Genomic DNA, 57,671 nt, shown 5'->3' on the forward strand with positions numbered 1-57,671 from the left:
AAAGCCGTCTCTTTGAGCCGGGCTCTTTGCGCAGGGGTCGCCAGATTCAAAATGGCCACGTGGTCTTCCGTCAAAAGCGGGTCCCCCAGCTCATCGTTTTTGTAATAAAACTCCACCACCGGTTGCGGCAGGATTTTTCCTTCTTCCAGCCCCAGCCTTTTGGCCATGGAACCGGCCACCCGGTTTCTCACCACCACTTCCAGCGGGATGATGTTCACCTTTTTCACCAGTTGCTCGCATGCGGAAACTTCTCTTACAAAATGATGTGGAATGCCTTCTTTGGTTAACAATTGAAAGAAGAAGGAACTGATCCGGTTGTTCAATTCGCCTTTGCCTGAAAGCTCAGCCCGCTTCTCACCGTTAAAAGCCGTTGCCGCATCCTTGTAGCGCACCAGAACCAAGGAAGGGTCACCGGTTTTAAAAATTTGCTTGGCCTTTCCTTCATATAACATCTCCAAGGTATCCATTGGCCTGCTCCTTTCAAAGGAAGGTGGGAGGGAAGCCGGAAAACCGGCTTCACCGCGAAATCAATCATCCAATCCCAACCGGGTGAAAATCGTGTCCACTTGTTTTAAGTGGTAACGGTAATCAAAACAATCTTCCACCTCTTCGGGGGTTAATGTCCGGGAAATCAACTCGTCTTGTTCCACCAGAGGCTTAAACGGACGCTGTTCTTCCCAAGCCTGCATGGCCAAACGCTGCACACGGTCATAAGCCTCTTCCCGTTTCAATCCTTTATTGATGAGACTGAGCAGCACCCGTTGCGAATAAATGAGCCCGAAGGTCCGTTCCATATTCCGTTTCATATTTTCCGGGAATACGGTTAAATCACGAACGATGTTGGTGAAACGATTCAACATATAGTTGAGCAAAATCGTGGAATCCGGCAAAATCACCCGTTCCACCGATGAATGGGAAATATCCCGTTCATGCCAGAGAGAAACATTTTCATATGCAGAGACCATGTGTCCGCGAACCACTCGGGCCAATCCGCTGATGTTTTCACAACCGATCGGATTGCGTTTGTGCGGCATGGCCGATGATCCTTTTTGTCCTTTGCGGAAGGGCTCTTCCACTTCCCGGGTCTCGCTTTTTTGCAAACCGCGAATCTCGGTGGCAAACTTCTCCAGCGATGTGGCAATCAGGGCCAAGGTGGAGACGTATTGCGCATGACGGTCGCGTTGCAGGGTTTGCGTCGAAATCGGGGAAGGTTTCAACCCCAGTTTTTCGCAAACATATTTCTCCACAAAGGGATCAATATTGGCATACGTTCCGACCGCCCCGGAAATTTTTCCGACCCGCACGGTCTCCATGGCTTGCACGAAGCGCTCTCTGTTTCGTTTCATCTCTTCCAGCCACAGGGCCATTTTCAATCCGAATGTGGTCGGTTCGGCATGAACCCCGTGGGTGCGCCCCATCATGACGGTGTATTTATGCTCTTTGGCTTTTTCTTTCAACACCTCAATCAAACGGTCCAGGTCTTTCAGCAAAATTTCATTGGCTTGCTTTAAGAGATAGGAAAGCGCCGTATCCACCACATCGGTGGAGGTCAATCCGTAGTGGACCCATTTGGATTCCGGGCCCAATGTTTCCGCCACTGCCCGGGTGAAGGCCACCACATCATGGCGCGTTTCCTGTTCAATTTCATAAATGCGGTTCACATGAATTTCCGCGTTTTTGCGGATCTGTTTGACGTCTTCTTCCGGAATGACGCCCAATTTGGCCCAAGCTTCGCAGGAAAGGATTTCTACTTCCAACCATGCTTGGTATTTGTTTTCTTCGGTCCAGATTTGTCCCATCTCGGGTCGCGTATAACGTTCAATCATTGCTTTTCCACCTTTTTTAAGAATCTCTATTATAAATAACCTTTTTTTCTTGTTCCGTCAAAGGAGGCCAAATTCCGCTCCCGTCCATCCACTGAACTGCTTCTTCCATGGACCGGCCGAGCAAGGTCAGATGCCCCATTTTCCGTCCGGGCTTTGCTTCTTTTTTTCCGTACCAATGCGGCTTGATATCCCCCGGGAGCCGGGGAAAATGACTCCGGAACATTTCCATGTGCTCGCCGAGGAGATTTACCATCACAGCCGGCTTTACTTGCTCTGCCGGTCCGAGCGGCAGCCCGGCAACAGCGCGGATCAACTGTTCAAATTGTGAAGTCAGGCAGGCATCATAGGTGTAATGGCCGGAATTGTGAGGCCGGGGAGCCAGTTCATTCACCAGCAGCCTTCCGTCTTCCATGCAAAACATCTCCACTGCAATGAGCCCGACAACCTCCAAAGACTCCGCGATTTGCTTTGCCCAATGGACGGCCTGTCGGATGACGGAATCGGAAACAGGAGCCGGAGAAACCGACAGATGCAAAATATGATTGCGGTGCAAATTAACAGCCGGCGGAAAAGCTGCCATTTCTCCGTGAATACTCCTGGCAACGACCACCGAAATTTCTTTTTCAAAAGGAACCCATTCCTCCAAAATGAAGGGTTTGCCTTCTTCAAACAGTCCGGCCGGCAACCGGTCCACATCGTCCAGGGAATGCAAAATCCACTGTCCTTTTCCGTCATACCCGCCGGTTGTCGTTTTGAGCACGGCCGGCCATCCCAACTCTTCCACTGCTTGCATGAGATCCTGAAACGTATTCACTTCTTGAAAACGGGCCACCGGGACGCCCGCTTCCCGGAGCGCTTTTTTCTCCCTCAACCGATGCCGGGTGGTTTTCAGCAACCGGCTTCCCTGGGGGAGCGGTTTGATCTTTTCCAGGTATTCGACCACTTCCGGAGGGATGTTTTCAAATTCATAAACAATCAAATCGCATTGTCCGGCCAGTTTGGCCACAGCATCCCAATCGTCATATTTAGCCGCAATATGCCGGTCTGATGCTTGCGCTCCCGGACAATCGGGATCGGGATCCAGGGTCACAAAGTGAAAGCCCATCTTTCTCCCTTCATTAATGACCATTCTTCCCAATTGCCCCCCGCCTAAAATACCGACGGTTTGACCCGGAGAGATCAATGCTTGCGGTTTTTCCTTCAGGTATGAATTCAAGCAAGATCACTCTCCTTCAATACCCGCTCACGGATCTGCTCCCTTCGCTGCTGCAGGCGTTTGCGAATTTCCGGATCTTTGATGCCGAGCATTTCCGCCGCCAGCAATCCGGCATTGACCGCGCCGGCTTTGCCGATGGCAACGGTTGCCACCGGAACGCCTCCCGGCATTTGCACGATGGACAACAAGGAATCCAATCCATTCAGGGAAGAAGTTTTGATGGGAACCCCGATCACCGGCAACACGGTTTTGCTTGCCACCATGCCCGGCAAATGGGCCGCTCCCCCTGCCCCCGCAATAATGACTTGAATGCCTCTGTTTTCGGCTTCACTGGCATATTGAAACATTTCATCCGGGGTACGATGGGCAGATACGACTTTGCTTTCATAACTGATTCCCAATTCGTCTAACACTTCACATGCATTTTTCATTGTCGGCCAATCTGAGGTGCTCCCCATAATCACTCCGACTTTTGCCTGATCCATGGTTCCTCTCCTTTTCAAAAAGATAAGCCTAAACAGCAGGTTTTCTGAAAAAGGGCATGAGAAAAACTACTGCTTAGGCTCATCTTCTCTCAAGAAGATCCCAAACAAACAGTTTTTTCTCATAGCCGGGAAATTTACGGTTTCCTGGTAGAGACGCTCAAGCCATATTCCTGAGCATATATGAGAAAACAACAGCTATTCAATTCACTCTCAGTGTAACAGGAAACCAAGGAACGCGTCAATATAATAAACGAACATTTACGGTTAACAAATTTCACCTCGTTCGTGTTTTTTATCATAAATCTGGTGTTTCAAGAAAAAAAGAGGCCTCTGACAACACAAAACCCGTAAAAACCTTGTTGGGGATCCGCTTGATAAGAAACAGTCGTCTCGTTCCGTTTCCATTCGTTGCAAAAACATCCGGATTTTCTTTTCTATATTTGTACCGCCCGCCTGCGTCTCGTATGTAAAATCTTTCACTCCCTCTGAAAAAACAGATGCCGGTATGGACGTATCGGCCAAAGACGTTGCCAAATTCCTCTCATACCCGTTTTTAAACCGGCTTTCCGGATGATTGAAATTTTTTAATCCATATCCGTCCTGAACCAAGAGGCAATCATTCTGCATCCGCATCCTCTGGCGGAATAAATGATTCCGGATTTTTTGACCGGTTCTTTCATATTTTCTGCAGATCCGGGCAGAAAACACCAAGCCATTCGTGTTAAATATACATGCATTCAACCTGATAATTTGTTTGCTTTCTTTGATTCCTGCATTACGTATTGAAAATTCACGCATTCAATCCTTTAGCTGAACCAGATGCCTTCAACGTTTTGGTTTGCAAAGGAAAACCCGTTCATCTATCTTTTCCTGCCATCCTTTCCACAGCTTTCGTCAATCTTTGCCCATCATCACTTTATATGGGAAGACATATGTTTCAGGAAATACATATGACCATAAATGCCCCCATTCCCTCTCATCCATAGCAAAAGAAGAAAAAAAAATCAAAACAAGCATAAAAAAATCAAAACAAGCATAAAAAAACCACCTTCAGCATGATTGCTGAAGGTGGTTCGGGTGACAATTCGCCTGGCAACGACCTACTCTCCCAGGGGTCATCCCCAAGTACCATCGGCGCTGGAGGGCTTAACTTCCGTGTTCGGGATGGGAACGGGTGAATCCCCTCCGCTATGGTCACCAGACAATTTGATTGGCGTGCCCTGGAAGATTCGAACTCCCGACCTTCTGATCCGTAGTCAGACGCTCTATCCAGCTGAGCTAAGGGCACATGAACACACCCTGAAAATGAGAATGGAAGAAGCAAAGCAACCGTGAGAAGTAGTAGGGAAAGCCCTCGACCGATTCGTATCCGTCAGCTGAACACATTGCTGTGCTTACACCCCGGACCGATCTACCTTGTCATCTACAAGGGGTCTTACTTCCACGAAGGGAATGGGAAATCTCATCTTGAGGGGGGCTTCGCGCTTAGATGCTTTCAGCGCTTATCCCTTCCGCACTTGGCTACCCAGCGGTGCTCCTGGCGGAACAACTGGTACACCAGAGGTGCGTCCATCCCGGTCCTCTCGTACTAAGGACAGCTCCTCTCAAATTTCCTGCGCCCGCGACAGATAGGGACCGAACTGTCTCACGACGTTCTGAACCCAGCTCGCGTACCGCTTTAATGGGCGAACAGCCCAACCCTTGGGACCTACTTCAGCCCCAGGATGCGATGAGCCGACATCGAGGTGCCAAACCTCCCCGTCGATGTGGACTCTTGGGGGAGATAAGCCTGTTATCCCCGGGGTAGCTTTTATCCGTTGAGCGATGGCCCATCCACACGGAACCACCGGATCACTAAGTCCGACTTTCGTCCCTGCTCGACTTGTAGGTCTCGCAGTCAAGCTCCCTTCTGCCTTTGCACTCTGAGGGCGCGATTTCCAACCGCGCTGAGGGAACCTTGGAGCGCCTCCGTTACCTTTTAGGAGGCGACCGCCCCAGTCAAACTGCCCACCTGACACGGTCCTCCCGCCGGATGACGGCGGCGAGTTAGAACCCCGATACGGCCAGAGTGGTATCCCACCGGCGTCTCCACCGAAGCTGGCGCTCCGGCTTCGCAGACTCCCACCTATCCTGTACAAGCCGTACCCGGATTCAATATCAGGCTGCAGTAAAGCTCCACGGGGTCTTTCCGTCTTGTCGCGGGTAACCAGCATCTTCACTGGTAGTACAATTTCACCGGGTCTCTCGTTGAGACAGCGCCCAGATCGTTACGCCTTTCGTGCGGGTCGGAACTTACCCGACAAGGAATTTCGCTACCTTAGGACCGTTATAGTTACGGCCGCCGTTTACTGGGGCTTCGGTTCAGAGCTTCGCGTGAGCTAACTCTTCCCCTTAACCTTCCAGCACCGGGCAGGCGTCAGCCCCTATACTTCGCCTTGCGGCTTTGCAGAGACCTGTGTTTTTGCTAAACAGTCGCCTGGGCCTCTTCACTGCGGCCCCCTCGGGCCCGAAGACCCTAACGGGGCACCCCTTCTCCCGAAGTTACGGGGTCATTTTGCCGAGTTCCTTAACGAGAGTTCTCCCGAGCACCTTAGGATTCTCTCCTCGCCTACCTGTGTCGGTTTGCGGTACGGGCACCTTGTTCCTCCTTAGAGGCTTTTCTTGGCAGTGTGAGATCAAGAACTTCGGTACTGAAACTTCCCTCGCCATCACAGCCTAGCCTTAAGAAGAGACGGATTTGCCTGTCTCTTCAGCCTCACTGCTTGGACGCGCACAACCAGTCGCGCGATTCTCTACCCTCCTGCGTCCCCCCGTCGTCAACGGAACAAGGTGGTACAGGAATCTCAACCTGTTGTCCATCGCCTACGCCTTTCGGCCTCGACTTAGGTCCCGACTAACCCTGAGCGGACGAACCTTCCTCAGGAAACCTTAGGCTTTCGGTGGAAGGGATTCTCACCCTTCTTTCCGCTACTCATACCGGCATTCTCACTTCCAAACGCTCCACCGCTTCTCACGAAGCAGCTTCGCTGCTGTTTGGAACGCTCCCCTACCATGTCCGAAGGACATCCGCAGCTTCGGTGAACCGTTTAGCCCCGTTACATTTTCGGCGCAGAGTCACTTGACCAGTGAGCTATTACGCACTCTTTGAATGATGGCTGCTTCTAAGCCAACATCCTGGTTGTCTGGGCAACTCCACATCCTTTGCCACTTAACGGTTACTTTGGGACCTTAGCTGGCGGTCTGGGCTGTTTCCCTCTCGACCACGGATCTTAGCACTCGTAGTCTGACTCCCGGAGGACAAGTCTGTGGCATTCGGAGTTTAACTGAGTTCGGTAACCCTGTGGGGGCCCCTAGCCCAATCAGTGCTCTACCTCCACGACTCCTCTCCGAGGCTAGCCCTAAAGCTATTTCGGGGAGAACCAGCTATCTCCGGGTTCGATTGGCATTTCACCCCTACCCACACCTCATCCTATGGTTTTTCAACACCAACAGGTTCGGGCCTCCATTCCGTGTTACCGGAACTTCACCCTGGACATGGGTAGATCACCCGGTTTCGGGTCGACGGCCACGTACTCATTCGCCCTGTTCAGACTCGCTTTCGCTGCGGCTCCGGCTTCTCACCTTAACCTCGCACGTAACCGTCACTCGCCGGTTCATTCTACAAAAGGCACGCCGTCATCCCTTTAAAAGGACTCCGACTGATTGTAAGCACACGGTTTCAGGTTCTCTTTCACTCCCCTCCCGGGGTGCTTTTCACCTTTCCCTCACGGTACTGGTTCACTATCGGTCGCCAGGGAGTATTTAGCCTTGGGAGGTGGTCCTCCCTGCTTCCCACGGGGTTTCACGTGTCCCGCGGTACTCAGGATCCGTCTCGGAGGGTGACCGATTTCGATTACAGGGCTGTTACCTTCTTTGGCGGGTCTTTCCAGAACCACTTCATCTATCCGTCACCTTTGTAACTCCGTGTGAGACGTCCTACAACCCCGGTTGGCTTTGCCAACCGGTTTGGGCTGTTCCCGTTTCGCTCGCCGCTACTCAGGGAATCGCGTTTGCTTTCTCTTCCTCAGGGTACTAAGATGTTTCAGTTCCCCTGGTGTGCCCCCGTCCATCCTATGGATTCAGATGGCGGTGCCAGCTCTTCAAGCTGGCGGGTTCCCCCATTCGGACATCCCCGGATCAACGCTCACTTACAGCTCCCCGGGGCATATCGGTGTTCGTCCCGTCCTTCATCGGCTCCTGGCGCCAAGGCATCCACCGTGTGCCCTTAGTAGCTTACCCTACTGGCTCTCTTGGAGATTACTTCTCCCGGTGATTGCAACTTGACAAGCGACGTGTGAAGATTCTCGTCAAACGAGCTTCTCCAACCTCGTCTTGCTTCTTCCATATCTCATTTTCAAGGTGCGTTCTTTTTCCTTTTGTCCACCGCCTTTCGCGGCGACAAGGAGTAATATATCACGGTCGCAAGAAAAATGCAACCCTTTTTTATAAAAAATTTGAAGTGAGTGATTCAATATTCAAGGTTAGATACAAATGACCAACCGGAAGGTTGGCCATCAGTATTCCTTGAAAACCAAAGAGTGTGAGACATGACTCTTTGAAACGTTTTTGCTCGAAATGAGCTCCTTAGAAAGGAGGTGATCCATCCCCACCTTCCGGTAGGGATACCTTGTTACGACTTCACCCCAATCATCTGCCCCACCTTCGGCGGCTGGCTCCTAAAAGGTTGCCTCACCGACTTCGGGTGTTGCAAACTCTCGTGGTGTGACGGGCGGTGTGTACAAGGCCCGGGAACATATTCACCGCGGCATGCTGATCCGCGATTACTAGCGATTCCGGCTTCACGCAGGCGAGTTGCAGCCTGCGATCCGAACTGAGACTGGCTTTTTGGGATTGGCTCCCCCTCGCGGGTTCGCTGCCCTTTGTACCAGCCATTGTAGCACGTGTGTAGCCCAGGACATAAGGGGCATGATGATTTGACGTCATCCCCACCTTCCTCCGGCTTTCACCGGCTGTCTCGTTAGAGTGCCCATCCGAAATGCTGGCAACTAACGACAAGGGTTGCGCTCGTTGCGGGACTGAACCCAACATCTCACGACACGAGCTGACGACAACCATGCACCACCTGTCACCGCTGTCCCGAAGGAAACCTCCATCTCTGGAGGGGTCAGCGGGATGTCAAGCCCTGGTAAGGTTCTTCGCGTTGCTTCGAATTAAACCACATGCTCCACCGCTTGTGCGGGCCCCCGTCAATTCCTTTGAGTTTCAGCCTTGCGGCCGTACTCCCCAGGCGGAGTGCTTAATGGGTTACCTTCGGCACTGAGGGGCGTAGCCCCCCAACACCTAGCACTCATCGTTTACGGCGTGGACTACCAGGGTATCTAATCCTGTTTGCTCCCCACGCTTTCGCGCCTCAGCGTCAGTTACAGGCCAGAGAGCCGCCTTCGCCACTGGTGTTCCTCCCGATCTCTACGCATTCCACCGCTACACCGGGAATTCCGCTCCCCTCTCCTGCACTCAAGCTGACCAGTTTCAGGTGCCGCTCTGCGGTTGAGCCGCAGCCTTTCACACCTGACTTAATCAGCCGCCTGCGCGCGCTTTACGCCCAATAATTCCGGATAACGCTCGCCCCCTACGTATTACCGCGGCTGCTGGCACGTAGTTAGCCGGGGCTTTCTCCTTGAGTACCGTCAACCTTCCAGGCTGTTCGCCTGGAAGGAATTCTTCCTCAAGAACAGAGTTTTACAACCCGAAGGCCGTCCTCACTCACGCGGCGTTGCTCCGTCAGGCTTTCGCCCATTGCGGAAAATTCCCTACTGCTGCCTCCCGTAGGAGTCTGGGCCGTGTCTCAGTCCCAGTGTGGCCGATCACCCTCTCAGGTCGGCTACGCATCGTCGCCTTGGTGAGCCGTTACCTCACCAACCAGCTAATGCGCCGCGGGCCCATCCGCAAGTGACAGCCGAAGCCGCCTTTCCCCTTTTCCCCATGCGGAGAAAAGGACTATCCGGTATTAGCCCCGGTTTCCCGGAGTTATCCCGGTCTTGCGGGCAGGTTGCCCACGTGTTACTCACCCGTTCGCCGCTGGATCCTCATCCCGAAGGATGATTCTCCCGCTCGACTTGCATGTATTAGGCACGCCGCCAGCGTTCATCCTGAGCCAGGATCAAACTCTCCAAAAAAGTTTGATGTGAACTCTCAAGAATTAACGAGTCATGTCTTCACTCTTCAGTTTTCAAGGAACACTTCATTTCGCTTTATGTTTGCCGCTCTCTCGCGGCGACAAATACGATGTTATCACCTTCCCCGACATAAGTCAACACTTTTTTTAAAATTTTTTTCTCCGTTACAAAAAACCTCCGATAATGCTTTGCGGGTTCTTTGATTGAGTTGCTTTCTTTTCGGTTCGCTCTCCTCATCGATGTAAGGGAACTTTTTCAATCTGGCAAAGAGTTTTTGGATTCCTTCCTCCCCGTATTGTCCGACCAACTGCCGGTACCGGACATAACTGTTCAAATAATATTGGTGTGCTTTTTCAGCGGGCAATTTTTCCAACGGTGTGTTTTCCAGATCTGCAAGCGACCATGTTCTCTCCAATAATTCCACCTGATGATTCACATGGAGCTCCGGCATCAAATGCGCTTCATAATACATCGCCGCCCCTTCCTGCAACCAATAAGCGGCGTTATCATTGGTCAAATCGCTCACTGCCTGGTGCGCCAGTTCATGGATCATTCCGGAAGCCAATTGATCCGGCGCCGTGTGTCCGGCAAGAAACTTGATGGACTGATTGGCCTCATGCCATCCTCCAGCCCACCGGGGCAATGAAGGTTTCACCGACTGACGAAACCATTCAGGATCATGATACAGCTTCACTTCCATTTTTTGCGGTTGCCATGCCAAGCGCTTTTGCAGTTTGGCAGCGGCTTTTTTCAAGGTATGATAAGCAATCTGCGCATTCATCTTTAATGCAGGATTCGTGTAATAAACCGTAATTTTTTGATCCCCCCATTGTTCAAAAGCCAAGTCCGACTCTTTCCATCCTTGGGGCGTCAGACGCAACCGGACCGGCCACCGGACACTCACCGGTTCCCCCTTGGCTGAATAAACCTGTTCCACCACGATGCGTACCGTCTTGTCCCGATCCGGCATGACAGACAGCACTTTCAAATGAAAAGAATCCGGATCCATCCCTTGTATCGCATCTTGAAACCAACGCTTTTGCTCTTGCCTGTAAAAAGTGTTTTTGGGATCGATGGTTTGGAGAAACAGGTCAAGTTTCCGTCTGTGAACGGCCTGCTCTTTTTGTTTCATCAGTTGTCCAACCGCACGGCAGACATCCGGTTCCAGCTCCCGGCAGGATTCCTGAGCCATCCCCTGCACCGGTAAAATCAACAGGAACAAGCTCCAGAATATCACTGCCACCACATATTTTCGAGACATAACTCTCCTCCTTTCCTCTTAGTCTTTGAAACAAAAGACAAAGTATGCAAAGAAAAAAGCTTTCCCCCGTGACAGGAGAAAGCTTCGGGCCATCACCTCAGACGGCTCCCAAAAAGATAAACCGCAAAGCAAAGATAATCCCCAAAATATAAACAATCACATTCACTTTTTTCCCTTCGCCGGCCACCAGTTTACACAAAGGATAAAAAACAAAGCCGGCCGCAATTCCCGTTGCAATGCTGAAGGTCAACGGCATAAAGATCACCGTGATGAAAGCCGGAATCGCTTCACTCAGGTCATCCCATTCAATCTTTTTCAGGTTTCCGGCCATCAACACGCCCACAATGACCAATGCCGGCGAAGTAATGGCGGAAACGGATGCCAGCGACTCAATCAACGGGAAGAAAAACAAAGCTCCCAAAAAACAGACCGCCGTGACAACCGATGTCAGCCCGGTGCGTCCTCCGGTCGCCACTCCCGCCGAAGACTCAATATAAGAAGTCACGGTGGAGGTGCCGAACACAGCCCCCAACATGGTGGCCACCGAATCGGTAAACAACGCTCTCCCCGCACGGGGCAGTTTGTTATCTTTCAGCAGTCCGGCCTGGCTGGCCACCCCCACCAACGTCCCTGCATTATCAAATAAATCAACAAACAAAAAAGCAAAAACAATCGTAAAAAGTCCGAGTTCCAAAGCAGCCGGAACATCCAGCTTCATAAAAGTCGGCGCCATGCTCGGCGGCAGGGCAAAAAAGTCAGCCGGCACTTGAACCTGACCGGTGATCATTCCCGCAACCGCGGTGATCAACATGCCGATAAAAATCGCGCCTTTCACTTTTCGCACCATCAATACCGTGGTGATAAACAAACCAAAGATGGTAAGCAAAATCTCCGGTTTTTCCGTCAGGTGCGGATTGATCATCACAAACGTGGATTCAGAATCCACAATGACATTGGCATTTTTCAAGCCGATGAATGCAATAAATATCCCGATCCCGGACGAGACAGCATATTTCAGCCCGGTGGGAATCGAGTTGATGATGAGCTCACGCACTTTCGTGACGGTCAAAAGAAAAAAGATGATTCCGGATAAAAAGACGGCTCCCAATGCGGTTTGCCAAGGCAACTTCATTCCCAAAACGACCGTGAAAGTAAAATACGCGATGAGTCCCAATCCGGGAGCCAGTGCAATGGGGTAATTGGCAATCACCCCCATCAAGAACGTGCCGACGGCGGCGGAAAGAGCCGTTGCCACAAAAACGGCTCCCATATCCATGCCCGCCTGCCCCATCATGGATGGGGAAACCAGCAAAATATACGCCATCGTGAAAAACGTGGTCACGCCCGCCAGCACTTCGGTCTTCATATCGGTCTTATGTTCGTCCAATTGGAAAAAACGTTGGATGACTGACATGATTTCTACCTATCCTTCCCGATCATTCCCATTCGATGGTTGACGGCGGCTTCGAAGTGATATCGTAGACCACCCGGTTTACATCTTCGACTTCATTGATGATGCGGTTTGAAATTCTTTCCAGCACATCATAAGGAATGCGTGCCCAATCTGCAGTCATCCCGTCCACCGAGGTGACGGCACGGATCCCCACCGTGTAAGCATAGGTCCGGACATCACCCATGACTCCCACACTTTTGAAGTCGGGCAAAGTGGCAAAATACTGCCAGATCTCCTTGTCCAAACCGGCTTTTTGAATTTCATCCCGCAAAATGGCATCCGCTTCACGGACAATTTCCAATTTCTCTTCGGTCACTTCGCCAATCACGCGAATTCCCAGTCCCGGTCCCGGGAAAGGTTGACGCCAGACAATTTCAGCCGGAAGTCCCAGTTCTTCCCCGACTTTCCGGACTTCATCTTTAAAGAGCGTATTGAGCGGCTCAATCAATTCCATCTTCATGTCTTCCGGCAAACCGCCGACATTGTGATGGGATTTAATCGTATGAACCGTGTCCGTCCCGGACTCCACCACATCGGTGTACAAAGTCCCTTGCCCGAGGAAACGGTGATCCCCGAACTTGGCGGATTCTTCTTCAAAGACGCGGATAAACTCATTGCCGATGATTTTCCGTTTTTGTTCCGGATCGGTAACGCCTTTCAACTTGCTCAAAAAACGGTCTTTGGCATCCACTTTCACCAGGTTCATCTGGAAGTTTTCCCCGAATGTTTTCACGACACTGTCCGCCTCGCCTTTGCGCAACAAACCGTGATCCACGAACATGCAGGTCAACTGGTCTCCGACCGCTTTGTGGATCAATGCCGCAACCACCGAGGAATCCACACCTCCGCTTAAAGCGCACAACACTTTTTGGTCTTGAACCCGTTCGCGGATTTCTTGGACGGCATGATCGATAAACGATTCCATGCTCCAGTTTCCTTCACAACCGCAAACTTCATACAAGAAATTGGAAATCAATTGATTTCCGTTTACCGTGTGGCGAACTTCCGGATGGAATTGCACGGCATAAATCCTTTGTTCCGGAAGACTCATTGCCGCCACCGGAGCCGATTCCGTTTTTCCGTCGACCCGGAATCCGGACGGGGCGCCGGTCACCACGTCGCTGTGGCTCATCCAAACAAGCTCTTTTTCATCCAAACCTTTAAAGAGCGGGGAATCGGAAACAACTTCCAATTCAGACTTCCCGTATTCCCGTTTTTTGGCCCTTTCCACTTTGGCCCCAAAGTGGCTGGCAATCAACTGCATCCCGTAGCAGATCCCCAAAACGGGAATGCCGAGTTCAAAAATCTTGGGATCGCATTTGAGCGAGTCTTCATCATACACGCTATAGGGCCCACCGGAAAAAACAATGCCTTTGGGTTTCATCTCTTGGATTTTTTCGGCGGAAATGGTTCCGGGTAACAGCTCACTAAACACACCAAGATCCCGGATCCTCCGGGCAATCAATTGATTGTACTGTCCGCCAAAATCCAGCACGACAACTCGTTCCAATGGTTTTTCCATACGTCGCAACCTCTCTTCCAGCGAAATAAACTTTTGCCAAACTTAATAAAAAAGCCGGGACACCCATACCGCACGGCGATACAGGACCCCGGTTCACCATATTTTTGCATTCTTCATGATGAATGGAAATGAAATGAAGAAAACATATAGGATTCCCGAAGACCTATTCGCCGTAGTCCGGCCATTTACGGTGGCCGGGTAGAAACGTTCGGGCCCTATTCCCAAACATATACGGCAAAAGTCTTAGCCAAAAATCATCATAATCATAACAAGCCGTTTTAATGCGGTCAACAGTTTTATGTTTCATCCCTTTGGTTTTATCTATTCTTGCACAAATCCATAATGGATATAGCGAATCAACTATTAAACATGTATAATAATTTTTAGTAAGTAACAATAAAAAAAGAAGGTAAGAAGGTGAACAGAGATGTCCTCGATCTTTCAAACATTCACGCAAAAAAATGTCACACTGCCCAACCGCATCGTGATGTCGCCCATGTGCATGTATTCCGCTGGCGAAGATGGAAAAGTCACTGATTTTCACCGTGTCCATTACGGCACCCGTTCACTGGGAAAAGTGGGTTTGATCATGATCGAAGCAACGGCCGTGGAAAGCCGCGGACGGATCAGCTCCCGTGACTTGGGACTGTGGAACGACGGGCAAAAGGAAGGGTTGAAAGAGATTGTGGACTTTGCCCACAGCCAGGGTGTCAAAACCGCCATCCAACTCGCCCACGCCGGCCGGAAAGCCGAGGTCGATGAGCCCATCATTGCCCCCAGTGCCATTGCCTTTGACGATAAAAGCAAAACACCGAATGAAATGACCACTGAAGACATAAAAACCGTGGTCCAGTCCTTTGCCGATGCTGCCCGCCGTGCAAAAGAAATCGGGTTTGACATCGTAGAAATCCATGCCGCTCACGGCTATCTGATCAACGAGTTTTTATCCCCGCTCAGCAATCAACGCACAGATGAATACGGCGGAGACCTGGACGGCCGTTCCCGCTTTCTCAAAGAAGTGATTCAAGCCGTTCAGGAAACATGGGGAACGGATCGTCCGCTTTATGTCCGCATCTCCGCAGTGGACCATCATCCGGACGGGATCCAAATCGAAGACAGCATTGCCTTGGCACGCAAACTGAAAAAATGGGGCGTCGATCTCATCGATGTTTCTTCCGGGGGAACCCTGCCCGTGGCACCCGACAAAATCCATCCGGGTTATCAGGTTCCTTATGCTGAAGCGATCAAAAAAGAAGCCGGCATTGCCACCGGTGCCGTCGGCCTTGTCACCACACCGGAACAAGCGGAAGATATTCTGGGAAATGAACGGGCCGATTTGGTCTTCTTGGGACGCGAATTGCTCCGCAATCCCTTCTGGGTGCTGGATGCCGCAGGAAACCGTGATGTTTCCTATTTCGGTCCCGAACAATACCGGATGGCTTATAAATAAAAAAAGAGGAGGGGTTGGTCCCCTCTTTTTTTTTGAAAATGATTAACGTTGCATAAAACAGGTGAAAACGGTCGGCAAGCTTGCTGATCACCTCCGGATCATGCAAATACACACCTATTTCCCACACAACGAACGACAAGGCAAAACGCTCATGGATTCCTGTCAATTTCTGTCCAATTTGCAATATATCAAATTCGATCCGCTTTCATTGCAATATCAATCATCTATCTTTCTCTCTGTAATAAATATTTATGTTTTGATATACAGATACGATATCATCAAGTTTGCAACGGCAAAAAGACAAGATAAAACCTCTTCTCTTCTTAAAAGGATGGTCAGTCCCCTCTCATACCGGGTAGTTCAATTTCATTTTTTTAACAAACGCTTCCGGAAGTTGTTGTTGGGAAAAGTTCAAACTCATCCATGAAAAAACCGTCGCATTGATTGGATGCCAATGGTTTAAGAAAGGCAGACGATGCCATCGGTCTTTCTCATCGCGAAATCCCAACACACATACCCCCATATCCCTTTCTCCCCAGATTTCCCACTTTCCGGACGGAGGCACCCACACGACAGTATAAGAGTGATACAGGATTGCATCCGCAGGACTTTTTGCAGGTCCATGCGCCAGTACAGAAAAATATTCATCCGCTGATAAATCCACCGGCAGTTTCGCCCAGGAAAAACGGCCAAACGCTTTATAATAATAGCGGACCGGATCCGGATTCAAAACGCCCATCAGAATTTTCGGCACAAATCCTGAAGGACAGGCCAAAACGCTTCACCCATCGCCCAATCAAATTCTTCAAACTTGAACCCGTGGAACGATTCTTGAAAAACCTTCTCCGGCAATTCCTGCTCCGTGTTGAACACATGATCAACCCATTTCTTTGATTCCGCAAACTCTTTTTTGTCCGCGATAAACAAACGTTCCATTCGCCTCTGCCTCCTCATCTGATCCCGGTTATTTCCTTTACCGAACCCCCCCATCTTACACGGTCCATTCCCCGGTTTTCGGGTTCCTGTAACACCAACTTTACCTGAACCCTAAAATGGTTCGAACCATATGTAAAGCCGCGCATTTTTATTATTTTCCAGAGATTCAAAAGGTAAACCATTACATAAAGCGTTGGATATGATTCTCCACTTCTTGAATATATAGGAAGAAAAAATTAATATAACCACTTGTCATCCACGCACTAGCGGGTATTTTTTGCTAAGGTTACAATATTAAAGGACAGTCCTGAAATGACTGCCCTTCTAATCCAATCAATATATTTTCCTGTTTTTAATTCTTGTAACATCAATCAATATATCTTTTTATTATGTTATCCCCCTGCAAAAGATAACAATAATATGCGGAAAAGTTACCCTTCAGTTTTTGTTACATTCTTTCAAATAATTCATCCTGCTAATTTGCTGGATCGATCATTTTGCTTAATACATCTTAATTCTTTAATTCTTAACACTAATATCTCAGTTTCTATAGAAATAATGTAAATGTTATTCAAAGTCTTCAAACCAACAATTGCAAAATCGCAGTTTTGTATTACAAAAGACTGCTCCCATTTTATTTGCACTAGAAACTGCAGAAATCCTTCCTTTATCCCAAGACCACTTGTTTGAAATTTTATTAAGTATGACCTCTGCTTTTTGGTGATCCAGAACACTTGAAGTTTCAACATTGCATGTAATTTTAAACCAACCATCAACTTTCCAATAGGGTTCGTTTTCAACAATATGATATGAGTCAACATAATTTTCAATTTTTTTCATTATATCGTTTAATACAATCAGTGCTTCATCTTCACTCTGACAATCCATAAATAAACTTAACTGAAACATATTCCCCTCCGTTAATGTGAAATTTCACCGTCTGGTGTTACATTGATATACTTTTTATTATTTTTGGTATATTGCCCCCATTTTTTCAACCCTTTTTCTGAGAGTTGTACATCCCATTCAAAATCAAAGTCTTTATTGGGATCTCCATGATAGGGCCCTTTTTTCCACACATTGCCAAATCTATCTACATATCCTCCCAACTTTTTATCATACTTAACTTCCTTTCCTGGAATAAATCTGAATTTTCCTTTTTTGGGTAATTGCGCCTTGGTTATAGGGTTTGTAATATTCTTTTGATATTCCTCGGTTCTCTGTTGTTTCCTTTGATAATATCCACCATAAGGGTCAGCAGTCTTTGATTCGGTATTTGAAATCCCTTTATCTCCACAACTCTTACCACTTGGCAACAGCATCATGGCCACATAGCTGTCTGCCGGTTGTTCATAAACCAGGCAATCCAGCTTTTTGTATACCTTCATGGCCGCAGGGGCAATTTTGGGGATTCCAAAATATCCAAGCACTGTGAGAGCCGTTCCGGTTACACCGGTAATTGCCGCGTTCTTCCAATTGATATTTAACTTTCGGGAAAGAGTACTGGCTGCATTTTTCCAAAAGTCTTTGGTAAACACTTTTTGTACTTTTTGTACGGGGGCGGGCAGTTTTTCAAGCAAACCGCTTCCTTTTCTCGCCAATTTGCTTGCCCTTGCCATTTTGCCGACTTTGTCCGCACCTTTGGTTCCCACCACAGCCAAGACAATTTCTCCAAGCGCATAGCCAAACCATTCTGCACGGCTTTTGGCATCCCCGTGGATCACATCACGTATAAACGATTCGGAAACGGATTGCCAAATTGCTTTGATGGTATCAATCGGATGGGCAATCGCATAAAACAAATTTTTTAATGTTTCAATGGGATGTGCTATGATATCAACGATCCCTTTGAGGGCATCCCAAAGGGATTTACCCAATCCTTTAAAGAAGCTGCCGACCACAATCACAACCGACGTTAACAAGGACAAGATTTTCTCAAATGCTTCCAAGAAATCCGCTACTTTTTCCTTGGTCCAATGGATGAACTCTGAACCTTTCTCGCTGACCCACTCCCAGCCGTCTTTAAAAAATTCGGTCGTCTTGTCCCAGAATCCTTTTTCTTCAGCCTGCACTTCTGTGTTATGGATCGGTTGTTGCTTTTGCGGCGCGGGAGTGTGTTCAAACTGATCGAAATCTTCATTCACCTTGGGAACATCAAATCCCCCGGGTTCGGCATAACCCGTGCCGCCAACCAATGCGAATGACCCGGCCAACAGAATCAGAAGGGCAAAAAACGAGCGCAAAAACCTGTTCACGCTGTCAAAACCTCCCGTGAAACCTTTTCGTTGTTGATCTTTGGTTCCCTTCAATTTTTTTATAGCATTAAAAGGATACCGAATGTAAGTTCTTTTTTCAAGATCATTTCAATATTCTAAAAAATATCTAAAAAAATTTTACTTCCGAACGTAAACATCTTAATCACTTGGAATAATCAATTTACACCAAAAAATAAAAGCACGGAAACTTTTAATCAGCCCCCGTGCCATCAACCATCTGTTTCAAACGGATTAACCTGGCCAGGTTCCCGGCCAATTGCTCAGTGTACTTCTCCCCGTTTAAAAGGGCCGTTTCCAACGATACGGTTCCCGGCACAATGGAAAAAAGGGCATCGATCCCGTGCCGGTACACCGCATCACAATTTTCCCCGAGCATTCCCGCAATACCGATCACGGGGATTCCGTATTTTTTGGCTCGTTTGGCAACGCCGACAGGGGTTTTTCCATGGATGGTTTGGCCATCGATTTTGCCTTCGCCGGTGATGACCAGGGAAGCTTGGACCATGTGTTTATCCAGTTGCACCGCTTCAGCCACCACATCGACCCCGCGCTTTAACGAAGCGCCCAAAAAAGCAACCAGTCCGGCGCCCAGTCCCCCCGCGGCTCCCGCTCCGGGGATCGGGTCAACATCGATTCCCAGTGTTTCCTTTACCACTTGCGCATAACGGGCCAAGTTGGCATCCAGGATGGCCACCATTTCCGGGGTCGCTCCTTTTTGCGGCCCGAACACGGCGGAAGCTCCCCGCTCTCCGGTCAACGGATGATCCACATCGCATGCAACTTCAATGTGCACTTCTTTTAACCGGGGGTCCAGCTGGCTCAGATCAATTGAATCAAGCTTGCTTAGTTCCCCGCCGCCAACCCCCAGCGGATTTCCGTCCTTGTCCAACAATTTGGCTCCCAGTGCTTGGGCCATGCCGGCCCCTCCGTCATTGGTCGCACTGCCGCCGATGCCGATCACAATCCGTTTCACCCCTTGGTCCAATGCGGCCCGGATCAATTCCCCCGTTCCTTTTGTCGTGGTCACAAGCGGGTTTCGCTTCTCTTTCGGAACCAGATGAATACCGGAAGCCGCCGCCATTTCGATCACGGCCATTTTTCTGTCCCCGGTGATCCCGTAAAATGCCTCCACTTCGGTTCCCAACGGCCCGGTGACCGTTTCTTTTCGGATTTCCCCGCCGGTTGCATCCACCATAGACCGGACGGTGCCTTCCCCTCCATCGGCCATGGGGACTTTGACATATTCGGCATCCGGCATCACCTTTTGGAAGCCTTTTTCAATGGCACAGGCCGCTTCCATGGCGGACATGCTTTCTTTGAATGAGTCGGGAGCGATGACAATTTTCATGATTCCACTTCCTTTTTAAAAATTACGGAAAGATCTTGAAAACGCCGAAGATCAAGGTGGAAACGATGGTTAACATAAGCCCGATGAGAGATTCGTATGGGATCAATTTCATCCGTTCCTTGATTCCCATCATCACACTGCCTCCGGTGGCATGGAAAAAGCTTCCGTGCGGCATATGGTCAAAAACGGTCGCACCGGCATGCACCATCGCCGCAGCTGCCAGTCCCGCCACGCCCATTTCCATCATCATCCCGCCAAACACACTGCCCGCTGCAACCGTACCGGCTGTGGTCGATGCAGTCGCCGCTGACATGAATGCCCCGGAAAACGGCGCCAATAAAAAGGCCGGGAGCCCGGCAGCCGTCAAAGCCTGAATAATCACATCCGACAAATGAGAGTTGGAAATAATCCCCGCCAAGGTTCCGGTACCAAGCAGCATGATGGCCACCCCGGACATTTTTTCAAGTCCGGCAATGGCATACTGATTGATCTGTTTGGCTTTCCCCATGATGAGAGCCCCGGTGATTCCTCCAACCGGCAAGGCAACCATGGGATCCATTTCAATCCCGGCCAGCGGGCGCAACGAGAGCAAGATTATGGCCGTAAGCGGTGCCACGATTGCCGGAAGCAACTTCGGAAGCCCGGTTTGGGCCGGATCCGAAAGACCGTTGAAGGACACCGGACTTCCCTTGCGGGAAATCTTACATGCCGTGATGTACGTCACCAGGATGCCAAAGACAGCCGGAATCACCCCGGCGGCCATCACCGAGGTTAAAGAAACGTCAAATGCTTCGGCTGCTGCGATCGAGTTGGGATTGGGCGACATCAGATTGCCTGCCTTCCCGCCGCCGATCATGGCAATCAGGACGCCTGTTTTGGAAAAGCCGACCCGGCCGGCTATGGCAAGAGCAATCGGTGCCACAGTGATCACCGCCACATCAATGAACACCCCAGCCGCAGTGAGCAGCATGGTTGCAATGGCCAGAGCCAACAGCGCTCTTTTCTCCCCGATCCAATCCACCGTTTTTTCGGCAATGGTCGTTGCCGCTCCGGACTCCATCAAAACTCCGGCCAGAACCCCCGCCGCCAAAATCCGGAGTGTTGCCGGAATCATTCCTTCAGCTCCTTCCATCATCAATGAAACCGTGTCAGGGAGAGATGCCCCGCCAATCCATCCGCCGGCCAACGCACCGGCCACCATCCCGTACGCGGGCGGCACTTTCCGAAGGATCAAAATCACTGACATGACAAGTGCAATCATGGCTCCAAGAGCACTGACTTCCATTCCTGTTCATCCCCTTGTCTGTCCTTGGTTTTATTCCCATTGTACACGGTTTCATTTATAAAAACATTTCAGATTATCATGGTATTTCGCTTTTTGTAAATAAGCACCACTGAAAAAACAAAGCAAAACCCCATCTTTTACACATGGGGCCTGTTTCATTATTCACCTGCCTTGGAGTCACACGCCATGACTTGAACCTTTGGAGGAAATTCCGATAAAACCTCAATCACGTCGTTTGGAGTGATAAAAACATAATGCTCCACCTCTCGCGGATCATAAATTCCTATACTTTGTTCAATAAACCATGTTAAATAGGCGGAATTCTTCACTTTAAACATCGTCCATCGGCTGTAAAAAGGATCGCGATATTGTTCATCCAATTGATACCAGGTTTTCAAAAGCGATCCTTCGTCTGTGTTCCGATAAGACAGCACACCATTTTCAAACCAAACCCTCACCTTTCTTTCATGGTTTTCATCACTAAACTCCAACAGAACCCCTTCATGATGATCCAAAAACGAATCATTGCACAGCCTTGCCGGAATTCCGAGGATTGGCTCCCATCGCTCCCAACTTTCCATGAAATCTTTCTCCCCTATTTTTTTATTCAAAGGATGGATCAGATCCATGCATCGTTCAATCCCTTTTTACTTCTCCACTTTTTTCTTTGCTTTGCACTTGATATATTCTTCTCCCACCCTATGCAAACATCTGGTCCAAATCCGCCTTTATTGACCAACCGAATTCATTGAGTTCACAAACCTCTTTCGGAGACACTTGGTTATAAACAATACGGTGGATCACACCGTCCTTTTCCAATTCGCGCAGTAGTTGGGTCAACATTTTTTGCGAGATCTTCGGCATGGCTCTTTTCAATTGCTGGTCCGCATCGGTCCCCAGGTCAAATGGCAAAGGATGACGGTTTTCCATTTTCCGCTGACCACTTTCAAGGGCGCCTCAACCGGGATATTATAAGATTTCTCTTCCGTTTTCACAGTGATCCTCCTCCCTTCGGATCGCCAATGCTACTTCTGTTTGATACGGTTACCCAAAAACGCCTGTGTTACCGAGAAGTATCGATATCACTAAAAAGTTCGCACTTCCAAAAAATAAGTATAAGTTACATAATAAGTGTCAAGGCGGCCGAGAACATTCGGCATCCGGACCAAGCCGTTATCATCAGCCAAGATCAAGGAGAGGATCAAAAAAGAAGCCTGGGAAACAGTAACTTAAAGGCTTCTGTGATTCGCTTCGGAGCTTGGGCAGCCGGAAAAACATCCTGTACAAAAGCCTGATAAAGTAGGGAAAATTCGCACTATTGCTCTGTACCACAAACCGACGGCACACGCCGTGAACCGGCTTTTGGCCAAACCGGCGGTAACCACCGTGATTACCCGCGCCAAGAACAAAGCACAAGTGTTGCAAAATGTTGCCTCGAGCCAACGGAAACTGACCCGCGAAGATATTGCACGGCTCGACAACTTGGCCGCCGTCTGAACAACACAAACAAGAAAGGGGAATGATCCATGGACCTCTTTTTAAAGGAAAAAAAAGTGCTCGTGACCGGTTCCACTTCCGGAATCGGAAAAGCAACCGCCCGACTGCTTGCTCAAGAAGGGGCCACCGTCCTCATTAACGGGCGCCGGGAAGAAAAAGTGCAACAAGTCATCAAAGAGATCCAATCTTCCCATCCCGAAGCATCACTGGAACCGGCCGTTGCCGATTTGAGTTCTGAAGCCGGATGCAACGAAATCATCCAAAAGCATCCGGAAGTCGATATTTTGATCAACAACCTCGGAATCTTCGAGCCGGCTGATTTTTTTGAAACCGGAGATGAAGAATGGCAAAAGCTGTTTGAAACCAATATTTTAAGCGGGCTTCGTTTATCCCGCCATTACCTCAAAGGAATGCTTGAGCGAAATGAAGGAAAAATCCTCTTTATTTCCAGTGAAGCTGCCATCATGCCATCTCCGGAGATGGCCCATTACAGTGCAACCAAAACCATGCAACTGTCGATCTCCAGAAGCTTGGCGGAATTAACCCGGGGAACCAACGTGACCGTCAATACAGTCATGCCCGGATCCACGCTGACCGAAGGCGTGGAAAAACACATCCAAAAGCTATACCAAGGAGAAACCATGTCTTTGGAGGAAGCGGAACGTCGGTTTATGGGCGAACACCGGCCGAGCTCCCTGATTCAACGGCTGATCCGCCCGGAAGAAATTGCCTCTTTTGTGGCATTTTTGTGCAGTCCCCGTTCCTCGGCCATCAATGGCGCTTCGCTCCGGATCGACGGCGGGCTGGTTCATACCATTTTTTAAACTCATCAATACAGGGCAGTCTGTCCGAAAGCAGCACTGCCCTCATATGATCTTTCCTTGCCGGTTAATCAAAAACAAACCGGCAATAATAAAAACCATTCCCAAACCGGCCATAAACGACAGTTGATTTTTAAAAATGATGTAATCCAGCAGTGCGGTGACCGGCGGGACAGCATACAACAAGCTGGTGACATTTGTCAGATTTCCTTTTTGGATCATAAAATACATCATCATGGAAGCGCCAACCGAGATCACCAACGCCATCCAAAACAAACTGATCAAAAAGGTGGAGTTCCATTGAACATGCCATCCTCCAAAAAACGGGAAAAACATTGAAACAACCAAAATACCTCCGGAATATTGAATGGCCATGTTGACCGGCTGACTGATATGAATTTGCTTTTGCATAAATGTACCGGTTGCGATACAGACCAAGCACAAAATGGCGCTGATTAAGCCATATAAAGTGAAGTTTGGCTTTGTGATATTATCAAAAACAACCAAAATCAATCCGCTTAACCCTAAAAAAAGCCCAAACCACTTGGTTTTGTTTTCCCCCAAAAAAGCTGTAATGATTGGTTGTGCACCCAAAATAATTGCCAACATTCCCGGAGACATGTGTTGATCCAGTGCAAAAAAATAAAAAATTTGGTATCCGGCTTGCAACAGAAGCCCCGTAACTATAATGTACCCCCATTCTTTTTATCGTTTTCGGGTAAATGAATCGGCTCATCAAACAAATGCCCCAGAGTAATGCCGTTGATAAAAGAAAACGAAGAAACACAAATGTGAAAGGATTGGCATACTCCAAACCGAGTTTGACGAAAATTGCTCCACTGCTCCATGTCAAGATAAAACTGACTGGCAAAACCCATTTCCAACTGTTTAACGCTTGTAAAGGGAGAGGTTGCAATGGAATATTCTTTTTCACCTTCACTCACCTCATTAAGGTCATAGAATCCAAAAATATTTCCTTACCGGCAACCTGTAAAAAGAAGCAGTGCTTTTTGCGCACTGCCCGCCCTTCACTGATTCAAAATCCCTCGCAAAGTATGAATTTGGTTCAATTCGTATTGATAATCACATTGCTCCTTAAAACATTCTGTCATCGTTTGAAAAAACATCTCTGCCCCATCCAACAATGCTTCCAAAAAAGCTTTTTTCGGCAAGACAGCTTCCACTTTGTCATTGGCTTGCAACCGGTAAAGGACCCAATCCTTTGAAATCGATTGAATGGACAGCTTGACGGGTTGATCCGGAAATAACGTTTCTCCTTCCCCGGTTTTTACCACCTGTTCCATCACATCGAGAAGATACCCCCACAATTGGTCAACCAAATCCCATGCATCCACATCCAACAAAATCTGATCCGAATCCAAATCAATCAATTCAATGGCGCCATGAATATAATGGAAATCGATCTCACTTTTCATCCCGATTAACTCATCCGCATTGCCGATTGCCACAAAGTAATCATTTCTCTTTTGCTTTAACTGTTTTAAATCAGTGATCTCTTTTCCAGGCTTTAGAATCAACGAATTTACATAGAACAATTAATCCACCTACTCTTCAGGATAAAATTGGCCCACTCTTCCCCTGCCAATATCAGCTCCGGATTAATGTGTTCCCATTCCTGAACATATTGTTGGCATTTGTTTATCGCTTCTTCTTTCAATTCTTCATAAGTGATTTTTTCATTTACAAATTCATATTTATAATATGGTAATGGTTTGGTGACGACCGTTTCACGAATATCAGATAGTTTTTCTGACGGAACGAAAATGGCCCCTGCATAGAGATGGTTCGTTTGCTTTTCTCTTTTAAATTCGATGAATACCTCCAATGCATCAATATCACTCACCGCCACGTAATCATGCCCTTCCAAGAGTTGCACAGCTTTCAACAAATGACAAAACCAAATCGTTATTAGATCCCATCCTTCTTCACCAGGACGAAGTTCATTTTCATGGTAAGTTTCGTCATTATAAGCTTTATCGTTAAACCGAATCATAAAAAAACCTTCGATTTCTCCCCAGTCATCAAATTGGTATCGGTCCAATGTTTTCAGTTCATCAAAGTCTTCGATAATTCGATATTTAATTTCAACCACTGCTTTTCACATCCTTGCTGTGTGAGAAACAAAAAACATTAAACCAGCGACAAAAGATAATTTAATAATTCAGGTTTCTTATGCAGATAAATATAGGATTGCGGAGCAGAAGTATTAAATTCATTCTTCAAAATTGTCAAATCAACCTCTTTCTTCAACGGGTGTATATTTTTAATTGGCAGAGCCATTCTCCCCGGTTTTTGTCCATGAATAAATTCTTGGACACCAACACCTTCATGACCGACCAAATCTTTTGGCTCCCAGATGGGTTCATCCAACTCAAGCAAGGCTTTTATTGCACCAATTGGCTTTGTAACATAAATAAAAGCATTTATTTTCTTGTTTGGGAACCGGTTTCTGAATTCATGCTTTTTCTTCCCTGCCATAATCAGTTCATAAAACTGTGGCTTTAAACTAATTAAAATGTATTCTTTTTCATCAAAACGTGTTGATTGTTTCACTCAATTCCCCTCCAATTAAAAAAACGGCCTAAATCCAGAGAAATACGATTATCTTGATTGCCGGGAGCTAAACCAGACATTGATCAGTTCCCATCCTTCTTCACCCAAACGTAGCCCGTTTTCATGGTAAGTTTCGTCATTATAAGCTTTATCGTTCAATCGAATCCCTCGATTTCTCCAATCATCAAAGCGGTATCGGTCGAACGCTTTCAGTTCATCCAAGTCTTCGATGATTCAATATTTGATTTCAACCACTCTTTCCTCTCCCTGCCGTCCAAAGTAACTTGGTGTAAGCTTATATGTTCCGTTAGAATGAAAGTGATAATTTCCTCTCCTTCTGTAGTTGTATATGTACATTTCATAGTTATTGGACGACTGCTCTTTCTACGTACCAAGAGTGATAAAATCCGCCAAAATCTTCATTCATGCACTGCTCCGCTCCTTGTGACAAAAATCCGAACTGCTTTTCGTTATGCAGTTCGGATTAATGAATTTACCTTTATTATTCATCTACAAATAGTCCAAAATCTGTTACCAAACAGCAAACCTCATTATTCTCATCATATCCCCAATAAGAAGGATAAAACCCATCACCCAATCCGCTTTTAAAAGCAATGATATTCAGCGATGAGTCTATTTCAAAATTACACCAATCTCTTGTAGGTGCATAATTTTTCTCCATTTCTGCCAAAAGGAGATCTTCATACTGCGGGTTGTCATCCAAAATGCTAATATATTTTCGAAAAGTTTCTTGGTCTGCAAAACTGCCCGTGCCACTATTCACCGGATACCCATAGATCTCATCTTCTTCCAATTTGCTTAAATCTTGTCCATCTAATAATGCCATTTCCCAACGAATGGCCCGGCTGTTTTTGAATTTGATTTTTGCAGCTCCTATTCGTTCGTCACCATCATCGACATAATGAACAATATTTAATATCACAGGGTAATTTCCTGAAGGAATTTCTTTAACAAATGGATCTGTGTCGGGTAAAAAAGGATCACATGCAACAATTTTACCTGAAGGCAGGTTTAATGTTCCTATGTTAATGTTTTTGGTTTTTCCTTTTCCTATACTTGTCTCAAATATCACATCATCTTGAAAAAAGTAGCAAAAATCCGGCACCTTGATTTTCATCAAACTCAATCCTTTCTACCAATCATTACCACTAAGCAAACTTGAAATTATACTTCCCACCCGCAGTCCCTCTTTACCATAAAAAATCTCCGAAACCCTTACTTATCCCGGCTTCTTTTTTTCTTTTACATTCCTTTTAAAAAATGTGATTTGGCTTTTTCTTTTTGATTTTTTATGAAGTAATTTGTATAGATCTTCGTCAATCTCACGATAAATGTAATTCTGCATTCGCATCAAAATCAAAAGGGCTTCCAAACAGTCCGGTTTCACTTCGACAGCCTTTCTTAAGCAATTGATGCTTTTCTCAAAATCCCCAATAGGTGGCTCGAAAACCAATACACCCAACCGGACCCATGCTTCCACATCATCCGGGTATTTTATTAAATGCTGATCCAAAAATCTTTCAATTTCTTCTTCATGGACACCTTCTTCATTTAATTTGGTGATCTTCTCCGCTAAAGATGAATTCATTTCAAACTCACTCATTAAGAAAATCCAAGATCAATCACTTTTTTTCACCGGCCTGATTCGATCAGTGTATTCCCTTTTCCTTATCCAATTTAATTAATGCCATCACTTATTCGTTTTGCTTTTTTTTGAAATAAACCATATATATAATCTCCTTTTCGTCGATCTACACAGGCTGTTACCTCAGTCAATGGGCAAATTGGATCCAATCCTGAAATCAGAATAACCGGTAATTCGTAGTACACATTATCCGGATCATCTAAAAAAAGTTTCCACTTGCCATTTAAATTTTTTCGATATACTTGCCCTACGTATCGTGCTAAAGAATCTAACTTTCTTTTTTCAGTTTCCTTCAGAATATCTCCCACTGTGGGATATGTTTTTAAAATCCACTCTTCTAACCGAAGTAGTGATTCCGGACTATAATCAAGCATCAATTGTGCAGGCATTTCTTCAATCAATTCATCGAGCCTGTCTCCCATTTCCATCAACCAATATTGAAATAATCGGTTCATTGTTTCCCTCCTGATCTTTCATGAACCTCTTTCTTGTATAGCCAAACCTTGTTCATTTTCCAAGAACTATTTCTTTAAATAACGATCCATCTCTCTTCCCAACAGCAAATGATCTTAAATTCCTTGTCATCGCGATCATTTCTTATATTCTTTGTCCAGTATAAGTATTGGCTTTTCTTAAATAAACAAGTATTCTTTTCTGCGGGTCTGGGGAATCAGCTCAATCTTCCTGATGAGTCTTGCATAAGGAACATGTTCCTTCATTTTTTTCATGACCTCTGGAAGATTCTTCAGTTTATTCAGTCTGATCAAGACGGAATATTCTCTGAAATTTCTTTCCTCCCAATCCTCATCCACATAATTGTAATAAATTTTGATCCTCCCCAAGTTCCGCTTTATAGTACTCATCTCTCAATAACTGCTTTCACGATACTCGAATTGAATTTTTAAGGCTTTTTCCAAATCGTTTTTAACTGCCCGCAACGATTTGTCAGCTACACCATAAAATCATATACTCATACATCATAATCACCTGACCCCCATTATACTTGGCCAACCGCTCATGACAAGGGATTGGACATGACATTCTTGCTAAATCAGCATATCCTATTTTTCAAATTAAATCATTTGATCAACCAAATAAATTTTAGGGTCATAATAGGAGTCATTCTCTCAAAATGACTCCAAAATCCAAATACTATTAATCATCACTTGGCGGAGGTATAATAATTGGCTGATATCTTAGTACCTTTTCAACGATTTCTTCTGGAGTAAGTTTATTATCACTCCAATAAATCAACCTCATTAATTCTTTAAAATCAGGTACTGATTTTTCCAATAATGACAAAATCTCAGTCTCTTCTTCTTCAGAGAATTCTACATTGATTAGCTTTCTAACTGTAACTATTAATTCTTCTTTTGATTTGATGAATTTGTCCATTGTAATCTCCCCCCTCTTCTTAGCGCCCAAAGCGGTAATTGCCGCGTTCTTCCAATTGATATTTAACTTTCGGGAAAGAGTGCTGGCGGCATTTTTTCAAAAGTCTTTGGTAAACACTTTTTGTACGGGGGCGGGCAGTTTTTCAAGCAAACTTCTTCCTTTCCGCCAGTTGTTTTTGGTTTTACTTCATTTTCTCCTTGGATTCAAATTCACTTTTGTTCAAACAAAACCCCCCAACACTGCACATGCAGTTGGGGGCTCTGTTTATTTTTCTTTATAGCAATTTTAAAAAGCCAAGGGGCATTGTCATCTTCGACAACCTTATGCTTAATCTTATATTCCCCAGCTTTCCTTGATTTCCTTTAACAGTCGGGTCACTTCTTCTTTTCTTTTCGGGTGACTTGAAATATACTCTTGTGCACGTTTATACACATAAGGATAAAATTCCTTAAAGTCCATGTATCCGATGGTATCTTCCTCAGCAGCCGGATAATACATGACCAGAGCAACTTCATTTTCTTGACAACGGAAACGTTCCCATTCATCAAAACTTTGCCGAAATAAAATCATCACTTCTTCTATACCAAAACCTCTTTTGTTTTTAAAGTTGTTTAAACAATCCACAAAATTAAAATTTCCAACCAAACTAAAAAAAATGCTGATACATAATTCTTTTTCTTCTATCGTTTCCATGACTTTATAAGTTTCTTCTTCAAAATTGCACATTTCTCATTACTCCTCAACAAACACTGGATAAAAATTTTTTATTTTCCCCTGATCATCCAGATAACCAACAAATTTCATTCCATTATTGCTATATCCTTCGACTGTTCTTCCTTTAATTCTTTTATTAGATAATCCTTCAGCCATGGCTTCTTTTCCCCATAGAATATCCGATAAATTTTAGGATCATAAACAGTCAAACCTTCTTCAATAAAGAATCACCTTTGATTTGCTTTCTTCACTTCCTCAAACCAAGAAATAAAAATATCTGGTGGAGCTAGCTCTTTGGTATCAGACCAGACTGGATCATACTGATATCTTGCTCGAAGTTTATTCTCTTTAGCATTATAATGAATTTTGATTTCAGTTGGCATATCTCTGTTAAATTCTTGACACTTCTTGTGAATCTCCTCTAAATAACCCAGTCCGATTTTAAGCATACTCCTTTGTCTTTCTCTTGAAACATCAAACCTTTCACGTTGTCCCTCTTCCAATGTTTCGTTTAACCGGTGTTTATGAACCACCTTCCCGTTCATTTTATAAAACACGTTAAATGAATACATTTTATCTTCATAAGAGCAGTAAATATAAATCCCATCTGCTTTATAATCTGCATACTCTGCACAAATAGCCACTATTTCACCCTGTAACTCCGAAAAGTAATCTTCAAATACTTTTTCCATAAATTAATCACCCTTATTTATACCTCTTCGTATTACTGCAATAAAAGCCTAAATTGGCACGAAACGAAGAAACAACCGCATCAGCCAAAAGTTTTTCAGGGGTATATTCCACCCTTGGCATTAAAATACATGCAGGAATTCCCATATTACTTTAACTTCCTTATTATCTAACATGTACTACCTTGATTTTACTCACAAAGCCTTTATCTGCATAAAAATGTTACATACAAAAAGCAGCCCGCTATTACAGGCTGCTTAGGAATGAATCACAGGAATTGTTTTCTTTCTGATTTCACTTCTACACATTCTTTTTTAAATAATCCAAGATGACTGAGCGATCTTCTTCGGCTTGTTCATAACCTTTGTCATAAGCATAGCGAGTTACTGTTTCTTTAGATAAACCTAAAATCATCTGTTTATAAAATTCCGTACAACCTTGAACCAATGCGAGAAAAAATTCTTTTTTAGGTAAACACCAATTTTTATCCTCAATTGAAAATAAAACAAACCCTTTTTGCAATATTTTCAAATTCATTCTTACCGGCTGATCCGGAAAGTAATATGTACTTTCTTTATGTTCAATAGCCTCTAAGGTTAAATTGAGAAGATAATCCCAAAGTTGATCAATTAAATCCGAATAATATTCTGATAGAACAGGTTCATCATAATAGCTTAATTCAATGTAACCCTCTAAATAACGATGGTCCAGATAAGGATCTAATTTCTTCAACAAATCCGTGTTTGTGACCTCAATGGCTTTTTCCTTTAATGAAGGAACTACTATAATTCCTTTTGATTCTAATATATCTGGATCCGGGATGTTTTCCGGTACAAAGATATAAGATCGGACTTTGAACATAAAACCCAACTCCTTATACCAAGATATCATTATAATTTTTATTCTACTTTTGGATATAATTGACCAACTAAACGAATTATTCTTCCATTCGAATTATTAATTTCTCTTACAAAACCTACTACATATTTAACCCCATCGATACTTATTTCTTCATTTATACCTAATTGAAATTGTGATCTTTTTTTAGCATTTTGACTAATAATTTCTTTTTCTTGCTTGATAATCTTGTTTAGTATCTCTTCAACATCCTCGGCTGTCATTCTGCTTGGAAATAAGGTATTTTGGCTTTTGTTTTTCCTTACATTTGGATTAAAGTACTTTGGATGATGACTTTCCAATATATGTTTCATTGCATTTTTGTCTAAAGAAATAAATATATTACTATCAACTTGAACGGTGATATTTTTGAAATTCTTCAAATAATTATCCAGATCATGTGGATTTGCAACCCTGATTCTTCCGTCTTCCATCCATTTTCTCAATTGATCTCCAGGTATATTCACTAAGGAATCTGGCAATGCCAAGTCTTTCCCCGTTACACTGTTTTGTTTTTTGCCAAGAATTTTTTCAAAGTATTCTTGATAGGATTGGTTCGTATTTTGATTAGGCAAAGGAGTATTTTTGATTAAATCATTTCTTTGGGCTATGTTTGTAATTTGGTTACTCCTGCCTCGTTCACAACTCCCTCTAGGCAACAGCATCATGGCCACATAGCTGTCTGCCGGTTGTTCATAAACCAGGCAATCCAGCTTTTTGTATACTTTCATGGCCGCAGGGGCAATTTTGGGGATTCCAAAGTATCCAATTACTGTGAGAGCCGTTCCGGTTACACCGGTAATTGCCGCGTTCTTCCAATTGATATTTAACTTTCGGGAAAGAGTGCTGGCTGCATTTTTCCAAAAGTCTTTGGTAAACACTTTTTGTACGGGGGCGGGCAGTTTTTCAAGCAAACCACTTCCTTTTCTCGCCAATTTGCTTGCCCTTGCCATTTTGCCGACTTTGTCCGCACCTTTGGTTCCCACCACAGCCAAGACAATTTCTCCAAGCGCATAACCAAACCATTCTGCACGGCTTTTGGCATCCCCGTGGATCACATCACGTATAAACGATTCGGAAATGGATTGCCAAATTGCTTTGATGGTATCAATCGGATGGGCAATCGCATGAAACAAATTTTTTAATGTTTCAATGGGATGTGCTATGATATCGGCGATCCCTTTGAGGGCATCCCAAAGGGCTTTACCCAATCCTTTAAAGAAGCTGCCGGCAAGGCAATCCGCCAAATATCATCTCCTTGGCTGAACACATGAAAAAGACAGTGCTATCCAGCACTGTCACCTGTTGATTAAAATAACTCAAGATTTTATTTATTGATTACATCGATTGAACCCGTTCTTTTATCAAATCATAAGTTCCAGATGATAAATGAATCCCCTTAATTTTTTCATTAATAAATTCATGATAATCGGATACAAGAGGATCCGGACACCATTCACCCGATAGATCTGCCGGACATTTTTCTTTCCTTTTAAATAATGCGATTTGGCTTTTTCTTTTTGATTTTTTTTCAAATAGTATTTCCCTAATGAAATATGATTCAACACATATTTTGGATAAGCTGAAATCGATTTTTCTAAATGATGGGCATATTCTTCATCCATCTTTTTTCCTTCAAAATACCACGCTTTGGCAAACTCAATCAACGATTGCTCCTCACGACCCCTTGGCTGATAATGACGAAGTAATTTGTATACATCTTCATCAACCTCACGATAAATGTAATCCTGCATTCGCATCAAAATCAAAAGGGCTTCCAAACAGTCCGGTTTCACTTCGACGGCCTTTCTTAAGCAATTGATGGATTAAATTACCCTCTTCTCCATAACCCTCTTTATCTTTAAAAGAGTTTAGGCATTTAATAAAATCCGTCAATACAAAAATGTTGTCGATACAATGCTCCTTTTCTTTAATAGTTTCTATAAATCTATTCAAAACTATTCATTTCTCTCACCCTTTTTATAATTGAGACCACGAAGAAATTATATTCTTAACTGTAACATAATGATTCCAAGCGATTTCAGGCATCTTACCTTCTTCTGAAAATCATCCCTTTAAATTAATATTAGAAAATTAATTAAAGAGACAATTCTATTCGATATAAGAAAGACAGTGCCTCTTTAGCACTGCCTCCAAGTCAAACAGAACATGCCTAATCAAAAATCTTTGATTCAGCTCATTCATCCCACCACTTTTTCAGTTCATTAATATATTCCGGATCTTTGGTGGCCATGATGACTAATGGAGCGTAATCCAAACCAATAAATATGGATTCATCATTTCTTGTAAATAATAATCCTTTATCCACTTTCACCGGATAAATGTTCAAGAACTCTTCTGTTGAACGCTTTACCTCGATGGATGAACCTTCTTCATTGATAAACGTATCAAATAAAAACAATTTGGAAGTATCCTCCAAATTTTCATCCCTGAAAATGATTGATTTCCCATTTTCCTTCTCATGTATCTCAAAGTCAGGCCATCCTTTTTCGATAATGATACTAAACTCTTCATCCTTAAACGCACCGAAATTCTCAGTTATTCCTTCAATGTGAAAACATTGGCCTTGATCTGTTTTTAAATACACTTTCGTACAATAATATGTATCTTTGTAACGACGGTAGCAACGTTCCACAATCAAGTATATATCGATTTTGTTTGCTTCGCACAGTTCTTTAACATATGCTTTGTTAACCTCTAAATCATACACATGATACTTCACTCTTCTCACCCCATACTATGGTTTGAAATGAATATCTTCATAAACTCCGTTCATCCAAACATCTATATTTACACTGCCATCATTTTTCGTTCTAAACTGCGCCAACATGTTATCATTTTTATCATATATTCTTGACCAACCTTGTCTAGGATCATCTGGTTCAAATATATTCCCTTTTTCATCTCTAATCGTTATACTTCTTTCTCTAGCAAAATCAAAAATTTCTTGTGGGACATTCTTTAGCAATCAGCCAAATATTTGGTAGGTAATCATCTCAGCTGTTTCGTGTATGTTTTTATCTGTATGAAAATGTTACATATAAAAAGCAGCCTGCTGTCTACAGGCTGCTTAGGAATGACTCACAGGAATTGTTTTCTTTCTGATTTCACTTCTACACATTCTTTTTTAAATAATCCAATATAATTGACCTTGCTGTGAAACATTCTTTATATGTTTTGGCATACCCATATCGGATGGCATTTTCTTTAGACAGCCCCAAATTCATATGTTTAAAAAAATCAATCCCTCCATCAATAATTGTCAGGAAAAAATCCCTTTTGGGCAAATACCATTTTTTCTCCTCTAACAAAAATAAAACAATCCCCTTTTGCAATATTTTCATTTCCATTTCTAGTGGACGATCCGGAAAATACCCTTTACTTTCTTTATCGTAAATAGCCCTTAAAGTTAAATCAATAAGTTCCGCCCAAAGCTGATCAATAAGATCAAATTGTTTTTTTGATAAAATAGGTTCTTGATAATAATTTAATTCTATATGACCATCTAAATAATTATGATCAAGATAAGGATCGATTTTTCTTATTAAACTTGTTTCAGTAACTTCAATTTCATCAGGTACATCCAGATCTGGAGCGTCTATGGGTAAATAAATATAAGAATGAACCTCAAACATTAAAAACATCTCCTTAAAAATTGAGAAATAGTAGTTATATATTATTTTACTTTAGGGTAGAATTGGCCGACTCGACGGATTGCTTTCCCATTGGAATAAATATTATCTTTAAAGCCTACTACATATTGAATACCATCAACTTCAATTGCATTTATTTTACCTACCTGAAAATTATATGGTTTTCTTGCGTTTTTACGAATATTTTCTTTTTCTTGTATAATAATCATTGTTAGCACATCTTCGACGTCTTTTTCTGACATTTTACTTGGCAATAGAGTAGTATCTTTATAGTCCCCACTTCTAGTTGTTCTTACTTTTGGATTAAAGTACTTTGGATGATGACTTTCCAATATATGTTTCATTGCATTTTTGTCTAAAGAAATAAATATATTACTATCAACTTGAACGGTGATATTTTTGAAATTCTTCAAATAATTATCCAGATCATGTGGATTTGCAGCCCTGATTCTTCCGTCTTCCATCCATTTTCTCAATTGATCTCCAGGTATATTCACTAAGGAATCTGGCAATGCCAAGTCTTTCCCCGTTACACTGTTTTGTTTTTTGCCAAGAATTTTTTCAAAGTATTCTTGATAGGATTGGTTCGTATTTTGATTAGGCAAAGGAGTATTTTTGATTAAATCATTTCTTTGGGCTAAGTTTATAGTTTGGTTACCCCCGCCACTTTCACAATGCCCGCCATTAGGCAACAGCATCATGGCCACATAGCTGTCTGCCGGTTGTTCATAAACCAGGCAATCCAGCTTTTTGTATACCTTCATAGCCGCAGGGGCAATTTTGGGGATTCCAAAGTATCCAATTACTGTGAGAGCCGTTCCGGTTACACCGGTAATTGCCGCGTTCTTCCAATTGATATTTAACTTTCGGGAAAGAGTGCTGGCTGCATTTTTCCAAAAGTCTTTGGTAAACACTTTTTGTACGGGGGCGGGCAGTTTTTCAAGCAAACCGCTTCCTTTTCTCGCCAATTTGCTTGCCCTTGCCATTTTGCCGACTTTGTCCGCACCTTTGGTTCCCACCACAGCCAAGACAATTTCTCCAAGCGCATAACCAAACCATTCTGCACGGCTTTTGGCATCCCCGTGGATCACATCACGTATAAACGATTCGGAAATGGATTGCCAAATTGCTTTGATGGTATCAATCGGATGGGCAATCGCATGAAACAAATTTTTTAATGTTTCAATGGGATGTGCTATGATATCGGCGATCCCTTTGAGGGCATCCCAAAGGGCTTTACCCAATCCTTTAAAGAAGCTGCCGACCACAATCACAACCGACGTTAACAAGGACAAGATTTTCTCAAATGCTTCCAAGAAATCCGCTACTTTTTCCTTGGTCCAATGGATGAACTCTGAACCTTTCTCGCTGACCCACTCCCAGCCGTCTTTGAAAAATTCGGTCGTCTTGTCCCAGAATCCTTTTTCTTCGGCCTGTACTTCTGTGTTATGGATCGGTTGTTGCTTTTGCGGCGCGGGAGTGTGTTCAAACTGATCAAAATCTTCATTCACCTTGGGAACATCAAATCCCCCGGGTTCGGCATAACCCGTGCCGCCAACCAATGCGAATGACCCGGCCAACAGAATCAGAAGGACAAAAAACGAGCGCAAAAACCTGTTCACGCTGTCAAACCTCCCGTGAAACCTTTTCGTTGTTGATCTTTGGTTCCCTTCAATTTTTATGTAACATTAGAAGGATACCGAATATATTCGGTCTTCAAGGGGTTGTCATTTTTTTAAAATATTGCAAATTGATCAGAAGGAATGACAGAAGATTTCAAGTGGAGGGTATATCTCTTCAAGAGCCAGGCAATCCAAAACCCGGAAGTTAGGGATCGAGACGTATGTCCAGCATATTCCCGACGGGAAGGGAATGAATGGCCAATGCGATTCTAAAAAAGCAAAAAAGCCGCCTCAACATGAGAACGGCTTTTTGGGATACGGACGTCATCCGGATTGTTTGACGGCTTGATCAAATTCTTCCAAGACTTTCGCGGAAGGTTTGGCGGTGAGCAGACTGACCACGATGATGGCAATGGTACAAGCGATAAATCCGGGAATCATTTCGTAAACTTCTGCAAAAGCTTCAATTTGTTCCCAAATGATGACCGTAACCGCCCCGGTGATCATTCCGGCCAAGGCCCCCCACTTGTTCATCCGTTTCCAATACAAGCTCAACAATACCACGGGGCCAAACGCTGAACCGAATCCGGCCCAGGCATATCCGACCAGATTCAAAATGGTTTCGTTCGGATTCAAGGCCAGATACAAAGCGATCAAGGCGACAATCAACAGGGAAATCCGTCCCACCAGCACCAGTTCTTTATCCGATGCCGAACGGCGCATAAACGCTTTATAAAAGTCTTCGGTCAACGCACTGGCGGTCACCAGCAATTGCGAAGAAATGGTGCTCATCACTGCCGCCAAAATGGCCGCCAGCATGAAACCGAAAATCAGGGGATGGAACAATACGTCCGACAAAACGATAAACACGGTTTCCGGATTGGCCAGATTTTGTGCGCTTTGATGAAAGTAGGCGATGCCGAGCAATCCGGTAAACATCGCTCCAACGATGGAGAAAATCATCCAGCCCATTCCGATCCGGCGGGCACTTTTCATTTCCTTGACCGAAGTGATGGCCATAAAGCGGACGATGATGTGGGGTTGTCCAAAATAACCCAATCCCCAGGCCAGGAAAGACAAAATGCCAATGACGCTCGTTCCTCTGAACGCATCCAGCAACGCCGGATCAATGGATTTGATTTCCGAAACGGTGGTTCCCCATCCCCCGATTTCAAACAGGGTCACCAGCGGCACCAGAATGAGGGCGATAAACATAATGGTTCCTTGCACAAAGTCCGTCCAGCTGACCGCCAGGAATCCCCCAAACAAGGTGTACAAAATGACGACGCTGGCAGTTAACCAGACGCCCCACGCATAATCCATGCCAAATGCGGTTTTGAACAATTCGCCGCCGGAAACCATGCCCGATGAGGTATAAAAGGTAAAAAAGATAAAAATTACCAGCGCAGAGACGATTCTGAGAACCCGCGAGGAATCCTGAAAGCGGTTTTCGAAATAGTCCGGAATCGTGATGGAATTATTTGCAATTTCCGTATAAGTCCGAAGACGGGGTGCCACATAAAGCCAGTTCAGATATGCCCCCAACGTCAGTCCGACCACAATCCAGCCGCTGCTCAGCCCGGCGGCGTACATGGCGCCCGGCAATCCCATCAACAACCATCCGCTCATGTCCGATGCCCCGGCACTCAACGCGGTGACCGCCGGCCCCAGGTTTCTCCCGCCCAACATGTAGTCCGACAAATCTTGTGTCCGGCGGTAAGCAAAATAACCAATTACCAACATGCCAATCATATAAATGCTTAATGAGACAATGACACCTGCATTCATCCAAGCTCCCCCTGGAATTAGATTTGTGAGCGTTTTCAATCTCAAAGAAAAGTCCGAAGAAAAAGGTTCAGCGGTACCGCCAAAGCAATTTCACATATAAATACTTTTCTTTAATGCAACAGTATGTCATATTTGTGACATTTCGTCAACATTTGTGCATTTCGCCCCAATTTGTTCCATCCTATTTCCCGATTTTGGTATGTGGCACCGTTTTGGCTTCGCATACGATTTCCACCAAGGTGACACAAGGTTCGGAGAGAGCCTGTTGAATGACCGGTTCCAACTCCGCTTCGGTCTCCACCCGGTAAGCCTTTGCCCCCAGTCCGACGGCAACCGTGGACAAGTCGATGTGGGCAAGTTCGGCGCCGAGCGTTTCCAGCCCTTCGGCGAGCATTTTGTTTCGCTCCATGGCATATGCCTGATTTTTCAGCACAAAGACGGTCAGCGCCAACTGCTGGTTCACCGCCGTGTTCAACTCGGCAATGGTTTGCAAGATTCCGCCGTCCCCGGCAATGGCGACCGATTGCCGGCCGGGGGCGCATAATTTGGCGGCAATGGCCGCCGGCAAAGCAAATCCCAACGTTCTCCACTTGCCGGACAGCAAAATCTCTTGTTCCGCAAAATGAAAAACCCGTTCAAACCATAGGGTGTGATCCCCCGTATCCACGGAAATCACGGCATCTGGATCCACCTGTTGATTGATGGCGTAAAGAACGCGCTGCGGGGCCAACGGCGATTGAATTTGTTGGATTTCGCCGGCCACTTTCAGATCCCACGCCGCTTTTTTCTCCTGAATCGTTTGCTCCCACTCCGGATTGGAATTCGTGGAGACATCGTTCACCAGTTCCGGGAGAAGCGAGCCGAGGTTCTCAACCAGTGCAGCTTTCGGGACATGGGTCCGCCCGATGTTTTCCGAAACACTGTCCACTTGGATCACGGGAAGATCCTGGGGCACGTAATCCTCCGGCCACCACGTCGCTCCCAGAATGAGGCACAAATCCGCCTCATGCAAAAGTTGGGTGGAAGCTTCCGATCCGCCTTGCCCCAAACCGCCGACAAACAAAGGATGATCATTGGGGACGCAGGATTTGGCCGGCATAGTGGTAATGATGGGAGCCGTCAATTTTTCCGCCAACCGGACCACTTCCTCCCGCACATTTCGGATTCCCCTGCCTGCAAGCAATACAGGCCGCCCGGCCTGCTCCAAGAGCTTCAGCACCGTTTGGTACTCCTCCTGGTAAGCAATCACTGACGGATCCGGAGGTGGCAATGGAAACAGGCGGGACCGGACGGTTTGTTTCCACAGATCTTTGGGAATGCTCAAATGCGCCACGGTGCCTCTGGCCAATGCAGTTTTTGCCGCCAGATTGAGTTGGGTGGGAAAAGCTTCAGGGTTCACCGTCGTTGCCGAATATTGCACAACGGGTTGAACCAAACGTTGTTGGTCGATTTCCTGATGGCTTCCCGTGCCCATGTTTTTCGTCGCCACTTGGCCGGTCACCGCCAATACCGGTGCACGGTCAAAATAAGCATCGGCCAACCCGTTTATGAGCAATGCGATCCCCGGGCCGCTGGTGGCCATGCACACCGCCAGCTTTCCGGTCAGTTTCGCTTCGGCGGAAGCCATCAAAGCGGCGGCCGTCTCATGGCGACAAGCGATATAACGGATCCGGTCTTGTTTGGCCAGTTCATCCAACAACTCCAAATTTGCATCGCCGATCACCCCGTAGATGCGCTCGCATCCCCATTCTGTCAACTGATCCAACAAATGTTTGGCAACGGTTCTGTCTTCCATCCCGATCATCCTTCAACACTTTTTAACCCCATTTATTTCCATTTTCAGAACCCTTTATCCCGAAAGCCTGCAACAAAAAAAGATGACCGGTTGGTCACCTTGCGTTGGATCATGGGGGTTGTCAGAGCGATCGGATACATTTTTTCAACTCGCCGGCCGGTTCCACATGAACATGCACATGGCGGATGTTGTCAAAGCCGATTAACTGTTTTTCCACCTTTTCCGTGATCTCATGGCTTTCTTCCACTGACAAAAAAGGATTCACTGCGATCGTGATTTCCACGAAAACATACGGACCGTGATAGCGTGCCCGGAGTTCCCGGACCTGGTCAATTCCGCTGATCTTTAGCACCTGTTGTTCGATTTTCTCCAGCTTCTCTTGATCAAATCCGTCCATCAGTTCGTCAACGGCCGGGCGGCCGATCTCCCAACCGGTTTTAAAAATCATACCTCCGACCACCACCGCCAGAAGCGGGTCCATCCAATGCCAGCCCCAATAAGCTCCCGCCATGCCCACCGCTGTCCCGAGACTGACCAATCCATCGGACCGGTTGTCACAGGCGGCGGCTTCCAAGGCTTGGCTGCCGGTTTTTTTGCTCAACGAAAAATTGACATACGACACGCCGAACATGATCAGCGCCGAACCGATCGACACGGCAAAGGCCCACGGATGCGCCTCATTTTGTGGCGGACGCCACAGGGCCTGAAGCGCACGCACCCAAATTTCCACCGCCACCAACACCATGAACGAAGCCGCCACCAGGGTGGCAATGGTTTCCGCCTTGCGATGGCCAAACGGATGGTTATGGTCTGCCGGTTGCTGTGAAACTTTTAATCCGATCAGGATGGCAAAGGAAAGCAACAAATCGGAAACATTGTTCAATCCGTCCGCAAACATCGCTTCCGATTGGATATGTAACCCCGTCCAACATTTCAAAAGAGACAAAACCAAGTAGGCGGCCATGCTGAGCCATGCCCCTTTTTGGGCACTCCTTGGGTCCGGTCCGGATAAATTCAACAAATTTCTCCACTCCTTTTCCCTGCCTAAGCATTCTTATCATAAAAGGCAAACCGGCTTTTCGTCCAGAGCAACGTTTTTTGCCTTGGCAAGAAAAACTGACATCCCTCATCTTTTTTGGATGCGTCCAAATTGCCCGATTGTCACCAGGCTTTGATAGAACTTTCCCGTTGACAAATGGTATGATGGAGACAGTATTGACTGAATGGAGATAGGTGGGTTATTGGTATGTGGAAAAAAGAAATCGTACAAGAAGCATGTCGCAAATTTCAGGGAAATGCAGATTCACTCCGGTTCCTGGGTGGATTTCATGAAAATGTCTATGAGTATGAGCGGGACGGGGAACGGTTCATCTTAAAACTAATTCCAATTGCCCGAAAAGACGAAGGCCAATTGAATCTGGAACAGCAATGGATCTCTTATCTCCGGTCCAACGGCGTCCGGCTGCCGGAACCCGTCTTGTCGGAAAACGGCCGGCCCGTTGAAACGATCATTCGATTGCCCATCCCCTGCTGCATCATATCTTATAAAAAGGAAAAAGGAGAAAAAATCCATGCATCCAATCCGTATGTATGGAACCCCCGATTGCTGCGCCGGATCGGACAAACGATGGGAAAGATCCATTCGCTGTCATCCCGGTTTACGCAACGGGCCGCCATCCCGGCATATGAAGAATGGAACGAAGGAGAGATCTTTTACCGGGACTTCTCTTTTGTGGACGGCTGGATCGCCGACCGCTTCAGTTTATTTTTGCAAAAGGTCCGCTCCTTCCCCAAAAACAGCCAATCTTACGGTTTGATCCACAATGATTTTCAGCCCGGAGGTTTTTTGGTCGATCCGCATGATCAGGTGATTTTGTTTGACTTCAAGCACATAAAACACCATTTCTTTACATACGAGATTGCCACCCTTCTTTTCCACGCATTGGAAGGGTTTCCCGAAAAAAATCATGAAACACTGAAAGATTCGTTCCTCCACTCATTGATGGAAGGATATTTTTTGGAACACCATCTGGAAGACGGCTGGCAGGAACAAGTGAACTTTTTCTTGGAATACCGGCTGTTTTTCTTGTATATTTCCCTTCTCACCTTGATTCCGACCGAAAAATTGAACCACTGGCAAAAGGAACAACTCCTTCGTTTGAAAAGCCGGTTGGAAAAACGGCAATTTTTGGTCCGAACGGAATAAAAAAAGCCACCTCGCCGGGTGGCTTTTTTTTATTGAATGTAGTTCCTCGGATTGACAGGCGTCCCGTTTTTATGTACCTCAAAGTGCAAGTGCGGGCCGGTCGACCGCCCGTTGTTCCCGACGGCGGCAATTTGTTGCCCTCTGGAAACGCGCTGTCCGACACTGACATTTACTTGGTAACGGTACATATGGGCATAAAGGGTGCTCAATCCGTTGCCATGATTAATGATCACGTAAATTCCGTACCCACCGGGGTTCGATTTAATCGATTGAACCACGCCGGATTCTGCGGCGTAAATCGGTGTCCCCACCGGACGGGGAATGTCAATTCCCGCGTGCATGTGTGTCCCGCGGTTTTGGGAGAAGTTCCAATAAACCGTTCCGCGCGTGCTTGGAAAGGCAAGGATTCCGCCTCCCCCGCCAGAACCGGCGTATTTTTGCATCAGCTCTTTTTCCTTGGCTTCCAGCTTGTTCAATTCTTCCCGGTGTTTTTGAAGTTGCGCCTCGATTTCTTTTACTTTTGCTTCCGATTGTTCCAAAAGTTCAGATTGGGCTTTCTTTTTCTCTTCCAACTCTTTTTTGTTTTTTTCCAGATCCATTTTTGCCTTCACAAAAACATTGAGTTCGTTGGCCTGTTCTTTCATGAGAATGCGCATCACTTCAAACCGTTCCAAAAATTTGGAGAACGAATCCACAGTGAACAGGTGAGCCAAATGCGTCCCGTCCCCCTGTAGATACATGCGTCTCAAGTTTTCCCCGAACGACTTTTCATGCTTTTCCAAGTACGTTTGATTGGCTTCGATTTTCTTGTTGATCTCACCGATTTGTTGGTCCAATTGGGTGATTTCTTGTTCCACTTTCGCCAATTCTTTCTGGGTCTCTACCTTCATGTCCTGAATTTTTTCGATTTCGCTTTCCGACTTCTTCTGTTGGTCACGCACTTCTTCCAGTTCTTTTTTTCCGGACTCCGCATTCACCTGTTGGGCACCGGTGATGAAGGATGCGGACAGGATACAGGCCGTAAGTAAAATGGAAAGCAGCTTCCTGACCATCTGTCTCTCCTCTTTATTCTCAGTTTTTGAAGCTTTTACTATTCTACTATTTTAGCAAAAATAATCCAAACACCAATTACCAAAATTTATAACAGATTAGTGATACCAATCTGTCCTTTTTCAAGTATTTTTTACCAGATCCATCCATGACAGAATCTTATTCTCTTTCCAGAAACTCTAACTCTTTGACAGATCAAGGATATCTTTTAATCCAATCTTTGTCAAAGCCCCTTCCGGTTCATGACCTCCTTCAAAGCAAGCTCACTGGTGAATTTCCCGGCGATTGTGTCGATCCTTTGAACAAGAGAAAAGTTGCACTTAATCCAATATTTTAATTCGAATATAAACGTAGGATTGCTAAATGAAATATAATTTTATTTTTAAAAAACGGAAAACCTGCAAAACCATTCATTCTTTACCAACTTCATGAAAGACACCTGAAGAGGTATTGCAAAATGAGACGAAAAATTGCCAATATCATCTTTTCCTTGTTTTTTGTCGGTTCGTATCAGAAAAGAGCCGCCGGCGGAACACTCGGTGTATTGCTCGGGATCCTGCCGATCGGACACACGGCATGGATCATCGGACTCATCCTCAGCCTGGTCTTTCGTCTGAATCTGTTGGCGGTCTGTGTGGGAATTTGTGTTTCGCTTTTATATCCGCTTCTGCATGTGGCGGTGTACCGGATGGGGATGGACCGGTTTTTTCCCACCGCGGATAAAACCATTCTTTATCTCTTGACCGGCGCCCTGTTTTTGCTTGTATGCCACGGGATCTTTCTCTTTCTTTACAAAGACGTACATATCCGGACGCTGTCCAATGAAGAAAAAATGTTTGTCTTCCATGACCGGGGCAGAAGGTGGAGATTTTTAAAGCGGGCTTTCCTGATTTTAAGCCTTCTTTCCTTGGTCAGCCTGGCCGTATTCGGGATCAGCCTGTATGATCATCCGGTCGTTCCTCCGCTCTATTCAAACTCATGGGCGAAATCTTCCATTCAGCCGGCTGAACGGAATGACGTGTCTTCCGACGGCGAATCGCCTGTGTTCCCCGGGGAAATCGGAACACAAGAAGCAAAAGATTTCACAACTTATGCCTATTACGTCCCTTGGGATTCCAAAGGCTGGTTTGATTTGAACACACTGGGGCACATCAAAGACATCGACGTGCTGATTCCGGAGTGGTATTCGCTCACCCCCGATTTGACGCTGGACATCAAACGGGACGAGAATGTGGACAAGCTGGCTGAGAAACATCATGTCAAAATCATTCCAAGACTGAATAATTTTTCCGGTCAAGAGTGGGACGAACCGGCGGTCCGGCGCCTGCTGGCCTCGCCGCAAAAGCGCGCCGCATTGATCGAAAATCTGCGCCAGGACGTAAAAAAACACGGTTATGCCGGGATCAACATTTATTTTGAAAAGGTCCGGGCTGAAGACAAACTGCGGTTTACCCAATTCATCAAAGAACTGTCTTTTGCCTTTCATCAGGACGGGCTCAAGGTGATCCACAGCGTCCCGATTCGCGATCCAGCTTATGATCTCCTCGCGCTGTCCAAATATGCCGATTATCTGGATGTCATTTTGCATGAAGAACATCATAAAGAAGGGTCTCCGGGGCCGGTTGCCTCCTTTGACTGGGTGAAACAATCCCTGGAGAATTTGCCGGTTCCTCCTTCCAAACGGATCATCAGTCTGGGGACTTACGGATACGACTGGACGGTTGGAAAGCAAACGCCAGCTGAATCCTTGACTTTCGACCAAGTCATGTTGCTGGCCCGACAGCATAATTTAAATATTGAATGGGACCGGGCAAGCAACAATCCCACCCTGCGTTACAAAAAAGGAAATGAAGAACACATTGTCTGGTTTTTGGATGCGCCGGCCTTTTACAATCAATTGCGCCTGATCCGGCAATATGGCGCCGAGGGAATTGCCTTTTGGCGGCTGGGTTCGGAAGACCAAGCGATTTGGCCGTTGATCAACCGGGATCCCGATGCCTTGGCCGACATCAAGCAAATCTCCAGCCCCATTCCTGAATACATCGGCAACGGGGAAATATTGTCTGTCGCGGACACCGAAAAAAAGGGAACCCGTGATATCACCATGCAAAACGAAAAATGGATCCAATCCGTCGACTACCGTCACCCGTCTTCCCCGCTTCTGATTCAGCGGTTTGGCTCAGTGGACGGGAAGAAAATCGCACTCACGTTTGATGACGGTCCCGACGGCACCTATACCGGGAAAATCCTGGACATTTTAAAAGAGCACAACGTCAAAGCTTCTTTTTACATTACCGGCAGAAATGCCGTGTTACACCCGGATCTGGTGGAACGGTTGTATGAGGAAGGGCACGAGGTCGGCAACCATACGTACTTTCACCCTCATTTGGGACAAGTCCATCCGTTGCGCGTGCAGCTGGAGTTGCATGCAACCCAACGGTTGTTCCAAGCCTTTACCGACCACACCATGACCACGTTCCGCCCTCCCTATCAAGTGGAGTCGGAACCGCAAACCTTGGATGAAATCCGGGCCATGGTGCGGGGAAGCGGATACGGATATACGATGATCAGCAAAAACATCGAAACGTTCGACTGGCAAAACCCCCCCAGCGAACAAATCCAAAAACGCGTTTTATCCCAGTTGAATCTGGGACATATCGCGCTCATGCACGATGCCGGCGGGGACCGCTCGGCAACGGTCCGTGCACTGCCCGGCTTGATTGAAACCCTGAAAAAAGAAGGGTATCAATTTGTCACCGTCAGCGAGTTGACCGGAAAAACGCGGGAGGAAGCCATGCCTTCCATCCAGCCGGAAGAAAAGATTTACATGCCGTTTGTCAAAGCCGTGTATACCGTATGGGGATTGTTTCAACACAGCTTCACCTTTCTCATCTATGCGGGCATCGGCATCGGGTTTGTCCGGGTCGCCTTTTTGATGTATTTCTCCTTCCGGCACGGATCAAATTCAAAAGGCGGGTCAAATGGCTGAACCGGGGAGCGGAACTCGTCGATTTCCATCCGATGGTCAGCGTGGTGATCGCCGCTTACAACGAGGAAAAAGTGATTAACAAAACCATCCATTCAGTATTGAAAAGCCGTTACGACCAGTTGGAAGTGATCATCGTCAATGACGGATCCACCGACCGGACCGAAGCGGTGATCAAACAGGAGTTTTACCATGATCCCAGAGTCCGGGTGATCACCCAGCCCAACAGCGGAAAAACAACGGCCATCAACCGGGGATACCGTCTGGCCAAAGGGGAAATCATTGTGTCGATTGATGCCGACACCCTGATTACGGAAGACACCATCCCGCTTTTGGTCCGGCACTTCCAGGATGAAAAGGTGGCGGCAGTTTCCGGGAACGTCAAAGTGGGAAACGTCCGGAACCTGATCACGCTGTGGCAACATGTGGAATATATCACGGGCTTTAACTTGGAACGGAGGGCTTTTGACGATTTGAACTGCATCCCGGTCGTTCCGGGAGCCATCGGTGCTTGGCGCAAAAAAGCCGTCGAAGAAGTCGGTTATTTCCAGCATGACACCTTGGCGGAGGACACCGACATCACCATCACCCTGTTACGCCACGGCTACAAAGTGGAGTTCGAAGTGCGCGCGCTTGCTTACACCGAAGCGCCCGAAGACTTAAAAAGCCTCATCAAACAGCGGACCCGCTGGATTTACGGAACGTTGCAATGTTTGTGGAAACACCGGGGCGCTCTTTTCTCCAGAGAGCAAAAAGCACTGGGATTTGTTTCCCTCCCCAATATGTGGATCTTTCAATACGGGGTGCAAACTTTCTCGCTGTTTGTCGACTTGCTCTGCCTGTTGAGTTTGTTTACGGAACACGCCGTCACCACCATGATGTTTTATGCCGGATTCCTGCTGTTTGACCTTTTGGCGGCTTATTTCGCCTTCCAATTGGAAAAGGAAAGCCCCAAACCGTTGAAATGGCTGTTTATCCAGCGGTTTGTCTACCGGCAACTCATGTCTTACGTCGTCCTCCGTTCGTTCTACTATGCATTAAAAGGCGTCTCAGTCGGTTGGAACAAACTGAACCGGAACGGAAATGTGCAGCTGGAAATGAAAGAGCCCGTCAAACGGACCGGATAATGAGCATCAAAAACTCTCCTGGCCACTTGGATCAGGAGAGTTTTTTGTTTCATTTCAACAAACACAAAAAAAACCTCCGAAAACGGAGGTTTTTAAACGGTGTCCGCTTTGCCTGCCGGACTTTGCTTTTCTTTTTTCCACAATGCTTCCATCTGCTCCAGTGTTTTTCCTTTGGTTTCCGGAACCATCTTCCAGATAAACAGCGCGGACAGTACGCTCATGGTTCCGTAAAAACCATAAGTGAACGCACCACTGAATTCCATCATGGCCGGATAAGTCGAAGAAATGAAGAAATTGGCCAGCCATTGTGCGGCAACGGCCACCGCCATGGCCTGCCCCCGGATTTTGTTTGGGAAAATTTCAGACAACATCACCCAGCAAACCGGTCCCCAAGACATCATAAACGACGCGGTGTAAAATACCATGAAAAACAATGCCCAGATGCCGAACCATTGGAGTGATGCAAACGCCGCCATTCCGAACATGCCTGCGGCCATTCCGATTGAACCGGTAATCAGCAAAGGTTTTCTTCCCCATTTGTCCACCGTTTGAATGGCCACGATGGTGAAAATGACATTGACAGTCCCCATGACCACGGTTTGGACCATGGAGGCATTTTGGCCGGCACCCATGCTTTCAAAAATGCGCGGGGCATAATAGAGCGCCACATTGATTCCGACGAATTGCTGGAAAACCGAAAGCAAAACCCCCACGGCAATCACAAGCTTCCCGTAGGAAAACAGCCGGCCGGCTTTCACTTTTTGGCGCAACGACGCTTCGATTTCCGCCAAAATTCCCTGCGCCCGGTCTTTGGAGCCATAGATTTTCTTTAAGATGCCAAACGCCTGATCCCTGCGGCTTTTGGAAGCCAGGAACCTCGGAGTTTCCGGAACAAAAAACAATAAAACCAAAAACAGGGTGGCCGGAACCAGTTCGGATGCCATCATGTACCTCCAGCCACGGTCGACAATCCACTCCATCGAATGGCCGCTGGCAATCATCCAGTTCACAATGTATACCACCAATTGCCCGAAAATAATGGCAAATTGGTAGTAAGAAACAAGCCTTCCCCGGACGGATGCAGGGGCGATTTCCCCGATATACGTCGGTGAAGCGGCAGATGCGATTCCAACCCCGACCCCGCCAAGAATCCGGTAGAAGTTAAACATCCACAGCAATCCCATCGTGGGCTCCCCCGCTTGGAAAAACAAGAACTCCGGATACGCGGACCCCAAAGCCGACAAGATAAATAAAACAGCCGATACCAACAATGCATTTTTGCGTCCGATGGAATTGGAAATCCATCCGGAAATCATGGCGCCAAGGATGCAACCAATCAATGCGGATGACACGGTTAACCCGTGGACGAATGAACCAAGCCCGAGACTTTGGATCAGGTATACTTCAATGGCTTGCTCCGCCCCGGAGATGACAGCCGTGTCATATCCGAACAAAAGTCCTCCCAATGCCGCGGTCAAAGTAAGCGATAAAATATAAAAGCGATGCGTGCCATCCTTCATCCGTTTTGAGGAACAAGCCCCCTTTTCGGGGGCCGGCCCTCCGCCTCCTCTCTTTGTCAAGGCATTCACCGGAAGAAACCTCCTGCTTTACCTTTGGGCAACAATATTTAACAAGTATTGGTTGATGGTGGCTTTGATCTGTTCCAGCCGCCCGGATTCATTCCGGATTTCGTTTAAGCCCAGCGCATATTCCTCCAATTTGTGAAAATCGACTTTCCCTTCGACAATCTCTTTTCCGATTCCATCCCGATAACTCGCGTACCGTTTTTCGATCCATCCATCCAGCACTTGATCATCAATCAATTTTTGTGCCACTTTGAGCCCCACGGCAAAGCTGTCCATTCCGACGATATGGGCCAGGAATAAATCATCCGGTTCGAACGAACCACGGCGCACTTTGGCGTCAAAGTTCAATCCGCCCGGCTTCAAGCCACCATTTTTCAGAATTTCATACATGGCCAGGGTTGTTGCATACAAATCCGACGGAAATTCATCGGTATCCCAACCCAACAGAGGATGCCCCTGGTTGGCATCCACAGACCCCAGCAAGCCGTGAATCCGTGCATAGCGCAGTTCATGTTCAAAGGTGTGGCCGGCAAGGGTGGCATGGTTGGCTTCGATATTTAATTTGAAATCATCTTGAAGGTCATAATGTTGCAAAAACGCATAGCAACTGGCCGCATCAAAATCATATTGGTGCGAGGTCGGCTCTTTGGGTTTCGGCTCCAGCAACAACTGCCCTTCAAAGCCGATTTCTTTGGCATAATCCACCGCCATGCGGAAGAAACGGGCCAAATTGTCCAACTCCAGCTTCATGTCGGTATTCAAAAGCGTTTCATATCCTTCGCGCCCGCCCCAAAACACATAATTTTCCGCTTCCAGCTCTTTGGCAATTTCCAACCCTTTTTTCACTTTGGCTGCTGCATAGGCAAACACATCCGCCTGGTTGGAAGAGGCCGCCCCGTGCACGAAACGCGGGTGCGTAAAGTTGTTCACGGTGTTCCACAGCAATTTAACCTTGCTGTCTTTCATGTAATCCTTAATCATCGACACAATGATATCCAGATTTCGATTGGTCTCTCTTAAATTGCTTCCTTCCGGCGCGATATCCACATCATGGAAGCAGAAATAAGGAACCCCCAGTTTTTCAAAAAATTCAAAGGCCGCTTCCACCCTCGCTTTGGCCAAATCCAGCCCCTGATACCGGTCCCATGGCCTGAGCGCCGTTCCGCTCCCGAACGGATCGGATAAATCTTCGGTAAAGGTATGCCAATAAGCCACACTGAACCGCAAGATCTCTTCCATGGTTTTGCCGCCGACTTTTTCCTCCGGATTGTAGTGCTTGAATGCAAAAGGATTGGATGACCCCGGACCCTCATACCGGATTTTTTCAATATTGGGGAAAAAGCTCATCTACCTCTTCTCCTTTCATGATCTGCGATGGGAAAAAACTTCAAACTTTGTTTATTCTTTAAATTAAGTTAATCGCAAAATGAAAACGTTGTCAATATAAAATACTCATCTAAACAAAGATATTCCGTTATACACACCAGATATTTCTTGTCGACTTTATTCATCGGTTAAACTATTCATGTCAAAAAACGGATAGAAAAAGAGGCCTTCCATTCAATGAATGGAGGCCTCTTTTTCAGATCAACGGGCTTCAGGGCTTGATTACATCATGCCGCCCATTCCGCCCATTCCTCCCATGTCCGGAGAACCGCTGTCTTTTTGTTCTTCCGGTTTGTCAGCCACAACGGCTTCCGTGGTGAGGAACATGGCAGCAACGGATGCTGCATTTTGCAGTGCGGAACGGGTTACTTTCGCCGGATCCACAACACCAGCTTGGATCATGTCGACCCATTCGCCGCTTGCAGCGTTGAATCCGATTCCGGCTTCTTCTTTTTTCAGACGTTCCACGATGACGGAACCTTCCAATCCGGCGTTGAAAGCGATTTGGCGTACCGGCTCTTCCAGTGCACGTTTGATGATGGAAACACCGGTTTTTTCGTCGCCAATCGGCAAGGAGCTTTCCAGATCTCCCACAACATTGATCACATTAACAAGCGCGGTTCCCCCACCGGCAACAATTCCTTCTTCCACAGCGGCACGGGTGGAGTTGAGCGCGTCTTCAATGCGCAATTTTTTCTCTTTGAGTTCGGTTTCGGTTGCAGCACCGACTTTGATGACGGCCACACCGCCAGCCAGTTTGGCCAGACGTTCTTGCAGTTTTTCTTTATCAAACTCGGAAGTGGTTTCTTCGAGTTGTTGACGGATTTGGTTTACACGGGATTGGATGGCACTGGGTTCACCGTAACCGTCAACGATGATGGTGTCGTCTTTGTTGACGCGTACTTGGCGGGCACGGCCGAGCACTTCGAGTCCGACGGATTTCAGGTCGAGACCCAATTCTTCGGAAATGCGTTGCCCACCGGTCAAGATGGCAATGTCATCGAGCATTGCTTTGCGGCGGTCACCAAATCCGGGAGCTTTTACAGCCACAGCGGTGAACGTTCCACGCAATTTGTTCACAACGAGGGTGGCCAATGCTTCCCCTTCCATGTCTTCGGCAATGATTAACAATTGTTTGCCTTGTTGTACCACTTTTTCCAGGATCGGCAGGATTTCTTGGATGCTGCTGATTTTTTTGTCGGTGATGAGGATGTACGGCTCATCCAAAACAGCTTCCATTTTGTCGGTGTCGGTTACCATGTAAGGAGAAATGTAACCGCGGTCGAATTGCATCCCTTCCACCACTTCGAGTTCGGTGGCGAATCCTTTGGACTCTTCCACGGTGATGACGCCGTCTTTACCCACTTTTTCCATGGCTTCGGCAATCAATTTACCGATTTCTTCATCGTTAGCAGAAATAGCTGCAACTTGGGCAATGGAGTCTTTTCCTTCGATCGGTTTTGCAATTTCATGAATTTGTTCAACGGCTTTTTTAACCGCTTTTTCGATCCCTTTGCGGAGAATCATCGGGTTTGCACCGGCAGCTACGTTTTTCAATCCTTCACGGATGATGGCTTGTGCCAAAACGGTGGCTGTGGTGGTACCGTCTCCGGCAACGTCGTTGGTTTTGGTTGCTACTTCTTTCACCAACTGTGCACCCATGTTTTCAAAAGGATCTTCCAATTCGATTTCTTTTGCAATGGTTACACCGTCATTTGTAATCAAAGGAGAACCGAATTTTCTTTCCAACACCACGTTGCGGCCTTTCGGTCCGAGGGTTACTTTTACCGCATTCGCCAGTGCGTCCACTCCGCGCAGCATTGCACGACGGGCTTCTTCGCTGAATTGAATTTCTTTTGCCATGACTCACCGTCCCCTTTCCATATGTAAGTGAAATTTTTATATCTCAATGACTGAGATCAGTCAACGATTGCGAGGATATCACTTTCACGCAAGATGAGGTATTCTTTGTCGCCGTATTTTACTTCGGTTCCGGCATATTTGGAGAAGATCACATGGTCTCCTTCTTTGACTTCCAATGCGATCCGGTTTCCATTGTCATCCAAGCGGCCGCTTCCAACCGCAACAATGCGTCCTTCTTGCGGTTTTTCTTTGGCGGTGTCCGGCAAAACGATGCCGCTGGCTGTTTTTTCTTCTTTTTCTACTGCTTCCAAGACAACACGATCACCCAAAGGTTTGATCATTGCGAAACCCTCCTTTGTTCAGTGGATGAATTTGTCATATTGTTAGCACTCATCAAAGCCGAGTGCTAACATCCATTAAATATAATATTCCTCTCGCCTTCATTTTTCAAGTGGGGAGCCAAAAAAACTATCAAAAATCCCGTTCAGGCAAAAATGAAAGCGATTCCCAACCCGAATCGCTTTCCAAATCCCGGTCTGCTTTTTTGTTTGTGAAATGCTCCTTATAATAAATAAACATCTCATATTGACTGGTTTAAATCAAGACGGATTTTAAAATCATCTTCCGGGCCGCCCGATGACGAATGGCCGGAAGAACCGCCATCCTGGCGCTTTCCGCCTTTGAACAAAGAGAGCAACCGGTCTTCAAAAAATTGGGAGACACACTGCCTGACCGATGGTATGGCCAACAGCGTCATCAAGACAAAGGCGAAAAAATACACCTTTGGGAAACGGTCTTTTGAACATGAACTCATGGTACTCCTCCTTCCATCAGGAATTGTTCCCCAATCCATATCAACCTATGTAACGCAAAAACTCCCGTCAGAGGACGGGAGTTTTTCGCCAATCATTGATTTTCTTTTTCCCACTCAGCATCTTGGCGCTCCATGCGCCGTGACAAAATCGTTGAAATGGAAATACTTACTTCATATAACAAGATCAGCGGAATGGAGACGAGGATGTTGGCGATCGGCTCGGGTGGCGTGATCAAAGCCGCGACGATCACCAGCCCCAGGTATGCATAACGCCGCACTTTGCGCAACAAATCCGGCGTCACCAAGCGGATGCGCGTCAAAAACAAAGTGATCACCGGCAATTCAAAAAACAGCGCGAGCGGCAGGATCACTCCGAACAAAAAACTGAAAGCATATTGTACGCTGAAGTTTTCCTGCAACCCCATCTGTCCGCCAAGCAACACCAAAAAATCAAGGATATAAGGAAAAATGACAAAATACCCGAAAGCAACGCCCGTTAAAAACAATCCCAATGAGACCGGAATATAAATCAACGCGGCCCTTTGTTCATTCGGGTGAAGACCCGGGCGGACAAAGCGCCAAAGGTGATACATCCAGAAAGGCGAACTGATCACCAAGGCTATAATGACCGATATTTGCATATAAATACGAATCGGATCAACCGGATTCAAGATGACGATTTTGTAATCGGAAAACAAGTCCTGCTTAATGAACAAGAACACATCCTGCGAATAAAAAAAGCTTCCGATTAAGGCGACGAAAAAAAAGACCAGACTCCATATAATACGGCGTCGAAGCTCCCCTAAATGCTCTGTGATCGGCTGTTGTTCATCGCTCATGATCCAATGCTCCCTTACAATCATCTGTGGCAATCATTTTTCCGTCGTCAAAGACTCTTCTTCGCTGTCCCCCGGGTTCCCTTCCGGAAAGTTTTTGAGGAAGTAAATCAATGTCTGCAGTTCGATCGTCAAATCGATATTGTGAATACGCACATAAGGTGGCGCCGTCAAACGGGCCGGCGTGAAGTTTAAAATCCCCCGGATCCCGTTCTTGACCAAAAAATCAGCCGTGGATTGAGCCGCATTCAGCGGAACAGTCAAAATCGCCACTTCCACATTGTGCAACTGGGTCACTTCCGCCAGGCGATCCATGGAATAGACCGGAATGCCATCCACATCTTTTCCCACTTTGTTCGGATCCTGGTCAAAACCGGCAACGATCTTGGTATTGTGGCTGCGATAAAAATTATATCTCAATAATGCCGTTCCGAGATTTCCCACTCCAACCAACACCACATTGGTGACCTCGTCTTGTTTCAAGAAATCCCGTAAAAATTGAAGCAGATAAGTAACATTATAACCGTAACCTTTTTTCCCGAGCTCACCCAGGTAAGAAAAATCGCGGCGAATCGTCGCCGGATCTATATGCAATGCATCGCTCAAATCCGCTGAAGAAACGCGTTGTTTCCCGATCGCATGCAATTTCTCCAAATAACGGTAATATAAAGGCAACCGCTTTGCCGTCACCTGCGGTATTTTATTTTCAGGCATCGTGCCAACATACACCTCCATAAATGTGAATCAACGCACAAAAGTTTTGCAAAAAACATCATACCATAAAACTTGTAAATTCGGGTGGTTCACTTAATTTTTAACCGGGTGAATTCCAATATTTTCCGCGGGGAAACCAACCAGTCCATCCTGCAATCATGAGGTTCTGCCTTCACATCATTTACAATTTGTTCATCATAAGCGACGCCCATACGGACCGCTCCGGGGTGCCGGGATAAAAACCGGTCATAATATCCGCCGCCGTATCCCAGGCGAAACCCTGAAACATCGAAGCCGACGCCCGGTACGATCACCAATTCCACTTTCTGAACGACAATCTCCTGACAAAGGGATGCGTCCGGTTCCAAAATGCCGTAGGCTCCTTCGGTCAAATCCTTCAATCCCCGAATCCGGAAGCAACGGATGGACTTCTTTTCTTTTTCGGTTTTTGGCAAAATCACCCGTTTGCCGGATGAAAGCGCTTCTTTCAGGGCAGGCAAAACATCCGCTTCACCACGAACCGGCATATAAAACATCACCGTCTTTGCCTGCTTGTAAGCCGGATGGCCCGTCACCTTCCGGCAGATAATATCAGAACATTCTTTCTTATATGCGGAAGAAAGACGGCTGCGGACTTCAAGCAAATGCCGGCGCAGTTCCTTTTTATTTTTCATGTTATTCATTCCTTCAAGGCAATGAAAAAACAGTGATTGATTCTTACATTATAACCTTTCTTTTTTCAATAATCCACCGGATATAAGGGCCGCCATGAATAATTTGCCCTGCGGCAAAGACTCGATTACACTGGACATGAGCGAGGTGGACCGAATGCTGTTACAAGCGAAAAACATAGAAAAAACATTTGGGGGAAACATCATTTTTCAAAATGTGGACCTGAAAATCAATGAAGGTGAACATATCGGACTCATCGGCCCGAACGGCGCCGGCAAATCCACGCTTTTAAGAATTTTGATCCGGGAACTGCTTCCCGATGAAGGCGAAATCCATCTTTCCAAAAAAGCCAGAGTCGGCTATTTGGCGCAAAACAGCGGACTTCAGTCTGAAAAAACGGTCTGGGATGAACTTTTGCTCCCGTTTCAAGAACTGATCGGGATGGAAAAGCAGCTCCGCCTGTTGGAAACGGAAATGGGCAAAGAAGAAGTATACACCCGGCCGGACATCTATGAAAAGACGTTGGAAAAATATTCCTCATTGCAATCCGCATTCGAAGAAAAAGGCGGATATGCTTATGAAGCCAAAATCCGGAGAGCTTTAACCGGATTGGGAATGGGCGGCATTGACTGGAAAGCGACACCGGTCCAATCCTTGAGCGGAGGGCAAAAAACCCGGGTGGCGCTGGCCAAATTGCTTTTGGAAGAACCGGATTTACTCATCCTGGATGAGCCGACCAACTATCTGGACATGGACGCGATGTCCTGGTTGGAGCAAATGCTCGCCAATTACCCGGGGGCTTTGCTTTTGGTTTCCCACGACCGGTATTTTCTCGACCGTCTGGTCACCATCATCTATGAACTGGAACACCATCAGATCACCCGGTATGTGGGGAATTATTCTTCCTATGTGAAACAGAAAGAAGCGAGATGGGAACAACAACAAAAACTATATGAAAAGCAACAAGCCGAAATCAAAAGGATGGAAGAATTCATCGAGCGAAACATCGCCCGGGCTTCCACCACCAAGCGGGCACAAAGCCGCCGCAAAGCGCTGGAAAAAATGGAACGCATCGAACCGCCATCCCCGCGCCCGCGCAAAGCGGCCATCCGGTTTGAACCGGCCGTCCGAAGCGGCAAAGAGATTTTGGAAGTCAAAAATTTAACCATCGGATACGAAAAGCCGCTCATCCAAAACCTCGACTTCCGCATCGAACGGGGAGAACACATTGCACTGATCGGTCCGAACGGGCTGGGAAAATCAACATTGTTAAAAACCATCGCCGGCAAGCTTCCTCCGCTCAGCGGGACGTGGAAGTGGGGAACGCAAGTGGAAATGGACTATTATGACCAGGAACAACAAGAGTTGAATCCGGATCTTTCAGTGATTGACGAATTGTGGAATGATCACCCACGCCTGGATCAGACCACCATCCGTTCAGCACTCGGGCAGTTTCTGTTTTACGGGGACCATGTTTTTAAAAAGGTGAGCAGTTTGAGCGGCGGGGAAAAAGCGCGCCTTTCCTTATGTAAACGCATGTTAAACCAGGCAAATTTTTTGCTGATGGATGAACCGACCAACCATTTGGATATGCCCAGCAAAGAACGGTTGGAGCAAGCCTTGGAAGAATTTCCGGGAACCCTGCTGTTCATTTCGCACGACCGGTATTTCATCCGGCGCCTGGCCACCCGCATCTGGGAATTGACCCCCGACGGCATACGGGATTATCAGGGGAATTATGATTGGTACTTGGAGAAAAAGGCATTGGAGCAATTTGAAGACAAAACCGCCCCTCCCGCGCAGGGCACTTCATCCGCCCCTTCGCGGACTGAAGCAGATGCCTACCGGAAGCGGGAAAAAGAAAAGCAACGCAAACAAAAACAACGCCGGCAGAAGTTGGAACGGCTGGAACAAGAAATCGAACAACTGGAATCAAAAATTGAAGAGATTCACGCCAAGTTGTGCGATCCAGAAATTTATAACGATCCGTCCGCCAGTGCGCCTTTGCAACAGGAACTGGCAAAGCTGGAAGAAAAATTGGAGGAAACCACCAATGAATGGGCG

50 protein-coding genes, 1 tRNA gene, 3 rRNA genes, 1 pseudogene and 2 riboswitches (2 of these 57 running past the window's edge) are annotated in these 57,671 nt (G+C 46.3%); of the genes and pseudogenes, 7 read left to right on the forward strand and 48 right to left on the reverse strand.

Features of this window, described 5'->3' with window-relative positions:
- The 11 genes from purC to guaA all read right to left on the reverse strand — a co-directional run.
- Window positions 1–467 carry the 5' portion of a phosphoribosylaminoimidazolesuccinocarboxamide synthase gene (purC, locus tag FA954_RS12910; RefSeq protein WP_037996219.1) on the reverse strand. 253 nt of this gene lie to the left of the window's left edge, so the window shows 467 of its 720 coding nt (coding positions 1–467); the start codon lies at window positions 465–467; its stop codon lies beyond the left edge, outside the window.
- Between the two features lie 60 nt (window positions 468–527).
- The gene (gene purB / locus FA954_RS12915; RefSeq protein WP_037996220.1) at window positions 528–1,826 is read right to left on the reverse strand and encodes an adenylosuccinate lyase; all 1,299 of its coding nucleotides are present in this window, start codon (window positions 1,824–1,826) and stop codon (window positions 528–530) included.
- 16 nt (window positions 1,827–1,842) lie between these two features.
- A complete protein-coding gene (purK, locus tag FA954_RS12920; RefSeq protein WP_231564614.1) occupies window positions 1,843–3,042 on the reverse strand; it encodes a 5-(carboxyamino)imidazole ribonucleotide synthase in 1,200 nt (399 codons plus the stop codon).
- Window positions 3,039–3,527, reverse strand: a complete 489-nt coding sequence (gene purE, locus FA954_RS12925; protein WP_037996222.1) for a 5-(carboxyamino)imidazole ribonucleotide mutase — start codon at window positions 3,525–3,527, stop codon at window positions 3,039–3,041. Before purE ends, purK begins: the two co-directional genes overlap by 4 nt.
- Window positions 3,528–3,629: 102 nt before the next feature.
- A riboswitch (purine riboswitch) is annotated at window positions 3,630–3,731 on the reverse strand.
- A gap of 883 nt (window positions 3,732–4,614) precedes the next feature.
- A 5S ribosomal RNA gene (gene rrf / locus FA954_RS12930) occupies window positions 4,615–4,729 on the reverse strand.
- A 9-nt stretch (window positions 4,730–4,738) separates the two neighbouring features.
- Window positions 4,739–4,815: transfer RNA gene (locus tag FA954_RS12935), tRNA-Arg, on the reverse strand.
- Between the two features lie 54 nt (window positions 4,816–4,869).
- Window positions 4,870–7,805: ribosomal RNA gene (locus FA954_RS12940) — 23S ribosomal RNA — on the reverse strand.
- Between the two features lie 349 nt (window positions 7,806–8,154).
- A 16S ribosomal RNA gene (locus FA954_RS12945) occupies window positions 8,155–9,703 on the reverse strand.
- Together the 16S, 23S and 5S rRNA genes with 1 tRNA gene alongside form the textbook arrangement of a ribosomal RNA operon.
- Before the next feature lie 115 nt (window positions 9,704–9,818).
- Window positions 9,819–10,964: a peptidase MA family metallohydrolase gene (locus FA954_RS12950; RefSeq protein WP_138615184.1), complete on the reverse strand. Its 1,146-nt coding sequence runs from the start codon at window positions 10,962–10,964 to the stop codon at window positions 9,819–9,821.
- A 97-nt stretch (window positions 10,965–11,061) separates the two neighbouring features.
- Window positions 11,062–12,369, reverse strand: coding sequence for an NCS2 family permease (locus FA954_RS12955; protein ID WP_175413225.1), 1,308 nt, complete (start codon window positions 12,367–12,369; stop codon window positions 11,062–11,064).
- Window positions 12,370–12,400: 31 nt separating this feature from the next.
- Window positions 12,401–13,939, reverse strand: a complete 1,539-nt coding sequence (gene guaA / locus FA954_RS12960) for a glutamine-hydrolyzing GMP synthase (RefSeq protein WP_037996405.1) — start codon at window positions 13,937–13,939, stop codon at window positions 12,401–12,403.
- A gap of 153 nt (window positions 13,940–14,092) precedes the next feature.
- A riboswitch (purine riboswitch) is annotated at window positions 14,093–14,194 on the reverse strand.
- A gap of 172 nt (window positions 14,195–14,366) precedes the next feature.
- On the opposite strand from guaA, the gene namA reads away from it, so the two are divergent.
- Window positions 14,367–15,389 carry an NADPH dehydrogenase NamA gene (namA, locus tag FA954_RS12965; RefSeq protein ID WP_037996404.1) on the forward strand — a complete coding sequence of 341 codons (1,023 nt, stop codon included), beginning with the start codon at window positions 14,367–14,369 and terminating at the stop codon, window positions 15,387–15,389.
- 346 nt (window positions 15,390–15,735) lie between these two features.
- Here the strand turns inward: namA and FA954_RS12970 are convergent, their stop codons facing one another.
- The 8 genes and pseudogenes from FA954_RS12970 to FA954_RS13925 form a co-directional block, all read right to left on the reverse strand.
- Entirely contained in the window at window positions 15,736–16,164 is a 429-nt protein-coding gene (locus FA954_RS12970) for a hypothetical protein (protein ID WP_231564620.1), read from the reverse strand.
- The gene (locus FA954_RS13915) at window positions 16,128–16,325 is read right to left on the reverse strand and encodes a hypothetical protein (protein ID WP_052186782.1); all 198 of its coding nucleotides are present in this window, start codon (window positions 16,323–16,325) and stop codon (window positions 16,128–16,130) included. Before FA954_RS13915 ends, FA954_RS12970 begins: the two co-directional genes overlap by 37 nt.
- Window positions 16,326–16,892: 567 nt before the next feature.
- Window positions 16,893–17,234, reverse strand: coding sequence for a hypothetical protein (locus FA954_RS13920; protein WP_206760072.1), 342 nt, complete (start codon window positions 17,232–17,234; stop codon window positions 16,893–16,895).
- 11 nt (window positions 17,235–17,245) lie between these two features.
- Window positions 17,246–18,232: a polymorphic toxin type 17 domain-containing protein gene (locus tag FA954_RS12980; RefSeq protein WP_231564619.1), complete on the reverse strand. Its 987-nt coding sequence runs from the start codon at window positions 18,230–18,232 to the stop codon at window positions 17,246–17,248.
- Window positions 18,233–18,791: 559 nt separating this feature from the next.
- Window positions 18,792–19,949 carry a glycerate kinase gene (locus FA954_RS12985; RefSeq protein ID WP_037996401.1) on the reverse strand — a complete coding sequence of 386 codons (1,158 nt, stop codon included), beginning with the start codon at window positions 19,947–19,949 and terminating at the stop codon, window positions 18,792–18,794.
- Between the two features lie 22 nt (window positions 19,950–19,971).
- Window positions 19,972–21,234 carry a GntP family permease gene (locus tag FA954_RS12990; protein WP_037996400.1) on the reverse strand — a complete coding sequence of 421 codons (1,263 nt, stop codon included), beginning with the start codon at window positions 21,232–21,234 and terminating at the stop codon, window positions 19,972–19,974.
- A 158-nt stretch (window positions 21,235–21,392) separates the two neighbouring features.
- Window positions 21,393–21,815 carry a hypothetical protein gene (locus FA954_RS12995; RefSeq protein ID WP_037996486.1) on the reverse strand — a complete coding sequence of 141 codons (423 nt, stop codon included), beginning with the start codon at window positions 21,813–21,815 and terminating at the stop codon, window positions 21,393–21,395.
- A 118-nt stretch (window positions 21,816–21,933) separates the two neighbouring features.
- Window positions 21,934–22,229, reverse strand: a pseudogene (locus FA954_RS13925) (winged helix-turn-helix transcriptional regulator).
- A gap of 355 nt (window positions 22,230–22,584) precedes the next feature.
- Here FA954_RS13925 and FA954_RS13765 point away from each other — a divergent pair.
- Window positions 22,585–22,731, forward strand: a complete 147-nt coding sequence (locus FA954_RS13765; RefSeq protein ID WP_156473352.1) for a hypothetical protein — start codon at window positions 22,585–22,587, stop codon at window positions 22,729–22,731.
- Window positions 22,732–22,760: 29 nt separating this feature from the next.
- Window positions 22,761–23,555, forward strand: coding sequence for an SDR family NAD(P)-dependent oxidoreductase (locus FA954_RS13005; protein WP_131470861.1), 795 nt, complete (start codon window positions 22,761–22,763; stop codon window positions 23,553–23,555).
- 42 nt (window positions 23,556–23,597) lie between these two features.
- On the opposite strand, the gene FA954_RS13010 is transcribed toward FA954_RS13005, so the two are convergent.
- The 20 genes from FA954_RS13010 to FA954_RS13105 all read right to left on the reverse strand — a co-directional run bounded on the left by FA954_RS13010 (window position 23,598) and on the right by FA954_RS13105 (window position 41,388).
- On the reverse strand, window positions 23,598–24,221 hold the full coding sequence (locus FA954_RS13010) for a DMT family transporter (protein ID WP_138615186.1): 624 nt from the start codon (window positions 24,219–24,221) through the stop codon (window positions 23,598–23,600).
- A gap of 359 nt (window positions 24,222–24,580) precedes the next feature.
- Window positions 24,581–25,108, reverse strand: coding sequence for a hypothetical protein (locus FA954_RS13015; protein WP_121873914.1), 528 nt, complete (start codon window positions 25,106–25,108; stop codon window positions 24,581–24,583).
- Entirely contained in the window at window positions 25,096–25,665 is a 570-nt protein-coding gene (locus FA954_RS13020; RefSeq protein ID WP_138615187.1) for a hypothetical protein, read from the reverse strand. The genes FA954_RS13015 and FA954_RS13020 overlap by 13 nt, the downstream gene beginning before the upstream one ends.
- Window positions 25,666–25,703: 38 nt before the next feature.
- Window positions 25,704–26,126 carry a hypothetical protein gene (locus FA954_RS13025; protein WP_037996393.1) on the reverse strand — a complete coding sequence of 141 codons (423 nt, stop codon included), beginning with the start codon at window positions 26,124–26,126 and terminating at the stop codon, window positions 25,704–25,706.
- Between the two features lie 502 nt (window positions 26,127–26,628).
- Window positions 26,629–27,264: a DUF4241 domain-containing protein gene (locus tag FA954_RS13030; RefSeq protein ID WP_052186776.1), complete on the reverse strand. Its 636-nt coding sequence runs from the start codon at window positions 27,262–27,264 to the stop codon at window positions 26,629–26,631.
- Window positions 27,265–27,366: 102 nt separating this feature from the next.
- Entirely contained in the window at window positions 27,367–27,735 is a 369-nt protein-coding gene (locus FA954_RS13035) for a tetratricopeptide repeat protein (protein WP_138615188.1), read from the reverse strand.
- 89 nt (window positions 27,736–27,824) lie between these two features.
- Window positions 27,825–28,247, reverse strand: coding sequence for a hypothetical protein (locus tag FA954_RS13040; RefSeq protein ID WP_121873911.1), 423 nt, complete (start codon window positions 28,245–28,247; stop codon window positions 27,825–27,827).
- 700 nt (window positions 28,248–28,947) lie between these two features.
- Window positions 28,948–29,187 carry a bacteriocin immunity protein gene (locus tag FA954_RS13045; protein WP_037996385.1) on the reverse strand — a complete coding sequence of 80 codons (240 nt, stop codon included), beginning with the start codon at window positions 29,185–29,187 and terminating at the stop codon, window positions 28,948–28,950.
- A 333-nt stretch (window positions 29,188–29,520) separates the two neighbouring features.
- The gene (gene cdiI / locus FA954_RS13050; RefSeq protein ID WP_037996384.1) at window positions 29,521–29,913 is read right to left on the reverse strand and encodes a ribonuclease toxin immunity protein CdiI; all 393 of its coding nucleotides are present in this window, start codon (window positions 29,911–29,913) and stop codon (window positions 29,521–29,523) included.
- 6 nt (window positions 29,914–29,919) lie between these two features.
- A complete protein-coding gene (locus FA954_RS13055) occupies window positions 29,920–30,057 on the reverse strand; it encodes a CdiA family toxin C-terminal domain-containing protein (RefSeq protein WP_231564618.1) in 138 nt (45 codons plus the stop codon).
- Between the two features lie 71 nt (window positions 30,058–30,128).
- The gene (locus FA954_RS13060; protein ID WP_037996381.1) at window positions 30,129–30,593 is read right to left on the reverse strand and encodes a hypothetical protein; all 465 of its coding nucleotides are present in this window, start codon (window positions 30,591–30,593) and stop codon (window positions 30,129–30,131) included.
- 298 nt (window positions 30,594–30,891) lie between these two features.
- Window positions 30,892–31,452, reverse strand: a complete 561-nt coding sequence (locus FA954_RS13065; RefSeq protein ID WP_037996379.1) for a hypothetical protein — start codon at window positions 31,450–31,452, stop codon at window positions 30,892–30,894.
- A gap of 38 nt (window positions 31,453–31,490) precedes the next feature.
- Window positions 31,491–32,735: a hypothetical protein gene (locus tag FA954_RS13070; RefSeq protein WP_037996378.1), complete on the reverse strand. Its 1,245-nt coding sequence runs from the start codon at window positions 32,733–32,735 to the stop codon at window positions 31,491–31,493.
- Between the two features lie 117 nt (window positions 32,736–32,852).
- Complete coding sequence (locus FA954_RS13075; protein WP_037996376.1) at window positions 32,853–33,284, reverse strand: tetratricopeptide repeat protein; 432 nt, start codon at window positions 33,282–33,284, stop codon at window positions 32,853–32,855.
- Between the two features lie 401 nt (window positions 33,285–33,685).
- Window positions 33,686–34,231 carry a hypothetical protein gene (locus tag FA954_RS13080; RefSeq protein ID WP_037996374.1) on the reverse strand — a complete coding sequence of 182 codons (546 nt, stop codon included), beginning with the start codon at window positions 34,229–34,231 and terminating at the stop codon, window positions 33,686–33,688.
- A 391-nt stretch (window positions 34,232–34,622) separates the two neighbouring features.
- Entirely contained in the window at window positions 34,623–35,144 is a 522-nt protein-coding gene (locus FA954_RS13085; protein ID WP_121873905.1) for a hypothetical protein, read from the reverse strand.
- A gap of 41 nt (window positions 35,145–35,185) precedes the next feature.
- The gene (locus tag FA954_RS13090; RefSeq protein WP_138615189.1) at window positions 35,186–36,784 is read right to left on the reverse strand and encodes a hypothetical protein; all 1,599 of its coding nucleotides are present in this window, start codon (window positions 36,782–36,784) and stop codon (window positions 35,186–35,188) included.
- 324 nt (window positions 36,785–37,108) lie between these two features.
- Window positions 37,109–38,572 carry a sodium/proline symporter PutP gene (gene putP, locus FA954_RS13095; RefSeq protein ID WP_037996364.1) on the reverse strand — a complete coding sequence of 488 codons (1,464 nt, stop codon included), beginning with the start codon at window positions 38,570–38,572 and terminating at the stop codon, window positions 37,109–37,111.
- Between the two features lie 181 nt (window positions 38,573–38,753).
- A complete protein-coding gene (locus FA954_RS13100; protein ID WP_170151266.1) occupies window positions 38,754–40,367 on the reverse strand; it encodes a thiamine pyrophosphate-binding protein in 1,614 nt (537 codons plus the stop codon).
- 121 nt (window positions 40,368–40,488) lie between these two features.
- Window positions 40,489–41,388, reverse strand: a complete 900-nt coding sequence (locus FA954_RS13105; RefSeq protein ID WP_062843370.1) for a cation diffusion facilitator family transporter — start codon at window positions 41,386–41,388, stop codon at window positions 40,489–40,491.
- A gap of 225 nt (window positions 41,389–41,613) precedes the next feature.
- On the opposite strand from FA954_RS13105, the gene FA954_RS13110 reads away from it, so the two are divergent.
- Complete coding sequence (locus FA954_RS13110; protein WP_062843371.1) at window positions 41,614–42,573, forward strand: phosphotransferase enzyme family protein; 960 nt, start codon at window positions 41,614–41,616, stop codon at window positions 42,571–42,573.
- 29 nt (window positions 42,574–42,602) lie between these two features.
- Here the strand turns inward: FA954_RS13110 and FA954_RS13115 are convergent, their stop codons facing one another.
- Complete coding sequence (locus FA954_RS13115) at window positions 42,603–43,625, reverse strand: murein hydrolase activator EnvC family protein (protein WP_062843372.1); 1,023 nt, start codon at window positions 43,623–43,625, stop codon at window positions 42,603–42,605.
- 455 nt (window positions 43,626–44,080) lie between these two features.
- On the opposite strand from FA954_RS13115, the gene FA954_RS13120 reads away from it, so the two are divergent.
- A complete protein-coding gene (locus FA954_RS13120) occupies window positions 44,081–46,612 on the forward strand; it encodes a polysaccharide deacetylase family protein (protein ID WP_138615190.1) in 2,532 nt (843 codons plus the stop codon).
- A gap of 32 nt (window positions 46,613–46,644) precedes the next feature.
- Window positions 46,645–47,736 carry a glycosyltransferase family 2 protein gene (locus tag FA954_RS13125; RefSeq protein ID WP_175413216.1) on the forward strand — a complete coding sequence of 364 codons (1,092 nt, stop codon included), beginning with the start codon at window positions 46,645–46,647 and terminating at the stop codon, window positions 47,734–47,736.
- A gap of 92 nt (window positions 47,737–47,828) precedes the next feature.
- Here the strand turns inward: FA954_RS13125 and xylE are convergent, their stop codons facing one another.
- From xylE to FA954_RS13165, 8 genes are all read right to left on the reverse strand, one after another.
- Entirely contained in the window at window positions 47,829–49,256 is a 1,428-nt protein-coding gene (xylE, locus tag FA954_RS13130) for a D-xylose transporter XylE (RefSeq protein WP_037998304.1), read from the reverse strand.
- Between the two features lie 87 nt (window positions 49,257–49,343).
- Window positions 49,344–50,669 (reverse strand): xylose isomerase, encoded by a 1,326-nt coding sequence (xylA, locus tag FA954_RS13135; protein ID WP_037998292.1) that lies wholly within the window; start codon window positions 50,667–50,669, stop codon window positions 49,344–49,346.
- A 261-nt stretch (window positions 50,670–50,930) separates the two neighbouring features.
- Window positions 50,931–52,571, reverse strand: coding sequence for a chaperonin GroEL (gene groL, locus FA954_RS13140; protein WP_037998290.1), 1,641 nt, complete (start codon window positions 52,569–52,571; stop codon window positions 50,931–50,933).
- 56 nt (window positions 52,572–52,627) lie between these two features.
- Entirely contained in the window at window positions 52,628–52,912 is a 285-nt protein-coding gene (gene groES / locus FA954_RS13145; RefSeq protein WP_037998287.1) for a co-chaperone GroES, read from the reverse strand.
- Between the two features lie 239 nt (window positions 52,913–53,151).
- Window positions 53,152–53,385: a hypothetical protein gene (locus FA954_RS13150; protein ID WP_037998284.1), complete on the reverse strand. Its 234-nt coding sequence runs from the start codon at window positions 53,383–53,385 to the stop codon at window positions 53,152–53,154.
- A gap of 92 nt (window positions 53,386–53,477) precedes the next feature.
- Complete coding sequence (gene tatC, locus FA954_RS13155; RefSeq protein ID WP_037998282.1) at window positions 53,478–54,224, reverse strand: twin-arginine translocase subunit TatC; 747 nt, start codon at window positions 54,222–54,224, stop codon at window positions 53,478–53,480.
- 33 nt (window positions 54,225–54,257) lie between these two features.
- Window positions 54,258–54,935 carry a redox-sensing transcriptional repressor Rex gene (locus FA954_RS13160; RefSeq protein ID WP_052186911.1) on the reverse strand — a complete coding sequence of 226 codons (678 nt, stop codon included), beginning with the start codon at window positions 54,933–54,935 and terminating at the stop codon, window positions 54,258–54,260.
- A gap of 89 nt (window positions 54,936–55,024) precedes the next feature.
- On the reverse strand, window positions 55,025–55,609 hold the full coding sequence (locus tag FA954_RS13165) for a 5-formyltetrahydrofolate cyclo-ligase (protein ID WP_037998281.1): 585 nt from the start codon (window positions 55,607–55,609) through the stop codon (window positions 55,025–55,027).
- A gap of 94 nt (window positions 55,610–55,703) precedes the next feature.
- Between FA954_RS13165 and FA954_RS13170 the strand changes: the two genes are divergently transcribed.
- Window positions 55,704–57,671, forward strand: partial view of an ABC-F family ATP-binding cassette domain-containing protein gene (locus tag FA954_RS13170; RefSeq protein WP_231564652.1) — the 5' portion only. Its footprint extends 21 nt past the window's final position; the window shows 1,968 of its 1,989 coding nt (coding positions 1–1,968); it begins with the start codon at window positions 55,704–55,706; its stop codon lies beyond the right edge, outside the window.

Source organism: Thermoactinomyces vulgaris (genome assembly GCF_005886755.1).
Taxonomy (GTDB): domain Bacteria; phylum Bacillota; class Bacilli; order Thermoactinomycetales; family Thermoactinomycetaceae; genus Thermoactinomyces; species Thermoactinomyces vulgaris.

Bases quoted from the DNA above. Each gene is read 5' to 3' on its own strand.
- purB (WP_037996220.1), bottom strand. From the start codon at position 1,826: ATGATTGAACGTTATACGCGACCCGAGATGGGACAAATCTGGACCGAA.
- purE (WP_037996222.1), bottom strand. From the start codon at position 3,527: ATGGATCAGGCAAAAGTCGGAGTGATTATGGGGAGCACCTCAGATTGG.
- FA954_RS12950 (WP_138615184.1), bottom strand. From the start codon at position 10,964: ATGTCTCGAAAATATGTGGTGGCAGTGATATTCTGGAGCTTGTTCCTG.
- guaA (WP_037996405.1), bottom strand. From the start codon at position 13,939: ATGGAAAAACCATTGGAACGAGTTGTCGTGCTGGATTTTGGCGGACAG.
- namA (WP_037996404.1), top strand. From the start codon at position 14,367: ATGTCCTCGATCTTTCAAACATTCACGCAAAAAAATGTCACACTGCCC.
- FA954_RS13915 (WP_052186782.1), bottom strand. From the start codon at position 16,325: ATGGAACGTTTGTTTATCGCGGACAAAAAAGAGTTTGCGGAATCAAAG.
- FA954_RS13920 (WP_206760072.1), bottom strand. From the start codon at position 17,234: ATGTTTCAGTTAAGTTTATTTATGGATTGTCAGAGTGAAGATGAAGCA.
- FA954_RS12985 (WP_037996401.1), bottom strand. From the start codon at position 19,949: ATGAAAATTGTCATCGCTCCCGACTCATTCAAAGAAAGCATGTCCGCC.
- FA954_RS12990 (WP_037996400.1), bottom strand. From the start codon at position 21,234: ATGGAAGTCAGTGCTCTTGGAGCCATGATTGCACTTGTCATGTCAGTG.
- FA954_RS12995 (WP_037996486.1), bottom strand. From the start codon at position 21,815: ATGGAAAGTTGGGAGCGATGGGAGCCAATCCTCGGAATTCCGGCAAGG.
- FA954_RS13005 (WP_131470861.1), top strand. From the start codon at position 22,761: ATGGACCTCTTTTTAAAGGAAAAAAAAGTGCTCGTGACCGGTTCCACT.
- FA954_RS13030 (WP_052186776.1), bottom strand. From the start codon at position 27,264: ATGAAAATCAAGGTGCCGGATTTTTGCTACTTTTTTCAAGATGATGTG.
- FA954_RS13035 (WP_138615188.1), bottom strand. From the start codon at position 27,735: ATGAATTCATCTTTAGCGGAGAAGATCACCAAATTAAATGAAGAAGGT.
- FA954_RS13040 (WP_121873911.1), bottom strand. From the start codon at position 28,247: ATGAACCGATTATTTCAATATTGGTTGATGGAAATGGGAGACAGGCTC.
- FA954_RS13045 (WP_037996385.1), bottom strand. From the start codon at position 29,187: ATGGACAAATTCATCAAATCAAAAGAAGAATTAATAGTTACAGTTAGA.
- cdiI (WP_037996384.1), bottom strand. From the start codon at position 29,913: ATGTGCAATTTTGAAGAAGAAACTTATAAAGTCATGGAAACGATAGAA.
- FA954_RS13055 (WP_231564618.1), bottom strand. From the start codon at position 30,057: ATGGCTGAAGGATTATCTAATAAAAGAATTAAAGGAAGAACAGTCGAA.
- FA954_RS13060 (WP_037996381.1), bottom strand. From the start codon at position 30,593: ATGGAAAAAGTATTTGAAGATTACTTTTCGGAGTTACAGGGTGAAATA.
- FA954_RS13065 (WP_037996379.1), bottom strand. From the start codon at position 31,452: ATGTTCAAAGTCCGATCTTATATCTTTGTACCGGAAAACATCCCGGAT.
- FA954_RS13085 (WP_121873905.1), bottom strand. From the start codon at position 35,144: ATGTTTGAGGTTCATTCTTATATTTATTTACCCATAGACGCTCCAGAT.
- putP (WP_037996364.1), bottom strand. From the start codon at position 38,572: ATGAATGCAGGTGTCATTGTCTCATTAAGCATTTATATGATTGGCATG.
- FA954_RS13100 (WP_170151266.1), bottom strand. From the start codon at position 40,367: ATGGAAGACAGAACCGTTGCCAAACATTTGTTGGATCAGTTGACAGAA.
- FA954_RS13110 (WP_062843371.1), top strand. From the start codon at position 41,614: ATGTGGAAAAAAGAAATCGTACAAGAAGCATGTCGCAAATTTCAGGGA.
- FA954_RS13115 (WP_062843372.1), bottom strand. From the start codon at position 43,625: ATGGTCAGGAAGCTGCTTTCCATTTTACTTACGGCCTGTATCCTGTCC.
- FA954_RS13120 (WP_138615190.1), top strand. From the start codon at position 44,081: ATGAGACGAAAAATTGCCAATATCATCTTTTCCTTGTTTTTTGTCGGT.
- FA954_RS13125 (WP_175413216.1), top strand. From the start codon at position 46,645: ATGGTCAGCGTGGTGATCGCCGCTTACAACGAGGAAAAAGTGATTAAC.
- xylE (WP_037998304.1), bottom strand. From the start codon at position 49,256: ATGAAGGATGGCACGCATCGCTTTTATATTTTATCGCTTACTTTGACC.
- xylA (WP_037998292.1), bottom strand. From the start codon at position 50,669: ATGAGCTTTTTCCCCAATATTGAAAAAATCCGGTATGAGGGTCCGGGG.
- groL (WP_037998290.1), bottom strand. From the start codon at position 52,571: ATGGCAAAAGAAATTCAATTCAGCGAAGAAGCCCGTCGTGCAATGCTG.
- groES (WP_037998287.1), bottom strand. From the start codon at position 52,912: ATGATCAAACCTTTGGGTGATCGTGTTGTCTTGGAAGCAGTAGAAAAA.
- FA954_RS13150 (WP_037998284.1), bottom strand. From the start codon at position 53,385: ATGAGTTCATGTTCAAAAGACCGTTTCCCAAAGGTGTATTTTTTCGCC.
- tatC (WP_037998282.1), bottom strand. From the start codon at position 54,224: ATGAGCGATGAACAACAGCCGATCACAGAGCATTTAGGGGAGCTTCGA.
- FA954_RS13160 (WP_052186911.1), bottom strand. From the start codon at position 54,935: ATGCCTGAAAATAAAATACCGCAGGTGACGGCAAAGCGGTTGCCTTTA.
- FA954_RS13165 (WP_037998281.1), bottom strand. From the start codon at position 55,609: ATGAAAAATAAAAAGGAACTGCGCCGGCATTTGCTTGAAGTCCGCAGC.